Source organism: Rubellimicrobium rubrum, assembly GCF_006152115.1.
GTDB lineage: Bacteria > Pseudomonadota > Alphaproteobacteria > Rhodobacterales > Rhodobacteraceae > Rubellimicrobium > Rubellimicrobium rubrum.
The window spans coordinates 1-57671 of the sequence record NZ_VDFU01000026.1 but is presented as its reverse complement, the minus strand read 5'-3'; the positions used below and the strand labels follow the sequence as shown (position 1 = coordinate 57671).

Sequence of the window (57671 nt, the reverse complement as noted above, 5' to 3'; positions counted from 1 at the left end):
AGCCGGGTCTGAACCTCCTCGGGCAACCCCTTGCCGACGCCGGCCAGCCACCGCGCCGGGAGGCGTCGTGGCACGGGAATGTTGCGCGAGATCGGCATCGGGCCTCCAGAAGCGGAAGCAATCTATCCCCGCAGTCATTAACGAATGACAAGGAAGACCAAAGCCTGCCCTGGCACACCCCGGATTTCCCGCAACAAGGTGTACGAGACCTTTCTGCAACGTCCGCGTCGGGAATGTCGCAGGCACGCGCCCGTTCTGTCGAACGAGCGCGCACGCAGCACCACGCCGACCTGTGGGGTGGGAGTCCAGAAGCGAGACCTACTCTGATGCTCTCGCATCCCACTGGGCCCACACGAGACCTTCGATCGCTGGGTCCGCCTTCAAGGCAGCCGTCCCGCTACTAGGCTGACTGACTCTCGTACCCCCCGGCCCTGGGATCTGACCTGGCGGCACGGCCACCCAGACCGGGCCCCGCCCCGTCCGGGTGGCCGACGGGGGGGCGGGACTCGGTGGGCCGATCGCCGCCCTGGTGCGCCAGGAGCACTGATCATATGAGCAGGTCGCCCTGCTCCAGCCGGATCACTCCGGCGAACTCGATGGTGCCACCTCGAAGGCTTAGGCCAAGGACGCCGCCCTCCACGTCGACTGCACGATCCCTCTGGTCCAGGACACCGTCCCCGTTCCGGTCTATCTGGTTGAAGCAGAGACCGAGGCCGGTCAGGTCGATGGTGTCCTGTCCCGCCATGAAGTCAGCGACACGGTCGCGCCCGAAACCGCCGGTGAAGACGAAGACATCCTCGCCCGCTCCCCCCGCCAGGACGTCGTCGCCCCGTCCGCCGATCAGCACGTCGCTGCCCGCTCCGCCCCAAAGACTGTCGTTGCCGTTGCCGCCTTCCAGTGTGTCATGGCCTGCGTCCACCCCGCCCAGCGGATCGGCCGCATCATCGCCATAAAGCCGGTCGTTGCCGTTGCCGCCCTGCAGCCGGTCGTCGTCGCGCCCGCCGATCAAGATGTCGTCGCCGTTGCCGCCCCGCAGCAGGTCGTCGCCATCGGCCCCGTCGAGCAGATCCCGCCCGTTGGTGCCCACCAGCACCTCGTCGTCATCGTCCGGGATGAGGAGGCTCGCCAGCACGGGGTCGTGGTCGCTCGCCTGCTCGGCGAACTCGGTGTTGACGTGGACGGCGTCGTAGAGCGCGCCGGTTCGCAGGCTGTCGGACACCAGGATGTGGTCGATCTGCTGGGAGTTGCCCTCGAAGAGATACGAGTAACGCTCGTCCTCGGCGAGTTGGAGCGTGAGGTTGGTCAGCACCTCCTCGTCCACGTCGGTCAGCGCCGTACCGTCATAGGCCAGGTCGCCTTCGAGCACCTGCAAGGGCTCCTCGAACTCGAACTCGTTGAGGTCGCCCAAGACGACGACCCGGGCGTCGGCGTCGGTGGCCAGAAGCCCGTCCACATAGGTGTTCACCGCCTGCGCCTGTGCCGCGCGCTGTTCCTCCGAGCCGTTGAGCGACGGCTGGGTGGTCCCATAAAGCGGGGTGGAGCCGCCCTTGGAGGAGAAGTGGTTGTTGATCAGCGTCACCTCTTGGTCGTCGAACTCGAAGGTGGCCACGAGCGGCAGGCGGGCGCCGGCAAAAGGGTTGTCGGGGTCGGTGGCCTGATCCTGTGGGTCCACCACGGTGGCGAGAGAGCCTTCGACCAGGCTCACGCGCTCGGGGTTGTAGAGGAACGCCGTGCGGATGTTGCCCCCGGGCTCCCCACCGGACTCGTCGTCGCTGATGAAAGGGTTGTCGATCACCTCGTAGCGAACCCCGGATCTCGCGAAGATCTCGTCGGCCAGGAGTTGAAGGGTCTCGCTTGCCGAGGTCACGGCGGTGTTGGCCGACCCGTCGTTGTCCTGCACCTCCTGGAGCGCCACGACGTCGGGGGTGTTGAGGTTGTCCACGACGTCCTGCGCGATGGCCGCGAACTGGCCATCGGCGACGTCCGTGTCGCCGTCCGAGTCGTTCGGGTCGAGGTTGAGGACGTTGTAGCTCGCCACCAGCAGGCGGTCGGCCGTGCCTTCCAGCTCGCTCACTTCGGGGGCCAGATCGTTCTCGGCGCGCACCGTGATCGCTTCGGTCGCCAGCACCTCGTAGTTGCCGAAGCCGTAGGACAGGACGCCCGTGACGTCGTTCAACTCGGCCCCCGCGTCCACCCGCGGCACGCCCGCGCTGCCCCCGGGCGTGAAGCCCGAGTCGGCCTGGATCTGGATGCGCTCGGGGTTGAAGTCCGAGCCCGGGCCCTGGTTGGTGACGCCCAGGCCACCCTCGCCACCCTCGACATTGACGGTGCCGCGCTCCGACAGGCTGGTGGCGAGCCGCCCGCCCGCGCCGTCGCTCGCCACCGTGAAGATCTCGCCGAACTCGTTGGTGGGCGCGACCGCGACGGGCGCCTGCACGGTCACGCGCATGCCCTCGAGGCTTTCGTAGAAATCGATGCCGTCCGTTGCCGGGTCGAAGCTGGCGAAGCTGTCGTCCTCGATGATCTCGCTGGGCGGCCGAAGTCCGTCGGGGCCGATCAGGGTGGCCTGGGGCGGGGCGTTGCCGGTCGATGTCACGGCGACCGTGGCGCTGCCGATCTGCGTGGTGGACAGGTTGCCCGCGCTGGCACCCCCTGCCGCAAACTCGCTCACGGTGCCGGTGACCTGCACTGCGTCCCCGGCAGTCACCGTCGGGCGCGTGCTGGTGAAGACGAAGATCGCGTCCGAGGTGGCCGCGTTCCCGTCGCCCGTGGGGTCCTGAAGGTAGAAGCCGTTGGTGTCCACGGCCGTGACGACGCCGAAGGTCGCAACCTGCTGGCCCGCATAGGCCGAGACGTGCCCGGCGCCCTGGATGGTGCCGATCGTCAGGCGCGCCACGTCGTCGTTGAGGATCGTGCCCACCGCCGACCCATCCGCGATGGTGGCCCCACCCGTGGGATCGCTGATCGTCAGTTGCAGCGTCTCGTCGGGCTCCACCGCCGTGTCGCCCCGCACCTCGACGGTCACGGTCGCCTCGGTCTGCCCGTCGGCGAAGGTGAGCGTGCCCGAAGGCAGTCCGCCCGTGTCCTCGGCGTCCGCAGGGTTGGCCGCTCCGGCCAAGACGGCGTAGTTGACGGTGACGGCGCCTGTTGTCCCGCCCGCGCGGGTGACGGTGAAGGTCAGGGTAGAGGTGCCCGTGTCGCCCTCGCTCACGTTCGCGTCCGCGACCGACAGCGTCCCTGGGCCCGTGGCGCCGCCGAAGTCCTGGCCCGCGTTCACGGCCCCGAAGCTGTCATCGGCCGGAGCGGTCCAGGTGAAGTCCTCCGAGGCGGTGCCCGAGCCGGTGACCTGCAGCGACAGACCCAACAGGGTTGTCGCGCCCTCGACCACGCCGATGTCGGTGCTCACCAGACCATCCGCCGGCCCGCCTACGGCGGTGAAGCTGCCCTCGTAGGACAGAAACTGCAGGACGCCGCCCGCACCGTCCACCAGAGCCAAACCAGCGGGTGAGCCGTTCTGGATCCCCGAGGCAGGGCCCGTGAAGGACAGGGTGCCGAAACCGTCATCCTGGTCGGGGATCGTGCCCGCGAGGGGGATCGTCGCGTAGGGCGCGCGCCCATTGCCGTTGTAGAGCACCAAGGACCACCCGCCGAGGTTGGTACCGGCTGGACCCGCTATCTCGATCCGCTCGCCTGTGTCGGTGCCATCGTTGTCGTAATGCAGTTCGTTGATGAAGACCTGTGGCATCCCGGTTCAACTCCCCTGTCACCCGTCCCGCTCTCCCGCGGGTTGCAGGTCGGACCTAGTTCGACCATGCAACAGAGCCGTGATGATCAACGAGATTTGACGCCACGGCAGAACCGGAGTGGGCAGACTGGCGCCGGGTCGGCATCGGCAGCCCCGCACGAAGGGCAGGGTTCACTATCGGATAGTCCGACCGGACCCGGACGGTCCGTGGTACGTTGCGTGGCGGACAAAGGCCGGACGCGGGGTTGATCTCGGTCGGACTAGCGCCTTAGTTGGTTCAAGGCATTCTGGCTAAGGACGCTGCCCCGGGCAAATCCGAGCAATTCGTCAATCGGATCGGAGGCCACACGAGCACGCGCGTCAGGGGACGCGACGCACGCAGACGCATGGAGGTTGCCGGGCCCGGGCATGAATGAACCGAACCTGATCCTGCTTCTCGTGTTCCTGCCCTTCGCCGGAGCGCTGGTCGCCTCCACCATGCCCGCCGGAGCCCGCACCGGCACGGCTTGGCTCTCTGGCCTCGTCATGACGGCGGGTCTTCTGATCCTTGCGGCGCTGCACGGCCCGGTCGCCGAAGGCAGAGTTCTCCTTGAGACCCTGTCCTGGGTGCCATCGCTGGGCCTCGACCTCGACTTCCGCCTGGACGGCTTTGCATGGCTCTTCGTGACGCTCGTGCTGGGGATCGGCCTTCTCGTGGTGCTCTACGCGCGTTACTACCTGGCCAAGTCAGATCCGGCTCCGCGCTTCCACGCCTGCATCCTCGCTTTCACGGGCGCGATGATCGGCATGCTGACCTCGGGCAATGTCATCATGCTCGTGGTCTTCTGGGAGTTGACGAGCCTCATCTCCTTCCTGCTGATCGGCTACTGGCATCGAAGCCCCGCCGCCCGGGACGGCGCTCGCATGGCGCTGGTCGTGACCGCTGCGGGGGGGCTCTGCCTTCTCGGGGCGATGCTGCTGCTGGGCCAGATCGCCGGGACCTATGATCTTGATCGGATCCTGGCCTCGGGCGACGTGATCCGGGCGCATCCGCTCTACGGGACGACGCTGGCCTTGTTCCTGGTCGGGGCCTTTACGAAATCGGCGCAGGTGCCGTTCCATTTCTGGCTGCCCAACGCCATGGCGGCTCCGACCCCTGTCTCGGCCTTCCTCCACTCTGCGACCATGGTCAAGGCGGGCGTCTTTCTGCTGGTGCGCTTCTCGCCGGCGCTGGGGGGCACCGAAGCGTGGTTCTTCGCGGTTACCGGGGTCGGGATGGCCACGCTCCTGTTCGGGGCGGTGATCGCCCTGTTCCGGCACGACCTGAAAGGGCTGCTGGCCTATTCCACCATCAGCCATCTGGGCCTCATCACGGCCCTCGCAGGGATCGGGAGCAACGGAGCCATCGTGGCCGCGATCTTCCACATCGCCAACCACGCCGTGTTCAAGGCCTCGCTGTTCATGGCTGCCGGCATCATCGACCACGAGAGCGGAACGCGCGACATGCGGCGGCTGAGCGGCCTCATGCGGCTGATGCCCGCGACAGGGAGCCTCGCCATCGTTGCGGCGGCGGCGATGGCGGGGGTGCCACTCCTCAACGGTTTCTTGTCCAAGGAAATGTTCTTCGCCGAGGCGGTCGAGTGGCATAACGGTACCTGGCTCGATAATTCCCTCCCCTACATTGCCACCCTGGCCAGCGTCTTCTCGGTCGCCTACTCGCTGCGATTCATCGCGACGGTGTTCTTCGGCCCACCGCCCACCGACCTGCCCAAGACACCCCAGGAGCCGGTGCGGTGGCTGCGGCGGCCCGTCGAGTTGCTGGTGCTGATCTGCCTCGTGGTCGGCATCATGCCGGGCCTGACGCTCGGCCCCACGCTCAACATGGCGGCGCGTTCGGTCATGGGGGCGGACATGCCCTACTACAGCGTCTCGGTCTGGCATGGCCTCAACACCCCCCTGCTCATGAGCCTCATCGCGATGGTTCTGGGGGCGGTGCTTTACCTCACCTTCGCGTCCCGCATCGCCCAAGGCCCCGAGGGCCCGCCCTTGGTGTACAAACTTCAGGCGCAGCGGTTCTACGAGCGGGTCATGCTGGCCGCGACCTGGACCGGGCCCCGCCGGCTGGTCCGGCTGTTCGGCCCGGACCGGCTCCAGCCCCAGCTCCGCCTCATCGTGCTGCTGGCGATCGGGGCGATGGCCTACATGATGTGGGGTTCGACGGGCCTCGCGCCTTGGCGGGGCTTCACAGACCCGAACATCGGCTTTCTCCTGATGTGGACGGTAGGGGCGGCCTGCGCGGTGGGTGCCGCTTGGCAGGCCAAGTATCACCGCTTCGCCTCGCTGGTTCTTCTTGGCGGAGCGGGTTTGGTGACCTGCCTGACCTTCGCCTGGCTCTCGGCCCCGGACCTCGCCGTGACGCAGCTGCTCGTGGAGGTCGTGACCACGGTCCTCCTCCTGCTGGGACTCCGGTGGCTGCCCAAGAGGCTGGTGGAGATCCAGGGGGACCGGCTTCGGGCCGCGCGGATCCGGCGCAGCGTCGATCTGGTGATCGCGGTGGTATTCGGGGCCACCGTGTCGGCCATCGCGTTCACGGTGATGACCCGGCCGCAGCTGTCGACCGTGGGGGACTGGTTCCTGCGCAACGCTTATTCCGAGGGCGGCGGCACCAACGTGGTGAACGTCATCCTTGTGGACTTCCGCGCCTTCGACACCTTCGGGGAGATCACGGTACTCGTGATCGTCGCGCTGACGGTCTTCGCGCTGCTCCGCCGCTTCCGCCCCGCGGTCGAAAGCACCGGCCGACCCGAGCAGCAGGCCCTGCCCACGGCCCGCGACTTGCAGGAAGACATGCTGATCCCGTCCGTCATCATGCAGTGGATGTTCCCGGTCACCATCGTGCTTTCGGCCTACCTGTTCATGCGCGGCCATGACCTCCCGGGCGGGGGGTTCTCGGCCGGGGTGACCTTGGCCATCGCCTTCCTGCTCCAGTACCTGGCCACCCATGTCCGCTGGGTAGAGTCGCGGCTGACCGTCCTGCCGACACGGTGGATGGGGTTCGGCCTCCTGATTGCGGGGGGCACCGGCATGGCCTCCTGGGTCTTTGGCTACCCCTTCCTGACAGGGCACGCCCAGTACGTGGACCTGCCGCTGATCGGAGAGGTGCCGGCTGCCACGGCGATGATCTTCGACTTGGGTGTGTTCGGCGCGGTCACGGGTGCCACCATCCTCATGCTGATCGCCATCGCGCACCAGTCGCTCCGTTCGACCCGCGTCAGGGCTCCGGACGAGGTCTCCCGCCCCGATCGGGAGGAGGCCGCCTGATGGAGATCGTCCTGTCCGCCGCCATCGGCATCCTCGCGGCCTCGGGGGCCTGGCTCCTGATGCGACCCCGGACCTTCCAGGTGATCGTGGGCCTGTGCCTGCTGTCCTATGCCGTGAACCTGTTCATCTTCTCGATGGGGCGGCTCACGGTGGGCGCGCCGGCCATCATGCCCAAGGGCGGCTTCGTGAACCCGGACGCCTTTGCGGACCCTATCCCGCAGGCCCTCGTGCTGACGGCGATCGTCATCAGCTTCGCCACGACCGCACTGTTCCTGGTGGTCATGATCGTCGCGCGGGGCTTCAGCGGCACCGACCACGTCGATGGCCAGGAGCGGAACCCGTGACGGTGACGCCCGAGCACCTCATCATCGCGCCGATCCTGATCCCGTTCATCGCGGGCGCGCTGATGCTGCTTTACGGCGACGAGCGGCAGCGCAAGGCACGTCTGGCCCTCAGCTTCGGCTCGGCGTTTGCCCTGCTCCTCGTCGCCCTCGAGCTCCTGCAGCGCGCGTCGCAGAATCCCTTGGCCGAGGGAGGCGCTATGGGGTTCTACCTCTTGGGGGACTGGGCCACGCCCTATGGCATCGTGCTGGTGCTCGACCGCTTGTCGGCGATGATGCTGGTGCTGGTCGCGGTGCTGGCCATTCCTGCGCTCATCTACTCCCTGGCGGGCTGGCAAAGGCAGGGCCAGCATTTCCACGCGCTGTTCCAGTTCCTTCTGATGGGGTTGAATGGCGCCTTCCTGACGGGTGACCTGTTCAACCTGTTCGTCTTCTTCGAAGTACTACTCGCGGCGTCTTATGGGCTCCTGTTGCATGGCTCCGGGCCGTTCCGCGCCCGCGCGGGTCTGCATTACATCGCGGTCAACCTGACCGCCTCGCTCATGTTCCTGATCGGGGTCAGCCTGATCTACGGGGTCACCGGCACCCTGAACATGGCGCACCTTGCGGGGCTCATCCCCACCCTGCCTGACGCGGACCGGCCCCTGCTGCACGCGGGAGGGGCGATCCTTGCCTTGGCGTTCCTCGTCAAGGCGGGGATGTGGCCGCTCTCGTTCTGGCTGCCTTCGGCCTACATGGCAGGGGCTCCGCCAGTGGCCGCCATCTTCGCGATCATGACCAAGGTGGGCGTCTATGCCGTCCTGCGACTGTCGATGCTGATGTTCGGACCCGGCGCGGGCCCCTCGATCGGCGTCGGAGCCGAGGTGCTGATGGCAGGGGGCATGCTGACCGTCCTGTTCGGGATGCTGGGGGTGCTCGGCACGCAGACGCTCGGGCGGATGGCGGGTCACCTGGTGCTGATCTCCTCCGGGACGGTCTTGGCAGTCATCGGGTTCGCATTGGCCGGGGGCGGTGGCGCGGTGCTCGCGGGGGGGCTCTACTACCTCGTGGGCTCCACCCTCGCGTCGAGTGCTTTGTTCCTGCTCCTTGAGCCCATGAGCCGGGAGGACGGCGACATCGCCGCCATGCTGGCCCTGACCGCGGACGCCTACGGCATCGAGGACGCGCCGGAGGACGAGGATGCCACGGCGGGTCTGGCGATCCCCGGCTCGCTCGCGCTTTTGAGCCTGTGCTTCGCCGGGTGCCTGCTGGTCCTGGCCGGAATGCCGCCCCTCGCGGGGTTCGTGGGCAAGGTCGCCATCCTGTCGGGTATCCTGGCCGGTGACCTGTCCGTCCCGCAGGACTGGGCTTGGGCGTTCATGGCGCTCCTCCTCGCCTCGGGCCTGGGCACGCTCATCGGCCTCGTGCGGGTCGGCGTGCAGGTATTCTGGACGACCGAAGGCTCGGTTCCCAAGGTGTGGGCGCTGGAGGTCGGGCCGCCTGCCGCGCTGCTCCTGCTCGTCGTCGCCATGACGATCCGGGCCGAGGATGTCATGCGCTACATGGAAGCGACCTCGCGCGCGCTGCACAGCCCGCCCGTCTACACGACCGGCGTGAGCCTCGCGCCGCGCATCGCGGACCAGCCGGAGGACGCATCGGAATGAGCCGTCTCGTGCCCTACCCGCTCCTGACCCTGGGGCTCGTGCTGATGTGGCTCATCCTCACGCGGTTCTCGCTTGGCCACCTCATGCTCGGGACCGGCGTGGCCATCCTCGCAGGCTGGGCCATGGGCGCGCTTCGCATGGAAGGGCCGAGCCTGCGTCGTCCGTCCGCCATCCCCGGCCTCCTCGCCATCGTGGCCTGGGACATCCTGCGGTCCAACGCGGCCGTAGCCTGGCTCATCCTGAGCGGTGGCCGCATGGGAGCACGCCGCTCGGGCTTCTTACGGGTGCCCCTGCGCCTGCGCCATCCTTCGGCCCTTGCGATGCTGGCGATCATCATCACGGCGACGCCCGGGACCGCGTGGCTGGAGTACGATGCCGACACGGGTGTCCTGCTCCTCCACATCTTCGATCTTGTGGACGAAGCGCGGTGGCGCGACCTGATCCAGAACCGCTACGAGGCACGCCTGCTGGAGATCTTCGAATGAGCGGCACCATCCTGATCCTGGCTTTGAACGTGGCTCAGCTCGTACTGGCCCTCGCGGCCGTCCTCGCCGGGTCGCGGATCCTGAGAGGGCCCCGCGCCCAGGACCGCGTCCTCGGCCTCGATACGCTGTACGTCACGGCGATGCTCCTGTTCCTCGTCACCGGCCTGCGCTCGGGCAGCATCTTCTTTTTCGAGGCGGCGATGGTGATCGGCTTCCTGGGTTTCGTGGCAACCGTGGCGCTCGCCAAGTTCCTGATCCGTGGCGAAGTGATCGAATGACCCATCTTGACGCCGTCCCCCTCTGGGTCGCAGTTCCCGCGGCGCTGCTCATCATCCTGGGCAGCGGGCTCACGCTGCTCGGCACGATCGGCCTTGTCACGCTCCGGACGTTCTACGATCGGCTCCATGCCCCGACCCTGGGAACAAGCTGGGGCACGCTGAGCATCGTCCTGGCGTCCACCCTCCTGTTCAGCAGCCTGGAGCAGCGACCCGTCCTTCATGAGCTGCTGATCGGAGTCTTCGTGATGCTGACGACGCCGGTCACGCTCATGCTCTTGGGCAGGGCGGCGCTCCACCGCGACCGAGCCGAACGGTCGGCCATCGTGCCGGTTGCACCCGTGTCAGCAGCCGGGAGCCCAGGTCCGGTGCTCGCCCAGGACTGACGAACAGCAAGGGACCAACCCTGCCTTGGGAGGCAGTGATCAAGCGTCACCTCGCGAACCGCACCAATTCGCACTGCCGCGGTCCGATAAAACCTCGCAGTTGACGTCGGTATCCGTGGACACGGTCGGTCATGGCATCACCACACGGCCTCCTGAGGCTGCGGATGCCGTCAAGATCACTTACACCATCTCCCCTAGTACCACAGCAGCCGAGAGCATACTGCCGAAGCAACAACGAACCCCGCAGCAGGACCTGTGGTCATGACCTTCGACGGGACAGGCATTGGCAATCCGGCATCATGTCCGGCCGAAGGGGAACCTGCCTGTGGATTTTGGCGCCGGCGTCCGGCAGCGTGGCGCGGGGCCGGACAACAGAGACGAAGGGCAAGATCCGTGAACGTTGATCTAGACTTCGGCTTCGCGCTGATGCTCTGGCCTAAGCCGCTCGGCACAATTGGCCCCGCCGTCGCCGGCATCGCCCTGGCTCTCATCATCGGCTGGCCTGAGGTGGTGCTGCACCCCTCGGGTGGCCGATTGGCAAGTGCCGGCTCTGCGCTTGGCGACAGGGCCCCAAGCTCCCGGCAACTCAGAGCACAGATTGCCGCTAAAAGAGTTCAACGGCGCGAGAAACCCTCTAAGCGAGGCCGACCGGATCAGCGGGCTCCGATCAAACCTGTCCGAGTCCAAGCGATCGCGGGACCACGCCGCGATCCACGGGACACGGCTCGGGCTTACTCCGTCTGCGTTTCCCGGCGAAGGCGGAGGGATGCCCTCCGCCGTGCCAGTCCACTGACTCTGTCCCGGCCCATTCCCGCAACGGGATCGAGCCCCCTAACCGAGAACCACTGATGTCGCGCCTCGTCTACATCCTGAACGGTCCCAACCTGAACCTTCTCGGCAAGCGCCAGCCCGAGATCTATGGCGCAGAAACTCTGGCCGACGTGGAACGCGCCTGCGTCGCGCTTGGGGCCGAACTAGGCCTGTCCATTCGTTTCCTGCAAAGCAATCACGAAGGACAGATCGTAGACTGGATCCACGAGGCCCGTGAGGACGCCTGCGGCATCGTCATCAATCCGGCCGCCCTGACCCATACGTCGGTGGCGGTCCTGGATGCCCTGAACACCTTCGACGGGCCTGTCGTCGAGGTGCATATCTCGCAGGTCCACAAGCGGGAGCCGTTCCGCCACCACTCCTTTGTGAGCCATCGCGCCGACGCGGTGATTGTTGGGGCCGGCACGCAGGGCTACGGATTCGGCCTGCGCCGCATCGCCGTTCTGGCTCTGGCGTGACTGGTCGGGACCGCTCGGCTGTGCCGGAGGCCGGCTCGCATCCGCAAATGAGTGAACCGCCTGCCGCCGAAAGGAGCCACAGGGTGAAGCGGTGGCGTCCGTCTCGCACCGGAAGCACTGGAACGACATTCTCGGGCGCAAGAGCAGGCCTCCTCCGAACATAGGGGGATCTGCGCCTTTCGGGCGGCTCCGGATCGAACATCGGGGGATGGCAAGCGTGACCCCGTCCCCCGCGCTCCCGACAGCAGGGGCCGCGCGGTTGCTCGGACTTGAACGAGGCTCTGCCGAGTCACGCGATCAGTTGGAAGCCACATGATCCGTAGAGCGATCCGACAGATTGCCCAACTGGGCCACCCGACCGTTCGAGACACGAGGCATCAATGCTGTGATAGCACCCAGAGGGATCGGGCTGGCGGAGCACCCGGATGTCCTGCAGCTCGTTCTCGGCCTGTCGACCAGCCGAGGGGGCGCTGAATCTTACTGGCCACAAGTGACGACCGGGGCGCTCCCTGACGAAGTCCTGCCCCAGAGCACGTCGCCTGGTCATAGTGTTGGACAGGACCCACGCGCCGGTGGGCGGGACGTGCCGGGCTGACGGCTTTGGGTCTCTAGGATCCCCTGGAACCTGTGATGCCGAAGGATGCGCAACCTGACGCCGACGGCGTCACGGAGATCAAGGCAGGGCACGGGTTCAGGCACACCAATCGATGCCAGGCACGACTAAGGACCGACATCGGCCTTGCGCGATGGGACCGGAAGCAGACGGGTGAAGATCAGGGCGCCTACAAGGAACCTTGCAGCAAGAATGACGGCAGAAGCGGTGAAAGCGGCGCGGCCCGGTCTTCATCTCCGTCATAAGGGGCAAGCGCGGAGCCTGAGCAGGCTCCGCTGAGTGAGGATATCTGCCTCTCAGACCGTCGCCAGCCGCTTTGTCCCCTCACGACCCAGGACGGCGTCAAGGCTCCAGGAGCCGGGACCGGCAAAGACCAGGTACAGGAAGACGAAACAGTAAAGAATGGCTGCGTCCCCTCCATTCAGAGCCGGGAAGGCGCTTTGCGGCGCATGGGCCATCCAGTAGGCAACCGCCATCAAGCCGGATAGAATAAAGGCCACTGGGCGCGTGAACAGGCCCAGGATCAGCAGCGCCCCGCCCACCAGCTCGAGGACGCCCGCGATCCAGAAGATCGACATCACAGGTGGATTCATGTCCGAGGCCGGAAAGCCGAGGATCTTCTGGGTGCCATGCGCAAAAAAGATCAGGGCGGAGACGATGCGCAGGATGCTGAGCATGCGCGGCGCAAAAGCGTCGAGGGAACGGGTCATGGATGTCCTTCACCAGTTAATGAGGAATGCGGGTTGCTGGCCCATATTACGGACCAGCCTGGTCGCCGCAACGCAGCATGCGCACACTACGTGTGCAACCGGTACACGGGGCCGAGTGGCCGATCCGTAGGATTGGATGGCTGGGCCCGCGTCGGGGCAGGACCTTCATCCAAGTCCGTGACCCTCTCTCAGGACCCAGAGGTTGGAAGTTCGTTTTCCCGAGGGCCCAGGTCCGCCCGGTACAGCACCGTTGCAGCGCTGAAGGCGCTAGATACGCGGGCCAAGCCCATCGCGCCCCCGCCGCAGCGGGGACGACGGTAGCACCAGACCGCGGGCGAAGGCAGGCCGTCAGGCCAGCAGCAGGTCGGTCTCGGTCAGGCCGGCGACATGGGACAGGCTCAGCATCTGGAGACCCCTCGCACCCTGCCCCAATGCCGCCCCGAGATCGATCGCGAGCCCGTCGCCGCTGGCGTCGACAAACGCATCGTCAGCATCCAGCAAGCCATCGCGGGTGCTGTCGAGGTCGTTCCATGACAGCGCGGCCGCACGCAAATCGAGCCGATCTCCTTCGGCTCCCCGGAAGTCCATGATCCTGTCCCGGCCATCCATGGCCCGGAACACGAAGACGTCCGCGCCGCCGGCCACGACTCCCGCAGCGCCGCCGGTCGTCGCCTGGCCGTCGCCCCAGAGTGTGTCGTCGCCCTTGCCGCCGACGATCCGGTCTATTCCGCCGTTCAGCGTCGCCGTCCCGCCGAAAGCCGTGCCGTCGCCATGGATCAGGTCGTTGCCGGCTCCACCGAAGAGGTGGTCGTTCCCTCCGTTCAGAGTGGAGGACGAGGCATTGCTGGCCAGACCATCGCCCCAGAGGATGTCATCCCCTGCCCCGCCTGACAGGTCGTCGTTGCCGCCGGTCAAAGTGGCCGAGAAAGCCCCCAGTGCCTCGCCGTCCCCATAAAGCGTGTCGCGCCCCCGGCCCGCCGTGAGAACGTCGTCGCCCCCTTCGAGGCGTCCGAACAGGCTCAGGGCCCGGCCATCGCCCCATAGGGTGTTGTTGCCCTCCCCGGCGGCCAGGAGGTCATTGCCGCCGTCGACCGAAGCGCCCGAGCCGTCACCCCACAGGACGTCGTTTCCGCTTCCAGCATGCAGGGCGTCATGGCCTCCGGCGAGAGATCCTGCGGCTACCCCATCGCCGTAGAGAAGGTTGGCCCCGTCGCCCGCATCGAGTCGGTCGTCGCCTCCAGACAGGTCCGGGCTGCTGCCATCCGCTCGACCCGTCGGTCCGGTCGAGGTGCCGTCCCCCCAGAGCACATCGTTGCCGGTGCCGGCGGTCAACAGATCGTCCCCGCCCATGAGCCAGCCGGTCGAGCCGGTCTGGATCGTGACCGTTCCATCCCCGAACAGGAGGTTGTTGCCATCGCTGCCAGTCAGCGTGTCATGCCCCCCGGACAGCGTCGCAGTCCCGAAAGTCGAAACCATCGCGGCCCCGTCGCCGTAGAGCGTGTCGTTGCCTTCGCCTCCGTGGAGCTTGTCCTTGCCTCCTGTGAGCACCGCGCTGCTAAATGAATCCGCAGTCCCGTCGCCATAAAGCGTGTCGGCGCCCCTGCCGCCCGTCAGGAGATCCGTCCCACCGACCAACTCCGCATGGGTGAAGCTCGCGACTTCGCCATCTCCGAAGATCAGGTCGTTTCCCGCTCCGCCATCTACTCTGTCGAGGCCTCCGACCATCCGCGCCGCTCCGACGGCTCCGGCCTCCTCGACGGCGGCAACGCCTTCGCCATAGAGGCGGTCGTCGCCTTCCCCGCCCTGCAGCATGTCGTTGCCGCCCAGGATCACGGCCGATCCTTCGCCGCTGATCCGGCGTCCCTCGACGATGGCGTGCCCAATGGTGGCACGTCCGTCGCCCAGGATCGCGTCAGAGCCGCCGCCCCCGTTCAGGATGTCATCGGCTCCGATGAGCCGGGCATGGCCCGCGCCCGGACCCCGGGTCAGGGCGCCGTCGCCTATGAGGCTGTCGTCCGCCGCAAGGCCGAACAGTATGTCCTTGGCCAAGCTGCCCTGTATGGCATCAGGCAAAGCTGACCCATGAACTGCGGTTCGCCGCATTTCCGATCCCCAATCATTAAATAGGTCCACTCGTTGTGAGGTGGCGCGACTGGCTCGCGCACGTTTCCGCTCAGGCCCCTACCAGATGTGCGCGGATCACCGCTCAACCCTGACGCGACATCGGGCCGAGATCAAGCATTTTTGAGGCGAAACCTAGGCAGCTGACCCATGACACTGTGCTCTTTGCACCACTATGTCAGCTAACCAGCCGGCTGGTCGGCACGAATGACAAAGACGGTCGAGCCCCGACCGACAGCACGGCGGAGGATCGCCGGTTCAGAGTGGCCCTTGTCGTGGGGAACGCACCTCCAGAGCGGGCGGACCCCTGCGGCTCCGTTCATAGGTCTTGCCGGAAGCGATGCCTCTCAACCCTGCCGGGGACATTGGTCCGCGTAGGCGGGCCCGCTCAATGCTTCGGTTCGTCTCCACAAACGATGTTCCAGGACCCGCAGGCGGGGACAGCCCACCTTGCGGACGTTCCGGGCCACTCTTTCTTCAGGGTGTGTCGGGTTGTATACGGAGAACCGGTCCTTCGCCCTGCACCAAGGCCGCGATGCCCGGGGTCAGGCCCGGACTCGGTTCAATGCCTTGGCCACGCCCCGCAACTCGGCCAAGCCGCGCAGCCGTCCGGCGAGGGGATAGCCGGGATGGGTCCGGCGTGTGTCGTCGTCCAGCAGGTGGTGCCCATGGTCCGGGCGGAACGGGATGGCATGATCGGCCCGGCCTGCCGCCCGACGGCTCGCCTCTTCTGCCAGCAGCACGTCGATCAGCGCCACCATGTCGGTATCGCCTCCCAGGTGTTCGGCCTCTTGGAACGAGCCGTCAGGCTCCTTGGAGACATTGCGCAGATGAGCGAAGGCGATGCGGCTAGCGAAGGCCGCCGCGATCGCGACTGGATCGTTCGCCGGACCGGCCCCGAGCGAACCCGCGCAGAGCGTCAGGCCATTGGCCGGGCTTTCGGCCTGAGCCAGCACCCAGGCGATGTCGTCCCCCGAGGATACGACCCTGGGCAGGCCCAGAAGGTTGCGCGGCGGATCATCCGGATGCACGCAAAGACGAACGCCGAGATCCTCGGCCGCTGGCACTACTTCGGCCAGAAACCGCGCGAAGGCCGCCCGGAGCGACGTCCGGTCTGCGCCGGTCCACCGCTCCAGCGCAAGGCGGAGGCCCGCGATGTCGTAACGGTCATAAGCACCGGGGAGGCCTGCCATGACGGCCGCCATCAGTTCGTCCTGCTCGCTCAGGCTTGCGGCGTCGAACCAGGACCGGGCGCGGGCGCGGACATCCTCGGGCCAGTCCGCCTCGGCTCCGGCGCGGCCCAGCATGTGGATGTCCAGCGCGGCCATCTTCGCCGCCTCGAAGCGCAGGGCCGTGCCGCCGCGCGGCAGGGGAGCCGCGAGATCGGTGCGGGTCCAGTCGATCAGCGGCATGAAGTTGTAGCAGACCGTCCGGACTCCGGCCGCCGCCAGATTGGCCAGCGACTGTCGGTAGTTCGCGAAAAGACGCGAAAGGTCACCCTCTCCGCGCTTGATGCCCTCGTGAACCGGCAGGCTCTCGACGACTTCCCAGGTTAGGCCCGGACCCTGGGATGCCTCGGCCTGACGCCGTGCGATGGCCTCGGCTGGCCAGACCTCGCCATAGGGGATGTCATGGAGCGCAGTCACGACGCCGGTGGCTCCGGTCTGGGCGATTTCGAACGGTCGGATCGGGTCGGCTGGACCGAACCACCGCCAGCACTCGATCATGATAGCGCCTCCAGCGTAAAGCGTGCGCCTCGGGTTTCCAGGGAGGCCAGGCTGCGGGCCACCGGATCGCGGAACTGGGGATCGGCGGCCAAGGCCTCGGGGAAGACCTCACGCACCGAGAGAAGCGCGTGTGCGCGGGCTTCGGCGCCTTCCGCCTCGTTCGAGAGGGCTCGGAGCCGGTCAGCCAGCGGGTCGCGAACGTCGATCGGGCGGCCTGCCTCGTCGGTTCCGCCCACATAGCGCATCCAGGCCGCAACCACGGTGGCGAGCCCATCCACGGAGCGCTCCGCCGAGAGGTTGTCTCCCACGGTGCCGAGGATGCGTTGCGGAAGCTTCTGGCTGCCGTCCATGGCGATCTGCCAAGTGCGGTGCCGGATCGCCGGGTTGCGGTAGCGGGCCAGGAGGTCGGCCGTATAAGCCTCGATGTCCACGCCTCCGGGCGGAATCAGCGAGGGCAGGATCTCTGTCCGCCAGAGGCGCTGGACAAAGGACGCCAGGATGGGATCGGCCACCGCTTCGGCCACCGTCTCGTGCCCGGATAGGTAGCCCAGGTAGGCCAAGGCCGAATGTGTGCCGTTCAGGCAGCGGAGCTTCATCAATTCGAACGGCTCGACCTCGGCGGTCAGTTGCGCCCCCACCGCCCCGAAGTCGGGGCGGACGCCGTCGACGAAGTCGTCCTCGATGGCCCACTGTCGGAACGGCTCGTGGAAGACCGGTCCGTCGTCCCGCAGCCCTGTCTCTTTGGCCAGCCGCTCGATGTCGGCGGAGGTGGTGGCGGGCACGATCCGGTCGACCATGGTGGACGGGAACCGCGCTTCGGCGGCGATCCAGGCGGCGAGGGATGGATCGACACGCTCGGCGAACTCCAGAACCAGACCGCGCAGCATCCGCCCGTTCGACGGCAGGTTGTCGCAGCAAAGCACCGTGAAAGGCCGCACCCCGGCTCGCCGTCGTCGGTCCAACGCCCTCACGAGGAAACCTACCGCGGAACGGGGGGCATCCGGCTGCTCGAGATCGTGCAGGATGTCCGGATGAGCGAAGTCCAGCCGCCCCGTAGCTGGGGAATGCGTATAGCCCTTTTCGGTCACGGTCAGGCTGACGATTCGGATCGCAGGGTCGGCCATGACGGCCAAGACCGCCTCCGGATCCTCCGGAGCCACGAGAATGTCGCGCAGCATCTGCACCTTGCGGACCTGCCGACCTTCGGGGCCGAGTTCGACCGCCTGATAGGCATAGTCCTGCGGGGCCAGCTTGTTCCGCTCGTCGGGGCGGCGCAGGCTGACGCCAATCACGCCCCAGTCGCCGCCCGAGGCCGCCATCGCGTCCTCGAGCCAGATCGCGCCAAAGGCCTTGAAGAAGGCTCCGACGCCCAGATGCACCACGCCCAGGGGTGGTGCAGGTCGGTCGCGGGTCAGGCGCGGAACATCAGCGGGCAAGCCATCCTCCATCAACATTGATCACCGCGCCGTGGATATAGCTGGCTGCCTTGGAACACAGGAACACCGCCGTCTCAGCGATGTCCTCGGGATCGCCCCAGCGGCCGGCCGGGATGCGGTCGAGGATGGCCTTGTTGCGGTCAGCATCTGCGCGCAGCGCCTCGGTGTTGTTGGTGGCGATGTAGCCAGGGGCGATGGCGTTCACGTTGATGCCTTTGGACGCCCATTCGTTGGCGAGGATCTTGGTCAGTCCCGCCACGCCATGCTTGGATGCGGTGTAGGAGGGCACTCGGATGCCACCCTGGAAGGACAGGAGCGAGGCGATGTTGACGATTGCCCCCGCCCTGCCCCCGAGCGCCCGAGCAAAGGCCTGCGAGGTGAAGAACACCGCTTTGAGATTCAGATCCATCACCGCGTCCCAGTCGGCTTCGGTGAAGTCGAGGCTGTCGGCGCGGCGGATGATCCCGGCATTGTTGACGAGGATGTCGTAGCCGCCCTGCTCCAGCACCGGACCGGCGGCCATGGGATCGGACAGGTCCAGCGGCACGGCATGGCCCTGACCGCCTTCGGTAGCAATCCGGTCCAGCGTCTCGTCCGGGTCGCGCCGGGCGGCGCAGCCCACCTCGGCCCCGGCGCGGGCCAGGGCCACGGCAATCGCTTGCCCGATGCCGGTGTTCGCGCCGGTCACCAGAGCGCGGCGGCCGTCCAGCCGGAAGGGATCGGTCATCGCAGGTCCCCGATCCCGACCATGTCCATGTCCGTGTAGTCCACGTTGTCTCCGGCCATGGCCCAGATGAAGGCGTAGCTGCCGGTGCCCGCGCCCGCATGGATCGACCAGGGCGGGGAAAGCGCACCCTCTTCATTCGCCACGACGAGGTGCCGGGTCTGGTCCGGCTCTCCCATCAGGTGAAGGACCCGGTTCTTCTCCTCCACGTCGAAGTAAAGATAGGCCTCCATCCGGCGGTCATGGACATGGGCGGGCATTGTGTTCCAGACTGACCCGTCGAGGAGCCGCGTGTAGCCCAGCACGAGCTGGCAGCTTTCCATGACCAGCGGGTGGACGAACTGGTGGATCACCCGCTTGTTCGAGGTCTCGGACGCGCCCATCGGAACGGCCTTGGCCTCACCGATGCGGATCAGGCGCGTAGGGCAGGTTCGGTGGGCTGGGGCCGATGTGATGTAGAACCGCCCGTGCCCCGCGAAGGTCACCGGCCCGGACCCCATGCCGAGATAGAGCACATCGCCCCGCTCCAGCGCGTGGACCTCGCCGGCGGCGCTCACGCTGCCGGGCTGGCCGATGTTCACCACGGCCATCTCGCGGCGGTCGAGGAAGGTCGGGGTCTTTGTCTCCTCGACCCGATCCAGCACCAGCTCGCCACCCGCAGGCACCGCGCCGCCCACGACCATCCGGTCGTAATGGCTGTAGATCAGCCGGACCTCGCCGGGAACGAAGATGTCGCTGACCAGGAAATGGCGGCGCAGTTCCTCCGTGTCCATGGCTTTGGCGTGATCCGGGTGGACCGCTTGGCGGGTCTCGACCTTGAGCATGGGATGTCCTTGTTCAGAGAAAGTCGTCGCGGCGGGGCGCGAAGCTGTCCACCAGCCGCCCGACCTCGAGGCAGGTGCAGCCATGCACCACGTCCGAAGGGATGACAAAGCTGTCGCCGGGACCGACGTCGAACGCCCGCTCCCCGACATGGAACCGGAAGCGCCCGCTTTCGCAGTAGGTGGACTGGACGTGCCGATGATGATGGGGCGCGCCAACGCCGCCCTCCCGAAAGTCGAAGGCAACGACCATGAGTTCGGGGGAGTCGGCGAGCACGCGGCGCGTGACATGATCGTCCACGGCGACGGATGGGAACGAGTGGATCATGGGTGACCTCAGCGGAAGAGCGACGGCAGCCAGAGCGACAGCGCCGGAATGTAGGTGACAAGCAGCAGGGTCACGAGGCCCGCCCCATAGAAGGGCCAGATCGAGCGCATGGCCTCCCAGATCGTGATCTTGCCGACGGCGGCGGCCACGAACTGCACCGGCCCGAGCGGCGGCGTGTTCAGGCCGATGCCAAGGTTCAGGATCAGGATGACCCCAAAATGCACCGGATCGACGCCGAAGCTCGTCACGACCGGCAGGAAGATGGGCGTGGTGATGATGATGAGCGGGCTCATGTCCATGAAGGTGCCCAGGAGAAGCAGCATCAGGTTGATCAGGAGCAGGATGACCAGTGGATTATCGGAAATGGTCCCCATCATCTCGACCATGCCCGCCGGCACCCGCAGATAAGCCATCAGCCAGCCGAAGGACGCTGCGGTCCCGATGATCAGCAGCACCATCGAGGTTGTCCGAACAGCTTGGCTTGTCGCGTGGACGAACTCCGACCAGCCCAACATCCGGTAGACGAAAATCGTGACCAGCAGCGCATAGAGCACCGCAATGCACGAGCTCTCCGTAGCGGTGAAGATGCCCGACCGAACCCCACCAAAGATGATGGCGATCAGGAGAAGGCCCGGAACCGACACGACGAGCAGGTGGAGCGCGCGGCCGAAGCCTGGGAAGGGCTCGGTCGGATAACCCCGGCGGCGAGCGACCAAATATGCGGTCACGGATAGCGTCAGCGCGAGCAGCAGGCCCGGGATGATTCCAGCTGTAAAGAGGTCCGCAATAGAGATCTGCCCGCCGCCGGAGATCGAGTAGATAATCATGTTGTGCGACGGCGGCAGCAGCAGCGCGATCAGCGCTGCCATAGAGGTGACGTTGACCGCATAATCCGCACCGTAGCCCCGTGCCTTCATCTGCGGGATCATGATGCCACCGACCGCAGCCGCCTCGGCGACGGCAGAGCCCGAGATGCCCCCGAAGAGCGTGGAGGCCGCGATGTTCACCTGCCCGAGACCGCCGCGGACATGTCCGATCAGGCTCCCCGCGAAGGCGACGATCCGGCTCGCAATTCCGCCGCGCACCATCAGGTCCCCGGCGAAAATGAAGAACGGGATCGCCATCAGCGTGAACACCGAGACGCCGGACGCAAGTCGCTGGAATACCACGAGCGGCGGCAGGCCGAGATATGCAACCGTGGCAAAGGACGAGATGCCGAGGCAGAATGCGATCGGCGTGCCGACCAACATGAGCACCACAAAGGTGCCGAACAGAACCCAGAGTTCCATGCGCTCAGACCTCGCTGAGGGTTGCGTCGTCCAGCGACGGGTCGTGTTCGACTTCCATTCCGGCGAACCGGAGCAGCAAGCGTTCGGTTGCGAAGAGTGCAATCAGCACGCCGCCTGCCGTCACCGGCATATAGACGAAGCCGCCCGGCAGCTGCAGCACTGGGATCGGCGACGGCCAAGTCTGCACGATCAGCTGCCCGCCATAGACGACCATTCCGATCCCGAAGGCCAGCACCGCCAAGTCAGAGATCGACCGGAGCCAGATCTTGGCACTCGTTGGCAGAACGTAGAGCAGCACGTCGAAGCCCATGTGGAAGTTCTCACGCACGCCCACCGCCGCACCGAGGAAGATGAACCATGACATAATCAGGATGGAGGTCGCCTCGGTCCAACTCGGCGAGTCGTCCAGCACGTAGCGGGCGAAGACCTGCCAGGCGACAAGGGCCGTCATGAGAACGAGCCCGAAAGCAGCAAGATAAAGCGTGACGGTTGCTAATACGTTCAACGCGCGGACAAGACGAACGAGACCGCTGGCAGCGGGTGTGTCCTCAGCCATGACAAGCTTCCCGGGGAATGAAGGGGGTATGGAGGACCGCACCCATGCGATCCTCCAGGGCGCGCGTTATTCGACCGCCTGGATCCGCTCAACGAGATCCTGGAGCTCCGGCGTATTCGCGTACTTCTCGTAGACCGGCGCCATCGCGTCGATGAAGGGCTGCTTGTCGATCTCGTTGACCTGAGCGCCGTTAGCGATCACCTCCTCGAGCGCCGCCTTTTCCGCCTCGGCCCAAAGCTCGCGCTGCACCGACACGCTGTCTTGCGCGGCTTGGCGGATGACCTCTTGGTCTTCAGGCGAAAGCTGGTCCCAGCGAGTCTTCGACATCACGAGCACTTCCGGCACGATCAGGTGCTCGTCGAGGGAGTAGTACCCCGCGACTTCCGCATGACCCGAGGTTTGATAGCTCGGCGGATTGTTCTCCGCGCCGTCGATCACGCCCGTCTCGATTGCGGAATAAACCTCGCCATAAGGCATCGGAGTCGCGTCGCCGCCGAGCGCGTCCACCATGTCCACGAACACGTCCGACTGCATGACGCGGAACTTCATGCCTTCGAGGTCCTCGACCGACTCGATCGGCTTTTCGCTGTTGTAGAAGGACCGCGCGCCGCTGTCATAGAAGGCCAAGCCGATCAGGCCGTGCGGCTCGAACGCGGCAAGGATCTCGTCCCCGATTGGACCGTCCATGACCCGGTGCATGTGCTCGGCGTCGCGGAAGATGTAGGGCAGCGACACCACAGCCGTCTCGGGGATCAGGTTGTTGAACGGCCCGAGGCTGACCCGGTTCATATCGATCACGCCGAACTGGGTCTGCTCGATGGTGTCCTTTTCCTCACCAAGCTGAGCCGAGTGGAAAACCTCGATGGTGATGCGGCCGTCGGTCCGCTCCTTGACGAGTTCGCCCACGTGCTTGACGGCCTCGACGGTCGGATAACCGTCCGGATGGGTATCCGACGAGCGCAGCGTGATCTCCTGCGCGAATGCGGCGCTGGCGCTGGCGGCCAGGACCGCCAGAGCGGCCACAGTGGTTCTCAACGACTTCATTGTTTCCTCCTCCCAGGAACGCAGATCAGAGCCGGTAGGCCTCCCGTGCCAGCCGGTAGGCGAGGTCGTGGGCGACCTCGAAGGCCTCATCCGCCCGGAGCCGCCCGGAGGCGACCAGGGTGGCGAGGTAGGCGCAATCCGACCGGCGCGAGACGTCGTGCCGGGCGGGGATCGAGCAGAACGCGCGGGTGTCGTCGTTGAAGCCGACGGTGTTGTAGAACCCGCAGGTCTCGGTCGTGGCTTCCCGAAAGCGGCGGATGCCTTCCGGGCTGTCGAAGAACCACCAGGGGGGCCCGAGCCGTAGCGCCGGATACACACCCGCGAGCGGCGCGAGTTCGCGGCTGTAAGCGGTCTCGTCCAGGGTGAAGACGATGACCGTGAGCCCCGGCTCCAGCCCGACGGCCTCCAGCAGCGGACGAAGCGCGGTCACGTAGTCGGTGGGCGTCGGGATGTCGAAGCCCTTGTCCCGCCCGAACCGCCCGAGCATCCGGCTGGAATGATTGCGCAGGGAACCCGGGTGGATCTGGAGCACGAGCCCGTCTTCAAGGCTCATCCGCGCCATTTCGGTCAGCATCTGCGCGCGGAACGCCTCGGCGTCGGTCGCCGAAGCCCCGCCCCGCAGCACCCTCTCGAAGAGGGCTGCTGCTTCTTCCTGCGGCAGGTCGAGCGTGCGTGCCGTGGGGTGGCCGTGGTCGGTGCTCGTGGCACCGAATTCCTTGAAGGTGGCCCGGCGCGCCCGATGCGCGTCGAGATAACCCTCCCAAGTTGCAGTGTCGCAACCCGTGATCTCGCCCAGGCGTTCGAGGTTTTCGGCGAAGCCGGCGAAGTCGGGATCGACCACGGCGTCGGGCCGGTATGCGGTGATGACACGACCGCCCCAGCCGCTGTCCCGGATCATGCGGTGCCAGCGTAGGTCGTCGAGCGCACTTTCGGTGGTGGCCAGCACCTCGATCCCGAACCGATCGAACAACGCGCGGGGTCGGAACTCGGGTTGGGCCAAGCAGGTGTCGATGTGGTCGTAGATGGCGTCGGCGTTGCCCGCTCCCAGCGGCTCCTCCACCCCGAAGACAGTCTCGAAAGAATGGGCCAGCCACATGGCCGAAGGCGTTCCCCGGAGCAGATGCACATTCTCAGCAAAGCGCCGCCAGATCAGCCGTCCGTCCGTCTCGACGGGGCCTCCGTCGGTACGGGGGACGCCTAGATCCTCCAACGCTACGCCCTGGGAGAAGAGCATCCGAAAGACATAATGATCTGGCACGACGAACAGTTGGGCCGGGTCGGGAAAGCGGGCATCCTCGGCGAACCAACGGGGGTCGGTATGGCCATGCGGAGACAGGATGGGCAGCCCGGCCACCGAGGCATACAGATCCCGCGCGATTGCCCTCTCGGGTCCCGAGGTCGGCAACAGGCGATCTGGATCCAGGAGAGTCATGCCGTGCCTCGAAATCTCTGGCCAACTGAGCGATAGACTAATATGCTAGTCTGTAAGCTGTCAACGGGATTGAGATGAGCTCTCGAAGCGACGCGGTCGAGCTGGTCTCGCCGCCCAGACTGACGGATCAGGTGTTCAGCACCCTGTACGATTGGATTGTGCAGCTAGAGCTGCTTCCCGGCTCCAAAATCTCGGAGGGCGAGATCGCGGAGCAGTTCGATGTGTCCCGCCAGCCCGTTCGGGACGCCTTTTATCGGCTGTCCCAGATCGGCCTGCTGATCATCCGACCGCAGCGGGCGACCATCGTCAGCCACATTCAGGCCGAGGCCGTGCTTCAGGCACGCTACATCCGCACCGCCATCGAGGTGGAGACGTTCCGGATCGCCGCCCGGTGCATGCCCGACGGCACCCTGGACGACCTGGAGCGCCAGCTCGAGGAGCAGGCGAGGGTCGCCCACCGCGAGGCCCGCCGCCTGTTCCACGAACTCGACGACAAGATGCACCGCACGATCTTCGAGGCCGCGGGCAAGGGCTTCGCCTGGGCTCTGGTGCGGGACAACAAGGCCCACATGGACCGGATCCGCTACATCAGCCTGGAAAGCGGCGCGCAGCGGGCACTCGATGAACATGTCGGACTGGTCAAAGCCTTGCGGGCCGCCGATCCGGACTTGGTCGAAACGCTCATGCGAGAGCACCTTGGCCGTATCGCGGTGACCCTGGAGCGCGTCGCTCGCGAGCGGCCCGAGTTGTTCCGGGCCACCTGACCGGAGGGAAAGCAGCCCAGCTGCATCTGATGCCTGCCGCCCCCCGGGATGGCTCTGCCCGACCATCCGCGCACGACGGCACGGTACGCCAGTTCATCGTATGACGGTAGCAGCGTCCCCGCCCGACTCAGGCGCCTCTGCCCTGGCCCCCGCCTCTTCGCTCATGCGCCACTCCGGACAGGTGGGCTGCCAGTCCTCCCCCTCGCCGATGTACCTCCGCCATTCGTTGCGGGTCAGGTTGCGTCCGGCGCGCTCGGTGCAGAGCTGGGCGAAGGTCCTCTCCGGGACGGCGGGGACAATCCGGACCATGCCCTCCTGGCTCCCGCTCGCCAGCCGAGCGCCGTCGGGGCTGAATGCCAAGCCCCAGACCGCCCCGTCCTGCTCGAAGCGGGCGATCTCATCGCCCGTGGCGCTGTCCGAAACGAGGGCCGTCCCGTCTTCGCTGCCAGTCGCCAGGCGCGTGCCGTCGGGACTGAAAGCCAAGCTGTAGACGCCGGCCCCTTGCTCAATGCGGGCGATCTCATCGCCCGTGGCGCTGTCCGACAGGCGGGCCGTTCCGTCCTCGCTGCCAGTGGCCAGACGGGTGCCGTCGGGGCTAAAGGCCAGGGTGTAGACCTCCGCACCATGCGCGATGCTGGCGATCTCCTCCCCTGTCGTGCTGTCGGACAGGCGTGCGGTACCGTCCCAGCTTCCACTGGCCAGACGGGTGCCGTCGGGGCTGAAGGCCAAGGTGTAGACTCCTGCCTCATGCACGATGCGGGCGATCTGGGTACCCGCGACGGAAAGCAGGCGCACGGTGCCGTCCTCGCCGGCCGCGGCCAGGGCCGTGCCGTCGGGGCTGAAGGCCAAGGCGCTGATCGCGCCATCCTGTTCGATCCGGGCGATCTCATTGCCCGTGATGCTGTCGGATAGGCGCAGCGTGCCATCCACGCTGCCGCTGGCGACACGTTGGCCATCGGGGCTGAAGGCCAAGACCCAGACCGCCTCCCCTTGGTCGATGCGGGCGATCTCGTCGCCCGTCGTGCCGTCGGATAGACGAACGGTGCCGTCCCAGCTTCCGGTGGCCAGACGTGTCCCGTCAGGGCTGAACGCCAAGGCCGAGACGGCCCCTTCATGGCCGATCCGGGCAATCTCATCGCCCGAAGCACTGTCGGACAGGAGAACCGCGCCATCGACGCTTCCGCTGGCCACATGCGTGCCGTCGGGGCTGAAGGCCAGGACCCAGACCGCCTCATCATGATCGATGCGCGCCAGTCCTCCATCCGTGGCGTCGAAAAGTCGGATGATGCCGTCCTCGCTTCCCGTGACCAGACGCGATCCGTCGGGGCTGAAGGCCAGATCCCAGACTGCCGCACCGTGCTCGATGCGGGCGATCTCATCGCCCGTGGCACTGTCCGACAGGAGGAGCGTGCCGTCCTCGCCGCTGGTAGCCAAGCGTGTACCATCCGGGCTGAAGGCCAGGGCGGACACCCCGGCCCCTTGCTCGATCCGGATGATCTCCTTGCCCACGGCGTCCAAAAGGCGGACAGTGCCGTCTCCCGCGGCGCTGGCAACGCGGCCGCCATCGGAGCTGAAGGCAACAGCGGAAATTCCGGCGCCCTGCTCGTCGATGCGGGCGATCTCATCGCCCGTGGCGCTGTCCGACAGGAGAAGCCTGCCATCATCGCTGCCGCTGGCCAGACGCGCGCCGTCGGGGCTGAAGGCCAGACTGTGGACGGCAGCCCCCAGATCGATGCGGGCAACCTCCTGGCCCGTGGCGTCCACGAGACGCACCGTGCCATCCCCGCCGCCGCTGGCCAGACGGGTGCCGTCGCGGTTGAAGGCCAAGGCAGACACCCCGGCCGCCTGCTCGATCTGAGCGATCTCCTCGCCCGTGGTGCCGTCGATCAGGCGGGTGGCTCCCTCCCAGCTTCCGCTGGCTAAGCGGGTGCCGTCGGGGCTGAAGGCCAGGGCCGAAACTCCGGCCTCTTGCTTGATTCGGGCGATCTCCTCGCCCGTGGCGCTGTCCGACACCAAGAGCGTACCGTCCTCGCTGCCGGTGGCCAACCGCGTGCCATCCCGGCTGAAGGCCAAGGCACCGATCGCGCCGTCTTGTTCGATCCGGGCGATCGTCTCGCCGCTGGCCGAGAGGAGGCGAACAGCGCCGTCTACGCCACCGGCTGCCAGTCGGCTGCCGTCAGGGCCGAACGCCACAGTGGAAAGGACGGACCCCGCCTCCACACGCATCACTGGAAGCTGGCGAAGCGACGTCAGAGCGGCCTGATAAGCCCCCGACGTGGGATGCCGCCGCCAAGCCTCGACCGCAAGAGCTGCCGCCTGCTCGACAGAGTCAGGCTCGTTGCTCGCGGACAGGATGCTGTCGGCCTGCGCCGCAAGCTGCAGGCCTTTCGCTTCGGTCGAGGCGGCCGCTGCACGCTCGGCACGCTGCCGGGCCTCTGACTCGGCCGCCTGCGCACGATCCGCCTCGGCCTTGGCCTGCTGCTCGCTTACCCGCGCCTGGTCAGCGGCGGCTCTTGCCTGCTCCTCCCCTGCCCGCGCTTGATCCGCCGCAGCCCTTGCCTGCTCCTCGGCGGCCCTTGCCTCCTCTTCTTCCGCGCGAGCCTGATCCGCCGCGGCCTTGGCCTGCTCCTCGGCGGCCCAGGCCTGCTCGGCCTCAGCCCTAGCCCGCTCCTCGGCCCGGCGTGAGCTGTTCGCCTCGGTCAGCGCCTGCTCCTCCGCCGCCCGCGCAAGGTTGGCCTCGGTGAGGGCCCGCTCCTCGGCTGCCCGCGCTCGCTCCAGGTTCGCCAAAGCGCGCTCCCGGGCCGCTTGTGCAGACTGAGCCTCCTGGGTGGCCTGAACCAGAGCCGCTTCGGCTGCTGCCCGCGCGTCCTCGGCGGAAGTCAAGCCACTGGCCGGATCGGAGGACCCGGCCAGTGGCTGCCCCGCTGACTCCGGCACTTGTCCTCGGACCCCTGTCACGGGTTCGACCTGAGTGACTTGAGTTCCGATCCGCCCTGTCGCGCCGCCGGTCTGCGCCACCTGCCTAGCCTCGTTTGAGGCGACCCTGATCGAAAAGACGAGGTAGGCCACCACGAGGACGCCCACCGCCACCGCAGCCAAGACCATGATCAGCCGCCGGGACGTGCCGTCCTCTTGGGCGTAGTTGCGACGTGACATCATGCTCCCCCATTCCATTCAGACAGGCGGACCTCACTGCTCTGTCCGGCCGGTCCTGCCGCTCCGTTCCCGGCACGACAGGGCTCGTTCAGGAACGTCACGGTTCTATTGTAGGTCCCTCGTGCGGATCCTCGACCTTTCATACGAACACTCCTTCATCTCGCGGTCACCATGCAGACTGCTCATCCGGAGTGACCGCCCCTCCCGGAGACCTAGTCGATAAGGAATCTGTTCAGCCTGAAGCCGAAGGGAAGGCGGAGCGTGTCGCTCCTGGCCTCGAAGACAAGCGAAACCGCCACGACACCGAAGACCCCATGCAGATCGGCAGCCAGCCGCAGGACGCCTTGGCCGAGATCCTGGGCCTCGGCTTTGGCGATGGTTCCGCCCGTGGCTTGGTCAATGACGCTCAGACAGGTCTGGACCGGCAGCGATCTTCCAAGGGACAGGTCCGCGACGATGCGCTCGTGCCCGGCAAGGAGAACATCGATGAAGGTCAGGCGACCGGAGCGTGCCGGACGGCCCGCTGCTAGGCTGACCACGCCATAATCGGCTGCAGGATCGATTTGGAAGATGTCGGAAAAGGGGCCCTGCGATCCATCCGTCAGGAAGCCTCCAACGCTCTCCATAGAAAGGTTTCGCCACGTCGCGTCCTCAGCGGCCAGAAAGCGCGGATCAGACCTTTCGCGCTGATCAGCGCTCCTTTGCCGGGCGATGGCCGCGATCAACCGGTCCCGGAAGTCGTGGGACGCGGTTTCGGGCGGCATCTCCATGGCGGAGGCTGGCGTCGAGGACCCCGACCGCAACGCCAGAAGCCCCGCCCGCAGGTCCACAGGCCTCCGCGCTTCTGCCGTTCTCTGGGCCACGTCGAGGAGCACAGCGGACGCGTGCAGGTCGCTGTCCCACCCGGCCTGCAGGCGAATGGCCTGATCGGGACGCGACAGAGCGGCGGACAGCATGGCCAGATCAGCAACGCTCCGACCCGTTTGCCTCACGAGGTTGATGGGATGACCGGAGTCCTGCGCGAATCCAGCCAGCGTCTCCTCCTCGACGGCCTTGGTCGACTGCGCCGCATTCAGCCCCAGCCAAGCCAGTCCGTCGGGATGAACAATAGGACAGAGGCGCAGGGCCTCTGCCGCCTCCTGCGCGCCTTGGTACCAATGGCGCCGCTGCCTAAAAGCGCCGACCTCCCGTCTTCGGACTGCGCCAACCGACGGGATCAGGAGGACGTCCCTGTCGGATGTCATTATCCTGTGCATCAGGGCTTGGCCCAGCGGGGCGGCGTCGATGAGTTCGCCCGTCTCGGAGCGGTGGAACATCTCGGGTGTCAGTTCCCCCAGGATCTCCTCGGAGCGAGCGGCCCAGACGCTCGACCCGATCGGAAGGCCAAGGCCGCCGGCCGCTGGAAGATCCCCGCAGGGCAGTTCGGCGATCTCCAGGGCGCCATCGGGCACGCGCCGCTCCGCGGACACGCAGGACACGATGGCGGCGCCGGTTCGAGCCAGGGCGACCATTGCCGCGACGAAGAACGTCGGGAGCACTTCGTGCTCGGCATCCGTGAAGAACACGACGTCGCAAGAGCCGATCGCCTCCAGCAGCGACCCGATCGAGTCCGCGCCGATTGTCCTCCCATCCACGCCGTCTGCGGAAAAGACAGGGCTGAGCGTCTCGTCTAGCAGCTTCCGCGCCGGGCCCAGCCGGGACGTCAGGACCACATGCCGTACCGAAGGTCCAAAGCGCTGGAGATGCAGCCCCACCTGCTCCGACAGGCCGCCCAGAGTGCTGAGGCCTGCATCGATGGTCACCAGCAGCGTCCGCTGTTCATCCGGCGGTAGCGGCGGCTCCTCGTCCAGGGCAAACCCATCCGGCTCCTCGATCCGCGAGCCAAGCCAGCCGCTCCAGGTCGACCATGTGCGCAGGTTCTCTGCGGCATCGAAGCGCGGCCAAGCAAAACCGGCCCCATGATCCAGAATGTCGCGCAGCCGATCCGACAGTGCCCGCACGTTCGGCTCGACCATGACCCTGTCCCGGCAGTCCGGGTGGATCAGTTCTTCGGCACCGCTCCCAGAGGTGGTCACAAACGGGATCCGGTTCCCCATGCACTCGTAGACGACGCAAGGGCTGTTATCCGCGAGGGATGGCATCACGGCGAGCCGCCCGGGCCGACGAAGGTAATCCAGCGCCTCGGCCTGACCGAAGCGGGTGAGGAGCCTGACTTGGAACGGCCAACGTGCCGAGCGCTCAAGAATGAAGGCGGCCGAGGGGATGCTGCCGATCTCCGTCATTCTGCCCATGAAGGTGACACGGTGACCCCGAAGCCTGTCGCCCAGATGGTCAAGCGCCTCGCAGAACAGCCACAATCCCTTGCGAGGCTCCAGGCGTCCGAAGAACACCAGTTCGTCGATGTTGGCCGATGACGGGTCCGGTTCGACCCCGAGATCCTGAAACGGATAAGGTTGGGTATAGGTCCGCTCTGGCAGACGCCAGCCGTAGGACTCGTACTCCCGCAGCAGGTACTCGCTGGGGCCCAGGACGACATCCGCCCACTCCGCGCTCCGGCGCTCCAGGCCGATCATCTCAAGATCGCTGGGCCGGTTGATGCCTTGATCGTTGGTGTTGATTACCCATTCGATGGACCCGTGCGTGATCACGCAATGGGTCTGCCGGGCGAACGGCGTCAACCCGGCCCGCTTGGCGGCTAGGGCGTAGTAACCGCTGCCGTGGTGTTCGTTGAAATAGACGACGTCGAACTCCCGCTCGGCCAGGAACTCCTTTACCAGCCACGATTTGCGCCGCCACATCCGGTAATCGCCCCCATGTGGGATGTGGGCAAGTTCGACGTTCCTGCGCGCCAGGGCGGACACCCAATGCGGCCAGTCCTTCTCGTCACAGGCCGGAACGCCGTGCTCGACGCTGGTGAAAAGCACGGTCACCTGGTGTCCGTCCCCCGACAGATGATCCACCAGTCCGCTCGTGGCAGTCCCGATGCCGCCATTCCTTACCGGCCCGAGAATCTCCGACGTCACCAGACAAATCCTGAGCGGGCGTCCGCCACCCTGGAGCCCTTGAAGTTCGTCCGAAAGCCTGCGGAACGGCCTCATGGAGACTCCCTCGAAGGGCCTGTCGCCCATGCCGCTCATCGTTGCACGGTCAGCATGAGGTCGGTCCAGCGTGCCCAGGCGTCCTGGGCCTGATCGCCCGGATGAGCCATCTCCGTGGACAGGCTGATGGTGCAGCGGGTCAGGATGTCCGGTGGCAGTCTTTCGTCAATCCGGAGCGACTCGTTCGCTCGCGCGATACGGTCCACGCCGAAGTAAGAAGACCCGTCCAGAGCCACCATGTCGATCCGGAAGCGCACCGGGCGCGATGTCGGGGACGCCAGTCGCACTCCGCCAAGCAGGGCGCCCATGTCCGTCAGGTCGACGTCGCTGAACAGCATTCCGGCCCGGCCTTCCCTGCTTGTGTTCGGGTGAACCTCGATCTCGCGGGTATCGGAGAACAACCTGAACGACCACTCGTGCGACAGATTCATGGACGTGAAGGCATTGGCTGCGGCCAGGTCGAACAGCCGGATCTCTCTCGTGCTTCGGCGCAGGTAAGACGCTAGCGGACGCCGCACCTGGGGCTCCTCTCCTTCGGGCATCAGGCGCTCGGCAGCGAGTTCATGGGCAAGCTCGGTCTGACCCGAAGCCTGGGCCATGGCGATCAGGGTCCGCGCCGTTGCCTCCTCCGTTGCGTAGAGGGTGGGATCTCCCAGCGGTTGAGCCAGCTTCGCGGACAGATAGCCCAGGCAGTCTGCGGCCGATCGCCTCCTCTCGGACGCGACCATCGTCTCTGCGGCGAGCCTCGCAAGGAGAGCAGGCTCGCTGCCCGGACTGTATCCCGGGCGCGATCCGATCAGCGACCGCGCACTCTGCCCAAGCCGGAACACCGGAGACGGCTGGTCGACCGCAACGCCGTCGAGAGCACAGTCGGCAAGGATCTCGAACCGATGGCCCTGCTCATCGAGCCGCAGGACGATCTCGTGCACCCAATCCTGCATCCTCTTGAACCGTTCGTACCGCTCGTCGAAAGGACCTATCTCCCCGACGATCGCAATGGCCTCGGGCCGAATTGCGATGAAGCCGCTGTTCGTGTCCAACGCCAAAGGAAACAAGATGCGAGAGTGACCGACAGGAAACTCACGGACCTTCCGCCCTTCCGGACCGTCGCTGATGTACGGGCGAGGGTCCCTCGGAGCTTCCGCAGTTGTCGCGGCCAGTCCAGTCAGCGCGACGATGTCGCGCACGTCACCAAAGCAGCGTTCCGCTCTCTCCAGCCAGTCCGGCGTGATCGGCTGGGATGCATGGCTCAGTCCAATGATCGTGGATGTCGAAGCGAACGAGAGAAGCACTTCCTGATAGATCCGCACATCGGCGACAGTCACCACCCCGGTTAAAAACCGATCGGGGATACGGTCGATCAAGGCGGGTGGATCATCGGTCAACACGGTGACGTCGACGGCCCCCAAGGTGCCGGTCAGTGCACGTTCAATGCTTGCCGCGGTCTCGACAGGGTCAACCCGCGCCGACGCCAAGAGAAGGAGGTGGCGTCTGGCAGAACCTTCAGGACGGTCGGCCCGAACGCCCGGCCTCGCCCGATCCTGCGATGGGAGGCGGCTGGCCGTGATGATCTGCTCCAGCCAGTCCATCATCATCCTCTCGTTCTGATCCGGATCGGTGGCGGGCAGCCCTGTCGCGGCCCCGTTACGCCGTATCGACCGAAGTGTGTGGCTCAGCCCCTCGACGGTCGGTTCGAACAGGTTGCTGGCCCAGCACTCCTTGGCGATCAACTCCTGTCCGCCACTGCCGCTCGATGCGACGAACGGGATCCCTTCGTACAGACATTCAAGAATGGCGCAGGGGCTGTTGTCCTGCGCCGCCGGCATGACGGCCACCCTCCGACCCGCCTTGAGGTAGTTGATGGCCTGTTCCCGATCGAAGTTGTGGAGGATCTGCACCTCGAACGGCCACCCTGCCGAACGTTTCAGCACGGGAAAGCCGGTCAACTCCCCCTCCTCTTCCGTCATCCTGCCCAAGAAGGTGACCTTCAGGTCACCCATCTCGTGCTTGATGCGGTTCAGCGCCTCGCAGAACAGCCACAGGCCCTTTCGGCGCTCCAGGCGTCCAAAGAACACGATCTCATCCACCGGAGAGGCCCGAAGCTCCGGCCGCCGACTTCGACTGTCCTTTGGCAACAGGTTCGGGAGCACGACGGTGTTGTCCGGCAACGTCCAGCCGTATCCTTTGTACCTGTCCAGCATGTAGGCACTCGGAGAGATCAGCGCATCGGCCAGCTCGATGCTTCTCCGCTCGATTTCCACAAGGCGGACATCCTGGACCGAGGTGATCGGGTCCTGGTTCATCTCCATGACCCATTGCGTGGCGCTGTGGGCCACGACGACCATGGGGGTCCTTGCAAAGTCGGGGCTGGCTGTCTTGCGGGCGAGTTGGGAATAGTATCCCGACCCATGCATGTCGTTGAAGAACACCAAGTCATATCGACGCGCCTGAAGGTGCAGCATGACCTGATAGGACTTGGCGAGCCAATCGTTCCATTCGCCATCATGGGACAGGCAGATCAGGCGGATGCCCTTCTGGCGGAACAGATCGACCTGATCCTCGAAGCTTCCCCGAAAGCAGAAGGGGGTCCGCCGCTCGACCCGGGTATAAAGGATGTCGACCTGATACCCTTCTCGAGCCAGGGCAAGGGCCAGTCCACGGACCGCTGTTCCGATCCCTCCATTGTAGTCAGGGCCCGCGAGTTCTCCGGTGACAAGGCAGATGCTGTTCGACGCGGGCCGAAAGGGGCTTACCGAAGCCGAGGCTTCGTTCTGACCTTGGATCATGCGTGTTCCTTCGGACGCGTTCGGCTCGGCGGAGGCCTTGGCCTGGCGAGGTCCCGTCATTGACGGTGAGGGCTAGGCTCGCGTCAAGTCGGGAGGCTCCGATCGCGGAGCCAGCTTGCCTTCACCATGGGGTGAGGTCCAGCAAAGACCCCGGATGGTTGCCAGGCCCAGCACACTGGTCGCCCTTAGATTGCACGTGCGGAGCGTTCCCGTTCCTGTCGGGGCGGCTCGCACTGGTCGCAGCCGGCAAGATCGCGCTCGCTACTGCGTCACGTATGTCCCCGCTTTGCCAGTCGACTGCTATGGTCCGCCGAGTTCGCCGAGACATATCTCGCGCCGGTTGACGCGGGCCGTCTGGTGCCGCCTCCATCTGCGCACAAGTTATCGTCGGAAAGGTCGAGCATGAAGAACCGGGACTGGAGCCAGGCTTGGATCATCGCTCCTTCGACTGTCAGCGAACGGTCGTTCCATGCCGGCAGCATCCGGGGCCGGTCGCTGCTCTCGCCGGCTGATGGATGTCCTGTCCACGCCCTGCACACCCGGCTCATCGAGAGGGAGACATGATCGGCAGCGATGACATGCAGATAGAAATGGACGTGCAGCGGGAGCTTGTGGCGAATCCGCGCAATGCCGCCGCCCATCAGCAGCTAAGCGAACTCCATCATCGCCAAGGACGCATGACCAAGGCTGTCGCGTCCGCTCGGCGTGCCGTGGAGCTGCAGCCCGACCTCGTCGAGGGCTGGCTGCATCTCGGCAGTCTCCTGCTGGACGGGACGAACGCGCTTGGAGAAGCCGAAGACGCCCTGCGGCATGCGATCGAGCTTTGGCCTGACGGTGCGATTATCCATCTTAGGCTGGGCAGACTGCTCCTGCGCCGCGGTCACGCCCACGACGCCATCCGATCGATTCGGCATGCCGCGCTGCTTGCTCCCCCCGAAGGCTGGCTTTGGAGCGAGATCGGCATGGGCTTGGCCGACGGCAATCTCCTCGATGAAGCGAAGGCAGCCCTCGTGAAGGCCATCCGGCTCGAACCGGTCGAGCCGCTGCACCAGTTCCGGCTCGGCGAAGTGCTCCAGAGGATCGGAGATGAGGCGAGCGCCCTAGCGCATATCCGACGTGCCGCCGAACTCGGCCCCGAGATCGCATGGCTTCAAAGCCACCTCGGCCATGTTCTCACGGAAGCAGGCGACCTCGTCGGCGCTCAGGTCGCGCTGGATCGGGCAGAGGCTTTGGCGCCCGGGGACGGCCTCACACGTTCGCGAAAGGCGTCCCTGACGGAAAGGCGGAGCCTTGCAACCAGACGGGCGAAGCGGTTCGAGACCGCCACCCGGTCAGGCCGGACCGCACCCCTGGCCGCCTGCATCGTTCTGGCAGCCCCTCGCACGGGCAGCACGGTCTTGGGCCAGTCGGTCAGCGCAGCGTGGCAGACGGATTTCTTCGGCGAGGTGTTCCATGACGAACCAGAGCAGGACACCTACGGGGGCAACTTCTTCGGTTTCCGACGCACGCTGATCGCAGCCGAGCCGTCCTTGTCGGTCCCGACCCTCGATAACCAGAGAAGGCTGTTCCAGAGGTACTGCGAGCACATCCAGTCGGTCTCCCCGTCCGGGGCGTCGATCCTGGACCTGAAGTATTACTCCTGGCACCACCTGAACACCTGCTTCGTCCTGCCACACGAGCCGCCCACCCTTATCGACTTCGTTCGAGAGGCGTCATGGCCTGTGGTTCACCTCGTCCGCGAGAATCTCTTTGCGCTTTACTGCTCGCTGAAGCTGAGCCAGAAAAGCGGTGTCTGGCATCGCGAGGGCGGATCTCCCTCGGAGGAAGGGCGGCAGAGGCTGCGCATCGACATCGACGCTTGTCGGCTCGAGATGGACCGCCTGCAATCCGCCACGGCCATCTTCAACGACTGGTTCAGCGGCTACGACAACTACCATCACCTGACCTATGAACGTCTGTTCACAGGCGGCGCGTTTTCGTCGGAGGTCGAGGAGACCTTCACAAAGGTCCTCGATGAACCCCCGACAAGACCCCTCCTGCCTACAACGCGAAAGGTCACGCCTCCTCTCCATGGCGTCATCGAGAACATCGAGGACGTGCTTAGAGAATTCAAAGGCACGGCATATGACGCCATGGTTCTGGAAGCCCTGTCGTAAACCACTCAAGCATGGCCGGCTGTCCTGCCGGTCCTGACCCGGCCGGTTAGAGCCCTGTCCCTAAGTTTTCCCGCCAGGTCGGCGGGATCGCGCCTATGCCCTGCACGGCTGGTCGGACCCTGGCCAAGCCCCGGAAAACGTTGCCACGGCATCGGTGCGGAACTAAGAAGGAACCGAGGACGCCACGGACCAAGGGCTTGGACCGTAGAAGGAGGTGGTTGGGGCCGGTCTCCGGTCGTCCTATCTCCGCCTCAGGAGGACCCGGAATGGACGAGACGTCGAAGAAGCTGCTCGGGACCGCGACGGTCGCCGTCGCGTCGCTGGGGCTCGCCTCACTGCCGGGATATGTCGCGTCTCAGGGTCGCACCGTGGCTCCCGTCGGCAACATCGCTCCCGACGCGTCGGGCCCGGCCAGCGATCCCTTGGTCGAACTGATGCTGCGCACGCGGGGCAGCCAGTCCGCGGTCGCCCTCAAGCATCATTTGCGCCAGATGCTGTCCTACATCACGCCGGAACGGATGACGCAGATGCCCGCCCTGATCCGGGGCCTCAGGACCCTTGGACTGGGCAGCGACGTGGAGGAGGATGTCCTCACAACCGTCGTGGAGCTCCTTGCAGAGACGGAGCTCCCCATGAGCGATGAGCAGATCGAGGCGCTTGCAGCAGCGTTTGCCGCGGAACCGGAGCGAGCGGTCCTCGCCACGTCCGGCCCGCCAGGGAGGATTGGTGCTTCCGAAGAAGGCGGCACCCGCGGTATCGGCCTTTACGGAGGCTGATCGGGGCGTTCCTGCGGACCTCTCTATCCAGCGGGCATAGCGCAGGGTGGCGGATTCCTGCATCTCAGGCCAACTTCCTACCTGGCGTCCGTCCACGAGACCCACCCATGGCATTGAAGCTGGAGCCTCAGCACCCAAGGAATGTTCCCGAGGCTGGTTCAAACCTTCCGCAAAGGTCCTGCCCACGCGGGGGAGTGGGTCCGGGCTCCGACCAGGCTCCGGCCATTTCTTTCGGCCTGCGGATAGCCCGTCCGCAATGCCGCCGGCCTCGCAACGAACCTTTTATTCTCATCCTCGAACCTCCCCGAGACGCGCAAGGCGTTCCTGCGTGGTCGGATCCTGAGGATCAAGCGAAAGCGCCTCCCCCAGCGCCCGTTCCGCCTCCTGCCAGAGCCCCTGCTCCATCAGGAGCTGCCCCAGGTGACTCCACACCCAAGCCTGGTCCGGCTTGAGCTTGACGGCGGTCCTGATGGCCCGGACCGAGGCTTCCATGTCCCCCCGAGACTGCATCAGCGTCCCGTAGCGGCAATGGCCAAGCCAGTCGTTGGGGTCCAGTTCCAGCGCCCGCTCCAAGGCGCCCGTGCCTTCATCGATCTCGCCTAATTCCAGCAAGATCGCCCCTAGATGGCTCCACATCCAGCCCTGATCACCAGCCCGAGCGGCGGCGCGACGGTAGAACTGGACGGCTGCGGAAAGATCGCGCCGGACCTCATGGAGCCGACCCAGGCGATACAACGTCAGCGCGTTATCCGGCTCGGTCCGGTCTGCATGGGTCAGGGCTTCGAACGCTTCATCGGTGGCGCCGATGTCGACAAGCAGCCCACCGAGGTGACTGAGGATCCAGGCGTCACGGGAACCCAGCGCGATCGCTTCCCGGACCGCGGAGATCGCTCCCGCCCTGTCGCCCGTTCTCTCCAGGACTCGCGCCCAGGCCATCTTCAGGGCCGGATGGTCCGGCATCACGGCGTTCGCCCGAGAGAGAACCTCTTCGGCCTCGCCCAGCCGGTCGTCAAAGGCGAGCAGCTCAGCAAGCCCGATAGGGTGTTCGCCGCGCGTCGGATCCAGCTCCCACGCCCGCTTGGCGGCCTCGATGGCACGCCCGATGTCCGTCCGTTTCAAGGACCTGCTCAACGCGGCGTGCAGACCGGCATGGCCCGGCTGCGTGCCGATCGCCTCCTCGAGGACGGCCGTGGCCCCAGGCCCATCGCCCGACTGCCCGAGAAGAAGCGCCCGCCGCTCCGCAAGAGCCGGAGATCCCCGAAGCCGCCGTTCCGCCTCCGTCAGCACCGTCTCGGCCTCTGCGAGGAGCCGGTTCTCGAGAAGTAGATCCAACAGGACCAGAGCGGAGTACTCCTCCCGCTCCCGGATGAACAGCCGAGTGCTCTCGTTGTGCGATGGGCGGTCGAACTCCTGACGCGCCAGTCGGAGGGCCTCCTCCATGTCGTCGCCCGCCGTTTTCGCCCCCTGGCGGAGGCGGATGCGCGCCAGCAAGATGTGGTCGTTGACCGACGGCGGACCCAATGCGGTGGCATCCAGCGCCGCCCGCTCGGCCCGGTCCAGCTGACCCTTTTCAATGAACACGTGGGCGAGTTGGTGCCGCAGGTTGGGCACAGATACCTGGGCCCAGCGGTCAATCGGCTCGGGCCCTCTGTCGATGACCTCCCGGCCATAGTCATGCCGCCGTGCGGCCCACCGATCCAGGGCGATACCCGTCTCGATGACCCGCTCGGCCTCATCGAGCTGCCCCATGAGCCTCAGGGCCTCGCCATGAACGGCGTAGTAGTGCGGATTGGCTGGGTTTAGTTCGACGGCACGCGCAGCATGCCCCTGGGCATCCGGGTATCGGCCGTCCTCGATGAGCCGGCTCGCCAGAGCCGCCCGGCCCAAGGCGTGCCCCGGAGCCCGCTCGACGCAACGCTCCAAGACGATCAGCGCCTCGGCGCGCCGTCCCGATCGGTCCAGCAGCCGGGCCAAGTGCAGATGAGCCGCCGGCAGATCCGGCTCGAGAGCCAGTGAGGCAAGAAGCTCCGCCTCGGCACGATCGAAGTCCCTTTCCTCCAGATGCAGGCGGGCGATCTGACAGTGGTACGCGCCGTCGGCCTCTCTCAATTTCCGAGCGATCGCTCTCTGACGCTCGGCTTCCTCGGGCTGATCGCTCGCTTCGAGCATCTGGCCGAGGAACAGGCGAAGCGCCGGAGCGTCCTCATCAAGACTGATGGCCTTCCGGACCGCCTCGATCGCCTCGGCGACCTGACCGCAGCTCCACAGCGTACCAGCCCGCAGGCGCCAGCTTATGGCGGATCGGTGTGCCCGGGGATCGGGCGCGATCCCGCTTTGGTCGGCGTCCGCCGGGAAGACTGTGGCAAGCCGGTCTCGGAGGGTGGCATCCAGTTCGAACGCGTTCGGATCGGACGGTGAACTGGCTGTTCTCTTGGTCCGATCGCCGGCACGGCTCACCGCTGCCCAGTCCGTGTTCAGGGCCTTGAAATGCCTGAGCTGGGCACGGCGGTGGTGCTCCGAAGCCGACATCCCCAGGATGTCGTGGACGGCCCACTGGGCAGCCTCGGGGGTTCTTCCGGGCACGACGGCCCACTTCTCTTCGCAACCGTTCCTCCGGCCGGCCCTCACATGGCAGAAATCCTTGTGGCGCGGTGGCGACGCGCTGGCGCTCGGCTCACGGACCGGGAAGTTCTCGACCCAGAGGCCGTCCAAACGGATGTGACCGGTGCCCGACTCCTCCACCAGCGAAAAGACGCTGTCACCGTTCTCGGTCAGGACGAGTTCGTCCACGTCCAGGTTGAGGACGCTCCGGGCAGTGTCCAGGAAACGGCGTCGAGCATGCTCCAGCATGCCGTTCTGGCAGGGATGCCAATCCCAGATGTCATAACTGACCGGAACCCGACCATCGAAGAGCCCATACCGGAAGGGCCATCCCAGCACGACGACCTTGACGTCATTCAGGGAACGAAGCGCCTCATGGATCTCCCGCACCGAGTATCCGGTAGAACCGTTGTCGTAGATCAGAACGCCGTCGCAGCCGTGCGCCTCCTGATGGTAGGTGGCCCAATCCCTGATCCACAGGGGCTCGTTGTCCTTGCTCAGGGTGGTGATGACCCGCCTGTCACGGAACAATTGGCAAAGATTGGGCTGCGGGACGAGATGCACTTCCGCGACCCGGCTGCAGACCCGGAGCGCCGTGGTTCCGTCGGGCACGTCCACGTAGATGGTATCGACATGGAAGCCTGGGATACGTCGGGCTTCGCAGACCGTCTCGTGCGGCACGGATATGATTCTCAGGTCCAGATCCGCATCCAAGTTCAGCAGCGGAGGCCCGAGGAGGGCAATCCGACGCCCGTCCGCAAGCCAGAAGCAGTCATAAAAGACGGTCAGAGGGTCGAACTTGTCCTCGAAGTCCGCGTGGCGGAGGGCTGCAGGCCGCGGTAGCCGCCTCAGGACCGGACTGTCAACGTCCAAAGACCAGCTTGTCAGCTGAACGTCGAGGAATGGCATGATCTGGTGTCCGTCGTCCGGTGATCTGGCTCAGGTGGCGCGGCTCAGGATCTGAGGACACGGCCGGTCCCGGAGCGACGTTAGGCGGCGCAAACCCGGGGCTGCAAGGGCCGTCGCTTCGGCCGCTGCCGCCTGTCGGCGCGCGTTGCCCATGTGCCTGTCGGTATCGCCTCGCGGTCGTGCCGGCCAGATTGGGAGCGAGCGACTCCGCTCGTGTCTCTACTCTGCCCCAGGCCCTCATCCGTGCCCGGCGCCCGCACTCCTCCGGTTGAGCCCGCCTTGTGGCCCGAGAAGCCTCGGGCATTGCAGAGAAGGTTGTGGGTGGATCGAAGGGCGTCACGACCAATCCGCAACCGCCTGGCCCCCGTGAGGCCAAAGCAAGACCTTTCACGATCGCTGGCGGACGGTTTCGGTCAGGTGGCCTCGGCGGACTCCGCCCTGCCCGCATCGTCCCTGCCCTTCGCGTAGGCCGCCGACAGTTGCCGGTAGTAGGAAGAATTCATCGCGAGGATCGTGACCAGAAGGCCGATCAGCCCGGCCACGGTGAACACCAAGGCAATGCCCCGGTCCGGTCCGGTGCCGAACCAGCCGCCAATGGCCTCAGCGCCGGCGCCGTCGGTCATGAACGGAATGACGATGAATTGCGTGAGCGGCCCGATCAGAAAGGCCGTGAGCGGCGACGCCGCTTGCTCCACCGACTGCGCAAAGCCGAAGACGCGCCCCTGGCGCTCCAGCGGCACCACCTTCTGCAGCGTCGTATGCTCCGCCGCCTCAGCATAGGGGCTCAGCAGCATCCAAACGAAGCACCCTGCTGCCAGCAGCCAGATCGATGGCTGGATGGTGAACACGCAGCACACCAACCAGCTGATGGCGTTCACCAGCAGGAGCGTCCGGATCGGGTTCCGCCCCAGGCCGGTTCTGGCTATGATGATCCCGCTCAGGATGAAGGCAGTGGAGATCCCACCAAACAGGAGGCCCCAGACCTCCACCGACACCAGCGAGAGGCCATAGGCGTCCAGCAGGGCCATGAATACTCCGCCAAGGAAGTTGTTGAAGCAGGCAAACAGAATCAGCGCGAACAGGCCCGGCACGGCCGCGATGACCCGCACCGTGCCGGCGATGTCCACCCGCTTGGGCTCGGAGGGGGCGTCCGCCGTAGGCTCCACCCGGCCTTCGTCGATTCGTACCAAGCCGAGATGGAGGATGGCCAGAAGCGTCGCCCCTGTTGCCAGCGTCAGGACGCCCAGCATTCCTGTATAGGCCACGAGAAAGCCCGATATGACCGAGGTGGTCAGGAACCCGATTCCGGTGACCATGCCCACCAGCCCGTTGGCCGTATCGCGGCGATCCTCCGGGATCAGGATGGTCACGAGCGTCGGCAGGGCGATGGACCGCAGGTTGCCGGCGATGACGCCCAGCATGACCATCAGGACGAACGTCCATAAATACGCCCCGTAAGGGTCAGCAAAGGCGTCCTGCGGCTCGAGCAGCACCATGGCGAGGCTGACGGCATAGAACGCCGCCGAGACCCCGCTCGAGCCCAGCATCGCCGCCTTCTTGGAGTTGTGATCGACAATGGAGCCCAGCCAGACCCCGAGTCCCGCCGTCAGCACCAGGTAGATGCCCGCAATCATGCCTGTCGCGAAGACGGACTGCGTTTCAAGGAACACCCAGAAGGTGATGGCGAACCAGACCGTGAAATTCGTGATGTTGGCGACAAGGTTGTTGGCGAGGACGTTGTGGAAGGTCGTCATCTGACTGCCCCATTCTGGTGGCCGAGCTTCAGCGATCTTGCCCGCCGGCTTTCATCCGTGGCGGTGGCAAGTCACGATGCGGGTCAGCCCAGCCGCCCCAGAATCGACGCCAGGTTCCCCGCATCATGTCCTATCATGTCAGCCTGCACCTTGGCGTGTTCCTCGCGCCAGAGCGGCACCGCCAGGGCAACGAGATCGCGCCCGGCCTGCGTCAGAGCCGGCCTGCGCACCCTGCCATCGGCCTCGTCCGCCCGAAGCGCAACGAGCCCCCGCTTCTCCAGCGGCTTGACGGCGGCGGTCATCGTTGTGGAGTCCATGCCCAGAAAATCCGCCAGTTCCCCAAGCCGCGGGGACCACTGACCGCTCAGCGCCACCATCATCGAGAACTGACCGTTCGTGAGCCCCAAGGGCGCGAACAGGCGATCAAACCGACGCGCCAACCGACGCGCCGCTCGTTGCGACGCCAGACAAAGACAACGGTCGCGGATCTCGTGGACCGTCTCGATGGAAAGACTTGCGTCGGGTGACTGGCTCATATTACATTGATATCAATTCATCCAGCAAAGAGCAACGGCCGCAGGTTTGGCTTTCCAGCGACCTGCCGCCGCAGGAGGAACGTCGTGGCAGATCCGTCATATCGTTGGGTGATCGTCGCGACGGGCGGCGTCATGGGCTGCGTCGCCATGGGGGCGCTCTTTTCCTTGCCCGTGCTCCTGACGCCCATGGCCGCGGCGACCGGCTGGTCGCGAACTGGGATTTCCCTGGCCATGACCATCGGCTTCCTCGCCATGGCGGTCACCTCGATGATCTGGGGCGCGCTCTCGGACCGCTTCGGTGCCCGGCCTGTCGTGCTGGCCGGAGCCGGCCTTTTCGCACTGAGCCTTTGGCTGGCCAGTCGCGCGACGTCGTTGCTGCTGTTCCAGCTTAGCTTCGGCCTCATGGCTGGGGGCGCCGTCGCCGCGTTCTTCGCCCCCATGATGGCAACGGTCATGGGATGGTTCACCACGCAGCGCGGTCTCGCCGTGTCCCTGGTCTCTGCGGGCATGGGCTTGGCGCCCGTCACCATGTCTCCGCTCGCCGCGCGATTGGCCGAGGCGCATGACTGGCGCACTGTGCTCGGGATTCTATCAGCCCTGGTGGCGGTGACGACCCTCCCCGCCGCGCTGCTGCTGCGCCGACCGCCGGAACAGGCGACTGAGCCTGGCAACGCCGTCGAATTGTCCAGCGAGGGGCTGACAATGCGGGACGCGCTGACGTCCCTGCCCTTCATCGTCCTAGTGCTGACCAACTTCTTCTGCTGCGCCACGCACTCGGGGCCGATCTTCCACACCGTGAGCTACGCCCAGATCTGCGGGATCTCGGCCTTGGCCGCTGTTTCCATCTACTCGGTCGAGGGCATCGCGGGCATGGGCGGGCGCATCGGCTTTGGCCTCCTTGGTGATCGGTTCGGCGCCAAGAGGGTGCTGGTGGCCGGCCTTCTCGCCCAGTCCCTGGGCGCGCTGGCCTTCTTCTTCGCCGGCACCCTGATGCAGTTCTACGTCGTGGCCGCGACCTTTGGCTTCATCTACGCCGGAGTCATGCCGCTTTACGCCGTGCTGATTCGCGAGAACTTTCCCATGAGGATGATGGGCACGATCATGGGCGGCACCGGCATGGCCGGAAGCCTGGGCATGGCGACCGGGCCGGTGCTGGGCGGCTTGATCTTCGACACGACCGGAGGCTACGGCGCGCTCTATCTCACCAGCTTCGGGCTGGGGCTCGGGGCCTTCGGGATCGCCATGGCCTTCCGGCCCTTCACGACGGCCAAGAACGCGCAGGCCCAGGCTGCGTGAAAGCCGGACCTATGGCCCTAACCCGCTGACAGCCCGGGGCGGATCTCAACCGCCCGCCCCGCGGCCACCGATAGCTGTGCGAGTCTGCCCGAAACCGCCGGTCTGCGCCACCACAGATCGTGTCAGCGGCGGAGCGAGGCGCGTGGAGCCGCCCGGGCGGAAGGCCGAGGCCCGCATGTCGGCCGATCCGGTGTTCGTGGACAGCCGCGTATCGCCCGTGATCGTCGCGAAGCCGCCCGGACGGCCCACGAGCGGCTGGGACAGAAGCGGCCGGCTCCCGCCGGACAGTGCGCGACCGATCAGATAACCCGTGAGAATCGGCATGAAGACAGACCCGCCCGGCCGCGCCTCGGCGATGCACTCGCCGCCATGCTGCTCCTCGCACAGCGCCTCGTCCTCGTAGCGCGGAGCCGTCTCCAGAAAGGCGGTCTGTGCCGCCTCAAAGGCCGTCTCGCAGTCCAGTGCCGTGAAGGACGCGTCCGCCTCGTCGGCCTCGTTGAGGCAGGAGGCAAGGTCGGGAAAGGCCTGGGCCTGGACCGTGGGGTCTTCCTCGCAGGCCGTGAGCGCCAGCGCCGCCATTCCCATCAGAACGGTCGGGACCGCGCGTGACCGGAGGCGCCGGCGGGGTTGTGGCGTGTCAGGCATCGGGCATCCTTCAGTCGGTGATGTAATGGGGCTTGAAGCGGCTCATGTCGGAGGAGATTCGGGTGCTGTCCTCCCGGATGCAGAGCCCCTCGCAGGTTTCCCCGATGATCCAGGTGCCCAGCACCGGGCGGTTCCCATCAAAGACCGGGAGGGGATGATACGCTTGCACGATCATCGGGTTCCCGTCGTACCGCTTGTCCTCGGCCACCTCGGTGACCTCGCCCTCCTCAACGATGCGCACGCTGCACCCCTCGCGCGAGAAGAGGGGTTTTCTGACATGGGCTCGTCCGAGGACATCGGCCGAGCGTGCGACGAGCGGCTCGCCCGACCCGAGTTCGTCCTCGAAGAAGGCAGGCAGGAGATTGGGGTGGCCCTCGAACATACGCCACAGAACCGGTAGAAGCCCCTTGTTGGACACCACGGCCTTCCAAGCGGGTTCGATCATGCGGCACCCGGAGCCGGCGATGGCCCGCCCGAAGTCGTCGCGCAGCATATCCTCCCAAGGGTAGAGCAGAAAAAGCGTGCCGATCACCCGGCTTTCCTCGTCGGTGAACTGACCGCGGTCACTGATCCCGATGCTGCCGGTGTGAACCGGCCAGGCGACGTGGCCCGCGTCGCGCGCCGCATAGGCCAACTGCTCCACAGTGGCGTGATCCTCGACATGCTCCATCCAGGCGCCGAAATGAATATCCGTGCCGGGAGGCAGGATTTTCTGGAACCGCTCGACCAAAGCCTCGTGCACCCGGTTGAACTGGTCGGCGTCGGGCGGCAGCACGCCACGGCCCATCTGGTCCTCGAGCCAGTCCCACTGGAAGGCGGCCGTTTCGTAAAGCGCGGTCGGCGTGTCGGCGTTGTACTCCAGCATCTTTGCCGGCCCCCTGCCGTCATAGGCGAGGTCGAAGCGGCCGTAGAGCTCCGGCTCGCGCGCATGCCAGGAGCCCGCGACGAGATCCCAGTGCTCGGATGGAATCGCAAGCCGCGCCATCAGCTCCTCGGACCGGATGATCCTGTCGGCGGCCTCGCGGCACATCGCGTGCAACTCGGTCGAAGGACCAAGAAGGTCGTCGTCGATCTGGCGGAGAGAGAATTGGTAGGCCTCGGCCTCTTCCCAGTAGATCTCGCCATACATCTCGGTGAACGCAAATCCTGCAGCCCGGGCCTTGTCCCGCCAGTCGGGTCGGGCCCCGAGCGCGATCCGCTGCATCCGATGTGTCCTTCCAAGGGGGGAGATCGTGCGAAAATCTATGGCGGATCGGTCGCGGCGCAAGGCTCCGGCCGCCGTCGTCGTCTACCATGGAGGGGGGCGGCTGAACGCCGGAGCGATATGAAGGCCTTTATACCCACCCGATCAGGCCCGCGGTCCCGTCCCCCGGGCCGACATCATACCGACGGACCCCAGCGGACCGAGCGTGGCCGGGCCAGGGTCACCCGGCTCCATCAACTCGGTTGCAGAGTTGTCCCTCAGGCTGCCCGGCTCCGGGTGCCCTCGAGGTAGACACCCTTGTCCAGCATCTCGTCCAGCCAGGTGTCAAAGCGGAACCCGGGGAGATGGAACTGGTCGAAGACGGCCCGTGTGTCCTCGGGCGAAAGGCTGCCCCGATCGAAAGCCCGGACCACATCCGTCAGGGCCTTGACCACCGCATCCGCCCGGCTCGGATCCTCGGGACGCCGGGGGCTCTCCATCATGACACGAGCCAGCCGGTCGCGCAGATCCTCGAGATGGGCGTGGCTCAGAGGGTTGTGGAGGACGTAGCGGCTCAATGACAAATCCCACCCTGAAGGACAAAGGACATCCCCCGGTACGGCCGCAGCATGGGTCAGCCTACCTGACATTTGGTCGCAGGACGCCGATCGACCCTTGGAAGCAGCACGCAAGCCCCTGGCCGACCATCCAGGGGGCTCCCGACCACCGCGCGCTTCACATCCGGGAACCAGGGCCTCATCGGGAGCCGGCCGAGCCGCGACATCCACAGACGCCTTTCATGGGCAGACCACCGGACGGAAGCTGTCGCTGCCGTCCCTGGACCCGGCTGACCGAGGTGTAGCCCTTTCCTCCGTCGCCGTCGCGCCGATCCCGATATCCGCCTCGCCGAAAGACCCGGTGCTGCCGGGTACGCTTAAAGATTCCTTTATGCCGCGCTGCCACACTCCGGTCTCGGCGACCGCAAGATGATTTGGACGGGTGGCATGAAGGCAGAGATGTCCGACGCGAAGGTGAAGGCCGAGCCTCTCCCCTTGGGCGCGCTGACCGTGGCGCGGGGTCTCCGGCGCACTGCCTTGGCGCCGGTGGTGCTGTCAGCGCTGGCGGCGATGCTGGACGTACTGGCCCTGGCGCTGGGGCTATGGTTCGCTCGCCTTGCAGGTTCGGGATCCGAGTTCGCCCCGCTCGGCTGGGCGGTGCTGTCGACGCTCGAGGCTCTCGGCACCTCCCTCCTGATCAGCGCCCTTGGCGCCTACCGCCTGAACGAGGTCAGGCAGTTCTGGAGCGGCATGCTGCCTTTGCTCGTTCTGGGCGTCGCGCTCGCGACCCTGTCCACGGGGATCGTCTCGGCCATCCTGCTGATTGCTCTCACCCTGATGCCGGCTCGGGCGCTCAGCGCCGCCATGGCCGGGGCGGTGCTCGACTTTGGCCTGACCGAGCGACGGGCCGTGATCGTGGGCGGCGGCGAGCCGGCCCTGCGGGTCATGGCGGCTCTGGCCGAATGCCCCGACAACGACATTCGGGTCGTGGGCATCTTTGACGATCGCGACGACGTCCGCTCGCCCATCGCCGTGGGCGGCGTACCGAAGCTCGGCAATATTGAGGCAATGGTGACCTTTGCCCGGTCTGCGGAGATCGAGATGCTGATCGTGGCCCTGCCTCTCACCGCCGAGCAGCGGATCCGCACGGTCCTGAAGACCATCGAGGTCCTGCCTGTGGATGTGCGGCTTGCGGACTTCAGCGCCGACCCGACCTTCCGCCGTCACGGCCGGGCGGCCCTGGAGCGCGGGCTGATCGATGTCGTGTCGCGGCCCATCATCGGCGGACAGTTCATGCTCAAGCGGGTGCTCGACATCGCAGGGGCGACGGTGGCGCTCTTGGTCGCGTCGCCGGTCATGCTGTTCGCGGCGCTCGCCATCCGGCTGGAAAGCGAGGGGCCGGTCCTCTTCCGACAGCCCAGGCACGGCTATAACAACCGTTCGGTGACGATCTGGAAGTTCCGCTCCATGTATGCCGACGACTGCGATCCGCACGCACGAAGCATCGTGACGCGGGGCGACCCTCGTGTGACACGGGTGGGCCGCTTCCTCCGTCGCACATCCATCGACGAGTTGCCGCAACTCTTCAACGTGCTGAGGGGCGACCTGTCCCTTGTCGGACCCCGGCCCCATGCGCTCCGCGCGGTCTCCGCGCGCCAGGAAGCGTTCGAGGATCTCGTCGACGGCTACGCGTCGCGGCATCGCGTCCGGCCCGGCATCACCGGTCTGGCCCAGATTAACGGCTGGAGAGGCGAGATCGACGAGCCCGAAGCGCTGAGGCGCCGCGTCGAGCAGGACCTCTACTACATCGAGAACTGGTCGATCCGACTGGACCTTTACATCCTCCTGATGACACCTTTCAGGCTTCTGGATGGACGGCGGGCCTACTGACAGCGATCCTGGTCTGGCGCGTGCCCATCCGGCCGCGGGAATTTCGCCAAAGGCGACGGTCTGGTCCGTCGCGGCGAAAACGTGGGCGGACAGCCCGTCTCTTTGCTCGTCTTGCCGCTTCCCGCGGACATTGCCGGCGCGCTCCGGAGAGCAGCGGCGGTAGATCGGGATCGTCCCCGCCGTTCAGGAGCGTCCAACCCGATCCTGCGATCCACGTGAGGGAGGTCATACGTTCCTTGAGGACCTGACCCCAGCAAGGAACGCGCCGCCCCGGTCGGGACAGGCAGAAGCAGGCCTGCTTGAGGCCACCGGAACAAACCTCCCGCCACGATGTTGCGGTCAGCGAGCATCGGAGGACCCCGTAATGTTAGCCGCCGACTACCGAGGCCCCCGTCGCGTGCGGGCCGACCAGAAGCCCATGCCAACCATCGAGCACCCCCGCGATGCCATCCTTCGCGTCACGCGATCCTGCATCTGCGGCTCGGACCTGCATCTCTACAACGGCCTTGTCCCCGACACTCGCGTGGGCATGACCTTTGGCCACGAGTTCTGCGGAATCGTGGAGGAGGTCGGGTCCGAGGTCGAGAACCTCAAGCCCGGCGATCATGTGCTCGTGCCCTTCAACATCGCCTGCGGTCAGTGCCACTTTTGCCGGCAGGGGCTTTTCGGCAATTGTCACGAGTCGAACGCCCAGGCCACGGCCGTGGGCGGGATCTTCGGCTACTCCCATACTGCGGGCGGCTATGATGGCGGACAAGCGCAGTACGTCCGCGTCCCCTACGCCGATGTGGGGCCCACTCTGATCCCCGGTTGGATGGACCTCGACGATGCCGTGTTGCTGACCGACGTCGTGCCCACGGGCTATCAGGCGGCCGAGATGGGGGGCATTCAGAAGGGCGACACGGTGGTCGTCTTCGGTGCAGGGCCCGTGGGCCTCATGGCGGCGCGCTGCGCCTGGCTCTTCGGGGCCGGTCGGGTGATCGTGATCGACTGGGTCCACTACCGGCTGGAGTTCGCGCGGCACTACTGTCCTGCCGAGGTTTACGACTTCCGCGAGATCGATGACATGGCCGTCTTCATCAAGAGGCAGACGGATTCGCTCGGCGCGGACGTGTGCATCGACGCCGTGGGGGCGGATGCGTCGGGCAATGCGCTCCACACCCTGTTCGGCAAGATGATCCCGATCGAGGCCGGCTCCGCCATCCCGCTGCACTGGGCCATCAACTCGGTCAAGAAGGGGGGGATCGTGTCCATCGTTGGGGTCTACGGGCCCACAGGGAACATGATCCCTATAGGCAACGTGGTGAACAAGGGCATCACCATCAGGGCCAACCAGGCCTCGGTGAAGCGCCTGCTGCCACGGCTGATCGATCATGTGCAAGCCGGCCGCATCGACCCCAAGGCTCTCATCACGCACCGCGTCCCGCTCGAGGACATTTCGGACGCCTACCACATCTTCGCGTCCAAGCTCGACGGCTGCATCAAGCCGATCCTGCTGCCCAACGGGCTTTAAGCAACATAGGAGGATGGCCATGACGTCGACGTACCTGACCTGGCCGCAAGCCATCGATCCCGCCACGGTGACGGGCTGGGGCGTGGATGCCGACCCCCGCAACGACCCGACCTACCCTTATCGCAGGCGCGAGGACGACTCCGGGCCGGCGAAGACGTGGGACCGGCCGACCCAGCAACGGCTCGACGTGGAGGTGCTTCGCTCCATCGAGCATAACCGGCTTCCCGCAGTGGTCGGCACCTCGACCCCGCCGAGTGGGCTGAGCGGGACGATGCGCCGCGTCGCGTTCCGATACAGCGAATCCGACTGGACCCACTGGTTGATGCTCCTGGGGGCCGACCGGGTGAATGTGGTCGAAGGAGTCCTGACGGATCTTGCGCGCGGCAAGGTTCCGAACATCCCCGCCGAGATGGGCATCCGTTCGGCCTGGAGGCACGACCGACAGGCCTTGGTCACGAAGGCCGCCGTAACCGTCGGCCTCGCCGCCCTGGCTTATGCGGGACTGCGGGCACGACGGAGGCACCACGCCCCGAGCGCAACGAGAACGGACCCACAGCATCGCGCCTGAGGCAACGGCGCCCCTCCGAACACCAGGCTGCGCTTGCCGGTCGAGTTGATACGGATGAGGGCGCATTCCAGTATGTCGGGTTGGGCGTAGTCTCGGCGCACCCTTCCCGAGGCCACGGTGGCGCAATGCGACATGCCGTCCCGTCCAGTTGCCCCCCGGCTGCTAGCCGCTGAAGGGCACGCCACGCAGGCTGTCCCGAACCCCAGTCGCGCACGCGTCCCCAAGAGGTCATGGCATGGCAACCTGTTCTGCACGGCAGCAGCCTCAAAAGGGTGCCTGAACGAAGCACGAGAACAAGGGCACCCAGCGCCCCGCACCCTGGATGCCCGCCCTCGCCTTGGTGCTCCTAGTCACAGCCAGAGCGCCGCCAAGCCATCGCAGCCCTCATCAGGCGCAAGGGGCTCGCCATGGCCCTCAACGTTCAATCTCAGGTTCTGAAAGCTGCAGCAACCGCCAAGACAGGGAACAAACCCGGCCCAAGGTCGAGCCACGCACAGGCACCGATCAGACCCGATCTCGATATCCGACGGTTCTTGTAAACTATATTGACATGGCTGACCAAAAAACTCAGTCATAGGGAGCTTCACCCGGACTGTTTTGCCATGCCTCCTCAACTGCCCGCCTCTCCATCCCGAGTCCCTGTCCGGTTCACTGAACTTGCGGAGGATTCTGCTGTCCTGGGGTCTTGGCTGCACGAGCACGGGGAGCTTTGGGCAGGGATGGACGAAAGGACTGCGGCGGCGGTCCTTCTGGGCGGCGTGTCGGCCGAGGTCATAGCGGCGATCCTTACCGGGGCTCCCGATCTGGCCGGCATTGCCTGGCCCAAAGCCTCGGAGGTTCACCTCGACCTGGCCTGGGCCACATGGGTTGAGGGCGCAACGAGCACGCCCGTCCTGACCTACCGCGTCGAGATTGCCGGCTCGCCCGATGCTGGACGGTCAAATGCCGCCACGATGATCGCGGAACTGCATGGACCGCTTGTCGCCGCCCTTGCGAAGGCCAGCGGCCTCGGGGCGCGGGCGCTCTGGCGGATCGTCACCGACTCCGTGGCGCAGGCCTGCCTCGAGGCCGGTCGGCGCCGAGGCGATGCGGTTGCGGGCATGGCGCTTGCGCGGGGGATCTTGGACGACCGGACCACCCCCCTGTTCAACCGGCAATGGGGCTTCTTCGAGGTCGAGGCTCGTCGCCCTGACGGGCGCTGCGTGAGGGAATGGTTCCGGGCACGGGGTGGCTGCTGCCGCTACTACACCACCGCGGGCGGCGCCACCTGCTCGACCTGCGTTCTGCGCGACCCGGCCAGCCGTGACACGATCCTGCGCGATTGGCTCGCCACCCGCCCCGAGGCCGCATGACTTCTGATCTTGGACACTTTCCGATGACCCTTCGACTGTCAGCCGTGGCCGCGGCCTTCCTTCCCCTGCAGGCCCTGGCCCAAGACTTTCCCCAGAGCTTCGAGCATCGCTTCGGCACTACCGTGGTCGAGGCCGAGCCCGAGCGGATCGTGTCGCTCGACTATGGCGGGCAGGACGATCTTCTCGCCCTGGGGATCGTGCCGGTGGCGCAGCGCAACTGGTACGGGGACTACCCCCTGGGCACCTGGCCATGGGCGCAGGAGGCGCTGGGCGACGCGAGCTTCGAGTTGATTGAGGGCGATCTCAACATCGAGCAGATCGCCGCACTGCAGCCGGACCTGATCCTCGCCATCTATTCGGGCATCACGGCCGAGGATTACGCGCTCCTGTCGCAGGTTGCGCCGGTCATCGCCTCCGAGACACAGCACGGCGACTACTCGACACCCTGGAACGTTCGCATCCGCACCATGGCGCGCGTGGTGGGCCGGTCGGAGGAAGCGGAGGCGCAGGTCGCGGCCATCGAGAACCGTCTTGCTGCTATTGCTGCAGACCATCCCGAATGGCAGGGCCTGACCGCCGCTGTCGCGACCTACTGGAACGGGACGCCCTCGGCCTATCGTTCGGCCGATCCCCGGGCCCAGCTCCTCGCGCAGATGGGGTTCGTGACACCGCCAGCGATTGACGCCGGCGGAACCGGGGACTCCTTCTACGCCACCTTCTCGAACGAGGATCCGTCGGCTCTCGACGCCGATGTGCTGCTGTGGCTCGTGGATCAAGGCGATTTGCCGGGCCTTATCGCCATGCCGCTCCGCAAGAGCCTACGAGCCCATGAGGAAGGCCGCGAGATCTATGCCGACGAGGTTCTGAGCGGGGCCTTTTCCTTTGCGTCCCTGCTGTCCCTGCCTTACGCGCTCGACCGCCTCGTGCCGATGCTGGAGGCGGCGGCGGACGGCGACCCCGCCACCCTGGTCCCCGAGTCGGTAGCTGCCGGCCTCACGGAGTGACCGCCCTGCGTGATCCGATCGCCCTCGCCATTCCTGCGCCAGCGCAGAAGCTCCTAGTCACGCTTCAGACCGAGCGCGATCCGGTGACGATCGAGCCAGCGTCCAGGCGCATCATCGCGGTGCAGCCCTACGAGCAGGGCGTTCCGGTCCCCTCGGGTGTCACGCAAAGGGACGCCGTTCCGCCCGACCGTGATGAGTTCGTAAATGAGCAGAGCGGGCCCGGGATCATCTCGGAGCAGCGGTCGGGAGGCGGCCCCGCCTTGATGGACGAGCCATTCGAAGGAGGGCCGCTCCCGAAGTTCTCGACGTTTCAGGCGCTGAACCTCGCCAAGGAACGGTGTGCGTTCGACATCGAGGATCACGACCTTGCGGCGCCGTCGTGCGAAACGCGCCAGGCACATGCTTGGGCGCGACCGACTCCCTCTGCCGATGGTGTCGGCTGCCGTGGGCGAAGGCTGGGCGACGCCGGCCCTGCAGCCGGCTGGGATCTGGCGACGTGACCGCGACCGCGTCGCGGGGACGCAGCCTCTCCTCACCGCGTCGGCTCGGTGCGGGCCGCATCGGCCGCGTCCTGGGGCTGGCGGCGGTAGCCCTCTTGGTGGTTGTGGCAGCACTCGCGGTGGGCGCACGTCCCATCCCGCCGGGGACTGTGCTGGATGCGCTTGTCCAGCCCGACCGCGCGGTGAGCGACCATCTCGTCGTGCTGGACCTTCGGCTGCCGCGGATGCTGGCGGGGATCCTCGTCGGGGCATCCCTGGGGGTATCGGGCGTGCTGATGCAAGGAATCACCCGCAACCCGCTGGCCGATCCCGGGCTGCTAGGGGTCAACGCGGGCGCCTCCCTGGCGGTGGTGCTGGCGATCTGGGTCGGCGGCGTGACAGGTCCGGGCGAACTTGTCTGGTTCGCTTTCGCCGGGGCGGGCGGAGTGGCGGCGCTGGTCTATGCGCTGGGATCGCTGGGGCGCGGAGCCGCAACGCCGGTGCGGCTCGCTCTGGCGGGGGCAGCACTGACGGCCCTCCTGCTTGCCCTGGTCTCGGCAGTCCTCCTGGTCAGCCAGGAAACGCTGCAGGTCTATCGGTTCTGGGTGGTGGGATCCCTCGCCGGAACGGAACGGGCATCGCTGCTGCCGATCCTTCCAGCCTTCGCGGCGGGCCTTGTGCTAGCACTATGGGCAGGAACGGCGCTGAATGCCGTCGCGCTCGGGGACGACACCGCGCGGGCACTGGGCGTGCGGCTCGGCCTCGCACGGGCGGGCACGCTCTTGGCGGTCACGCTGCTCTGCGGCGCGGCAGTGGCGGTGGCCGGACCCATCTCCTTCGTCGGCCTTGTCGTGCCCCACCTCGCACGCGGCGTCGTGGGCCCGGACCAGAGGCTCGGCGTGCTCGCTGGGGCCGTCCTGGGGCCAGTCGTTCTCCTGGGGGCCGACGTGCTGGGCCGGGTCATCCTGCCCCCGGGCGAGGTGCAGGTGGGGATCATGACCGGCCTGGTCGGCGGCCCAGCCTTTGTCTGGGTGGTCCGACACCTGCGGATCATGCAGCCGTGACGGAGGTCGCGTCCCATATCGTCTGGCGTCGCGGGCGATGGTCGCTCCGACTGGCCCGCAGGGGCGTGATGGCCAGCGCAGGGCTGGCGCTCGCCCTCGTGGCGCTGATGGGGGCCTCGCTCTGCCTCGGGGATTACTCGCTGAACCTCGGGCAAGTCTGGCAGGCCGTGTTCGGCGACGGCGACGGAGCCTTTGTCGTGACGACGCTGCGGGCACCCCGCATTCTGACCGGCGCCTTCGCAGGGGCCTGCTTCGGTCTTTCGGGCGCGATGCTTCAATCGCTGGCGCGCAATCCGCTTGCCTCGCCGGACCTCCTGGGCTTCACGCAAGGGGCAGGTCTGGGGGCGGTCGCGACCATCGTCCTTGTCGGATCGGGCGATTGGGTCACGGCCGGGGCCGTCGGGGGAGGCCTTTTGGCGGCAGCCCTGGTCGGTCTCCTGTCCTGGCGCGGCGGCTTCCGGATCTGGCGCGTGGTCCTCGTTGGGATCGGAGTGGGCTTCACCTTCTGGGCCGGGATTGACCTCCTGATGACGCGGGGGGACATCTTCGAAGCGGCGGCGGCGACCCAATGGCTGACCGGCTCGCTGAATTCGCGGCTCTGGAGTCACGTCGCAGTCAGCGGCATCGGCCTTGCGGTCCTGGGGCCCGTGGCGCTTGGGCTCGGGCGCTCGCTCGACCACCTTGGCCTGGGAGAGGACACAGCGGCGGGTCTGGGGGTGCGGGTTGGGGCGGTGCGGATCGCCACGGCGATCACGGCGGTGCTGCTGGCCGCGGTGGCTGTGTCAGCCTGCGGGCCCGTGGCCTTCGTGGCCCTGGTGGCCGGACCCCTCGGCCGGCGGATCGCGGGCGGCCCGGGCCCGGCTCTGGGGCCGGCCGCGCTGATCGGGGCGGCACTGCTCGTGGCGGCCGACCTGTCCGGGCGGACGGTCGTCGCACCGATGCAATTGCCGGCAGGCCTTTTCACCGCCCTCCTGGGGGCGCCTTACCTCCTGTGGCTCCTCGCCATCCAGATCCGGAAAGGAACTCTGTGAGTCGGCTTGAAGCGCGCGATGTCACCTTGGGGTACGGCGGCCGGACCGTTGTGGAGGACCTGTCGCTGGCAGTTCCTGATGGCCGCGTCACGGTCATCATCGGTCCCAATGCCTGCGGCAAGTCCACGTTGCTGCGTGCCCTGGCGCGTCTGCTGGCTCCCAGCGCGGGTGCGGTGACGCTCGATGGCAAGGCCATCGCCCGCCAACCCACCCGCGAGGTCGCTCGGGTCCTGGGCCTCCTGCCGCAGACCCCCATCGCACCCGAAGGGATCGCGGTAGCCGACCTCGTGGCACGGGGACGCTCTCCGCACCAGGGCGCCTTTCGGCAGTGGTCGGTGGCCGACGAGGCCGCAGTGGAAGCCGCGCTGGCCGCGACGGGCACCGCCGACCTTGCAGGTCTGCGAGTCGAGGAACTGTCGGGCGGACAGCGCCAGCGGGTCTGGATCGCGATGGCGCTCGCGCAGGACACGCCGCTCCTGCTGCTCGACGAGCCCACGACCTTCCTGGACCTGCGCCACCAGATCGAGGTTCTGTCGCTGGTGCGCCGCCTCAACCGCGACCTTGGCCGCACGGTCGTGATGGTTCTCCACGACATCGGGCTGGCCTGCCGCTACGCCGACCACCTCGTGGCGATGCGGGAGGGACAAATCCTGGCCATGGGGGCGCCTGGCGAGGTAGTCACATCGGACACTATCCGCAGGGTCTTCGACCTCGAAGCGCGGGTCATTCCCGATCCCGAGACAGGCACGCCCCTCGTGATTCCTCTCCGCGAAGGTTGACTGGGCGCGGTCGCACTTCCGTCAGTTGCCGGTGAACTGGAACGAGAAGCTGCGCTGTGCACCGGCCGGAGGAACCGGGAATGGAGCCGCCCGCTGCACGAGGGCCAAGCCTGCCTGGTCGACCACCGGAATACCGGAGCCCTGGGCCACGGCAAGCGCCGCAAGGCCGCCATCGTCCGCCACAGTGAACGAGATGACCGCCGTCCCCGCCTCGCGGATACGATCGCGCCGGGTACGGGACAAGCGCTGCATGACCTGGGCCGGATAGCTGGCAGCGGCCGCGCTGGCCTGAGCCTCGGCTTGGGCCGCTTGCGCCTGCCGTGAGGCCGTGCCGTCGGCCTGCCCCGCCTGCGTACCTTGGGGCATCTCGACATCCGCATTCCCTTGAACAGGGACCGGCTGGGCCACTTGCCGGTCGGGCTCAGGTTCCGAGGTCAGGTTACTGGGGCGCTCCGGCGGGCGCGGGGCCGCATCGACCTCGGTCGGGCGGGGCTCCTCGGGCAGGGCTTCGATGACCTCCGAGACCACCACGTTCGCGGCGCTTCGCGAAGGCTCCAAGGGTTGGGCCGGGGTCACCCGAGGCGCGGCTGACGAGGCGGGGACGCCCGGCTCGGCCGTCATGGCAGTCGCGCGGTCGGCCCTTGCCGCAGGCGCGACGGGCCGGGGCTCGACTCTGGCCGGCGGAACGGACCGCGCAGGTTGCGCCCTTGCAGGCTCCAGTGTGCCGGCGAGCAGCTCCTCGGACGCGCTGCCCAGCCGTTGGGTCGCGCTCGCCGCCTCGATGCGTTCGACCGCCTCGACCGGCGTCGCGGCTACGGGCACCATGCCCGCGGCGACGGCCCGGACGTACTCTGCCTCGGACACCGCCGTCACCTCGGTCACCTCGATATCGAAAGGCTCCGGCGCGCCGCCCCAGCTGGCGAGGAGCCACGCCAAGACCGCCACGTGGCCCGCGGCCGACGCCGACATGATCGATGCCGTGGCCCGCGAGTTCGCTCGGTGGCGCAACGTCGGCGCCGCACCCGCCACGCTCACACGGAGCGGTCGCTCCATGACACTGACCCCCGGGCCTCCAGCCAGCTGTCCGATGCGAGGCCTGGAAGCAGCAAGTGCGGCCGATCCCGCCGCAGGGTACCCATCCTTGCGGGCTTTGAGAGCGCCTGGGACAAGGTCGGGACGACCCTTTCGCCCGGTCACGGCCGATCCGGGCGTTGGGGACACGGGATCCCGTGGCGCCATCCAGCGGCCGAGTGCCCGGCCGCCAACTCCGCCACGGCAGCTCCGCAGGCGCTGGGCTGGGTAAGGCGATCCGCCGCCTCGGCCAAGGCCATGTCGGATGCGCCGACCCGATCGTAAATATCAAGACGCTGCCGGATGTCGTGCCACATGGTCTGCTTGCCTGACGATGTTGGTTTCTGGGCGGCCCCCCGGCGAGGTGGGGCCGCGTGGCCTGTGGCTGAGATGTATGCCCCGGGGGTCATGGGTGTGGTCTCAGCCGTCGGCGGGGGC

General features: G+C 66.6%; 43 protein-coding genes (1 of these 43 running past the window's edge). 20 read left to right on the top strand and 23 right to left on the bottom strand.

Annotated elements, in window-relative coordinates; genetic code table 11:
- Both FHG66_RS16925 and FHG66_RS22680 read right to left on the bottom strand, forming a co-directional pair.
- Positions 1-98, bottom strand: partial view of a GGDEF domain-containing protein gene (locus FHG66_RS16925; protein ID WP_139078229.1) — the start only. 1045 nt of this gene lie to the left of the window's left edge; 98 of the gene's 1143 nt are visible here — the first part of the coding sequence; the start codon lies at positions 96-98; its stop codon lies off the left edge, out of view.
- A 449-nt stretch (positions 99-547) separates the two neighbouring features.
- The gene (locus FHG66_RS22680) at positions 548-3745 is read right to left on the bottom strand and encodes an endonuclease/exonuclease/phosphatase family protein (RefSeq protein ID WP_139078228.1); all 3198 of its coding nucleotides are present in this window, start codon (positions 3743-3745) and stop codon (positions 548-550) included.
- A gap of 408 nt (positions 3746-4153) precedes the next feature.
- On the opposite strand from FHG66_RS22680, the gene FHG66_RS16915 reads away from it, so the two are divergent.
- The 7 genes from FHG66_RS16915 to aroQ all read left to right on the top strand — a co-directional run bounded on the left by FHG66_RS16915 (position 4154) and on the right by aroQ (position 11464).
- Positions 4154-7045 carry a monovalent cation/H+ antiporter subunit A gene (locus FHG66_RS16915; protein WP_139078227.1) on the top strand — a complete coding sequence of 964 codons (2892 nt, stop codon included), beginning with the start codon at positions 4154-4156 and terminating at the stop codon, positions 7043-7045.
- Positions 7045-7389, top strand: coding sequence for a Na+/H+ antiporter subunit C (locus FHG66_RS16910; protein ID WP_139078226.1), 345 nt, complete (start codon positions 7045-7047; stop codon positions 7387-7389). Before FHG66_RS16915 ends, FHG66_RS16910 begins: the two co-directional genes overlap by 1 nt.
- Positions 7390-7391: 2 nt before the next feature.
- Positions 7392-9029: a monovalent cation/H+ antiporter subunit D gene (locus tag FHG66_RS16905; protein ID WP_139078234.1), complete on the top strand. Its 1638-nt coding sequence runs from the start codon at positions 7392-7394 to the stop codon at positions 9027-9029.
- Positions 9026-9514 (top strand): Na+/H+ antiporter subunit E, encoded by a 489-nt coding sequence (locus FHG66_RS16900; RefSeq protein WP_139078225.1) that lies wholly within the window; start codon positions 9026-9028, stop codon positions 9512-9514. The genes FHG66_RS16905 and FHG66_RS16900 overlap by 4 nt, the downstream gene beginning before the upstream one ends.
- Positions 9511-9792, top strand: a complete 282-nt coding sequence (locus FHG66_RS16895; RefSeq protein ID WP_139078224.1) for a K+/H+ antiporter subunit F — start codon at positions 9511-9513, stop codon at positions 9790-9792. The genes FHG66_RS16900 and FHG66_RS16895 overlap by 4 nt, the downstream gene beginning before the upstream one ends.
- A complete protein-coding gene (gene mnhG, locus FHG66_RS16890) occupies positions 9789-10175 on the top strand; it encodes a monovalent cation/H(+) antiporter subunit G (protein WP_139078223.1) in 387 nt (128 codons plus the stop codon). Before FHG66_RS16895 ends, mnhG begins: the two co-directional genes overlap by 4 nt.
- Positions 10176-11023: 848 nt before the next feature.
- Positions 11024-11464 carry a type II 3-dehydroquinate dehydratase gene (aroQ, locus tag FHG66_RS16885; protein WP_139078222.1) on the top strand — a complete coding sequence of 147 codons (441 nt, stop codon included), beginning with the start codon at positions 11024-11026 and terminating at the stop codon, positions 11462-11464.
- A 909-nt stretch (positions 11465-12373) separates the two neighbouring features.
- Here the strand turns inward: aroQ and FHG66_RS16880 are convergent.
- The 11 genes from FHG66_RS16880 to uxaC form a co-directional block, all read right to left on the bottom strand.
- Entirely contained in the window at positions 12374-12787 is a 414-nt protein-coding gene (locus FHG66_RS16880; RefSeq protein WP_139078221.1) for a DoxX family protein, read from the bottom strand.
- A gap of 348 nt (positions 12788-13135) precedes the next feature.
- A complete protein-coding gene (locus FHG66_RS22675) occupies positions 13136-14860 on the bottom strand; it encodes a calcium-binding protein (protein WP_176556308.1) in 1725 nt (574 codons plus the stop codon).
- A 593-nt stretch (positions 14861-15453) separates the two neighbouring features.
- Positions 15454-16635, bottom strand: a complete 1182-nt coding sequence (gene uxuA / locus FHG66_RS16870; protein WP_139078219.1) for a mannonate dehydratase — start codon at positions 16633-16635, stop codon at positions 15454-15456.
- Positions 16632-18083: a mannitol dehydrogenase family protein gene (locus tag FHG66_RS16865; protein WP_139078218.1), complete on the bottom strand. Its 1452-nt coding sequence runs from the start codon at positions 18081-18083 to the stop codon at positions 16632-16634. The genes uxuA and FHG66_RS16865 overlap by 4 nt, the downstream gene beginning before the upstream one ends.
- Positions 18061-18798 carry a 2-dehydro-3-deoxy-D-gluconate 5-dehydrogenase KduD gene (gene kduD, locus FHG66_RS16860; RefSeq protein ID WP_139078217.1) on the bottom strand — a complete coding sequence of 246 codons (738 nt, stop codon included), beginning with the start codon at positions 18796-18798 and terminating at the stop codon, positions 18061-18063. Before kduD ends, FHG66_RS16865 begins: the two co-directional genes overlap by 23 nt.
- Entirely contained in the window at positions 18795-19619 is an 825-nt protein-coding gene (gene kduI, locus FHG66_RS16855) for a 5-dehydro-4-deoxy-D-glucuronate isomerase (protein WP_139078216.1), read from the bottom strand. Before kduI ends, kduD begins: the two co-directional genes overlap by 4 nt.
- 13 nt (positions 19620-19632) lie before the next feature.
- On the bottom strand, positions 19633-19944 hold the full coding sequence (locus FHG66_RS16850) for a cupin domain-containing protein (protein ID WP_176556307.1): 312 nt from the start codon (positions 19942-19944) through the stop codon (positions 19633-19635).
- Positions 19945-19952: 8 nt separating this feature from the next.
- Positions 19953-21233 (bottom strand): TRAP transporter large permease, encoded by a 1281-nt coding sequence (locus FHG66_RS16845; protein ID WP_139078215.1) that lies wholly within the window; start codon positions 21231-21233, stop codon positions 19953-19955.
- A gap of 4 nt (positions 21234-21237) precedes the next feature.
- On the bottom strand, positions 21238-21789 hold the full coding sequence (locus FHG66_RS16840) for a TRAP transporter small permease (protein WP_139078214.1): 552 nt from the start codon (positions 21787-21789) through the stop codon (positions 21238-21240).
- A gap of 66 nt (positions 21790-21855) precedes the next feature.
- Entirely contained in the window at positions 21856-22833 is a 978-nt protein-coding gene (locus FHG66_RS16835) for a TRAP transporter substrate-binding protein (RefSeq protein ID WP_139078213.1), read from the bottom strand.
- 25 nt (positions 22834-22858) lie between these two features.
- A complete protein-coding gene (gene uxaC, locus FHG66_RS16830; protein WP_139078212.1) occupies positions 22859-24265 on the bottom strand; it encodes a glucuronate isomerase in 1407 nt (468 codons plus the stop codon).
- 74 nt (positions 24266-24339) lie between these two features.
- On the opposite strand from uxaC, the gene FHG66_RS16825 reads away from it, so the two are divergent.
- Positions 24340-25029, top strand: coding sequence for a GntR family transcriptional regulator (locus FHG66_RS16825; RefSeq protein WP_139078211.1), 690 nt, complete (start codon positions 24340-24342; stop codon positions 25027-25029).
- A 93-nt stretch (positions 25030-25122) separates the two neighbouring features.
- Here FHG66_RS16825 and FHG66_RS16820 read toward each other — a convergent pair whose 3' ends face one another.
- From FHG66_RS16820 to FHG66_RS16810, 3 genes are all read right to left on the bottom strand, one after another.
- Entirely contained in the window at positions 25123-28188 is a 3066-nt protein-coding gene (locus FHG66_RS16820; RefSeq protein ID WP_139078210.1) for a WD40 repeat domain-containing protein, read from the bottom strand.
- 209 nt (positions 28189-28397) lie between these two features.
- On the bottom strand, positions 28398-31208 hold the full coding sequence (locus tag FHG66_RS16815) for a glycosyltransferase family 4 protein (RefSeq protein WP_176556306.1): 2811 nt from the start codon (positions 31206-31208) through the stop codon (positions 28398-28400).
- A 110-nt stretch (positions 31209-31318) separates the two neighbouring features.
- A complete protein-coding gene (locus FHG66_RS16810; RefSeq protein ID WP_176556305.1) occupies positions 31319-34069 on the bottom strand; it encodes a glycosyltransferase family 4 protein in 2751 nt (916 codons plus the stop codon).
- 560 nt (positions 34070-34629) lie between these two features.
- Here FHG66_RS16810 and FHG66_RS16805 point away from each other — a divergent pair.
- Positions 34630-36225 (top strand): tetratricopeptide repeat protein, encoded by a 1596-nt coding sequence (locus FHG66_RS16805; protein WP_176556304.1) that lies wholly within the window; start codon positions 34630-34632, stop codon positions 36223-36225.
- Between the two features lie 266 nt (positions 36226-36491).
- Entirely contained in the window at positions 36492-37001 is a 510-nt protein-coding gene (locus FHG66_RS16800) for a hypothetical protein (protein ID WP_139078206.1), read from the top strand.
- A 288-nt stretch (positions 37002-37289) separates the two neighbouring features.
- Here the strand turns inward: FHG66_RS16800 and FHG66_RS16795 are convergent, their stop codons facing one another.
- The 3 genes from FHG66_RS16795 to FHG66_RS16785 form a co-directional block, all read right to left on the bottom strand.
- Complete coding sequence (locus FHG66_RS16795) at positions 37290-40511, bottom strand: tetratricopeptide repeat protein (RefSeq protein ID WP_139078205.1); 3222 nt, start codon at positions 40509-40511, stop codon at positions 37290-37292.
- A gap of 413 nt (positions 40512-40924) precedes the next feature.
- Positions 40925-42265, bottom strand: coding sequence for an MFS transporter (locus FHG66_RS16790; protein ID WP_139078204.1), 1341 nt, complete (start codon positions 42263-42265; stop codon positions 40925-40927).
- 83 nt (positions 42266-42348) lie between these two features.
- On the bottom strand, positions 42349-42801 hold the full coding sequence (locus tag FHG66_RS16785) for a MarR family winged helix-turn-helix transcriptional regulator (RefSeq protein WP_139078203.1): 453 nt from the start codon (positions 42799-42801) through the stop codon (positions 42349-42351).
- A gap of 84 nt (positions 42802-42885) precedes the next feature.
- Between FHG66_RS16785 and FHG66_RS16780 the strand changes: the two genes are divergently transcribed.
- On the top strand, positions 42886-44097 hold the full coding sequence (locus FHG66_RS16780; protein ID WP_176556303.1) for an MFS transporter: 1212 nt from the start codon (positions 42886-42888) through the stop codon (positions 44095-44097).
- A gap of 45 nt (positions 44098-44142) precedes the next feature.
- Here FHG66_RS16780 and FHG66_RS16775 read toward each other — a convergent pair whose 3' ends face one another.
- The 3 genes from FHG66_RS16775 to FHG66_RS16765 form a co-directional block, all read right to left on the bottom strand.
- Entirely contained in the window at positions 44143-44742 is a 600-nt protein-coding gene (locus tag FHG66_RS16775) for a DUF1190 domain-containing protein (RefSeq protein WP_139078202.1), read from the bottom strand.
- A 10-nt stretch (positions 44743-44752) separates the two neighbouring features.
- Positions 44753-45946: a glutathionylspermidine synthase family protein gene (locus FHG66_RS16770; protein ID WP_139078201.1), complete on the bottom strand. Its 1194-nt coding sequence runs from the start codon at positions 45944-45946 to the stop codon at positions 44753-44755.
- A gap of 257 nt (positions 45947-46203) precedes the next feature.
- Positions 46204-46503, bottom strand: coding sequence for a hypothetical protein (locus FHG66_RS16765; RefSeq protein WP_139078200.1), 300 nt, complete (start codon positions 46501-46503; stop codon positions 46204-46206).
- Between the two features lie 438 nt (positions 46504-46941).
- On the opposite strand from FHG66_RS16765, the gene FHG66_RS16760 reads away from it, so the two are divergent.
- The 9 genes from FHG66_RS16760 (at position 46942) to FHG66_RS21975 (ending at position 56162) form a co-directional block, all read left to right on the top strand.
- Positions 46942-48372 carry an exopolysaccharide biosynthesis polyprenyl glycosylphosphotransferase gene (locus FHG66_RS16760; RefSeq protein WP_246082656.1) on the top strand — a complete coding sequence of 477 codons (1431 nt, stop codon included), beginning with the start codon at positions 46942-46944 and terminating at the stop codon, positions 48370-48372.
- A 364-nt stretch (positions 48373-48736) separates the two neighbouring features.
- The gene (locus FHG66_RS16755) at positions 48737-49885 is read left to right on the top strand and encodes a zinc-dependent alcohol dehydrogenase (RefSeq protein WP_139078199.1); all 1149 of its coding nucleotides are present in this window, start codon (positions 48737-48739) and stop codon (positions 49883-49885) included.
- A 19-nt stretch (positions 49886-49904) separates the two neighbouring features.
- Positions 49905-50453 carry a hypothetical protein gene (locus tag FHG66_RS16750; protein WP_218013887.1) on the top strand — a complete coding sequence of 183 codons (549 nt, stop codon included), beginning with the start codon at positions 49905-49907 and terminating at the stop codon, positions 50451-50453.
- 719 nt (positions 50454-51172) lie between these two features.
- A complete protein-coding gene (locus FHG66_RS16745) occupies positions 51173-51805 on the top strand; it encodes a (2Fe-2S)-binding protein (RefSeq protein ID WP_176556302.1) in 633 nt (210 codons plus the stop codon).
- A 23-nt stretch (positions 51806-51828) separates the two neighbouring features.
- A complete protein-coding gene (locus FHG66_RS16740; RefSeq protein WP_139078197.1) occupies positions 51829-52809 on the top strand; it encodes an iron-siderophore ABC transporter substrate-binding protein in 981 nt (326 codons plus the stop codon).
- Complete coding sequence (locus FHG66_RS16735; RefSeq protein ID WP_139078196.1) at positions 52806-53309, top strand: hypothetical protein; 504 nt, start codon at positions 52806-52808, stop codon at positions 53307-53309. The genes FHG66_RS16740 and FHG66_RS16735 overlap by 4 nt, the downstream gene beginning before the upstream one ends.
- Positions 53306-54352 carry a FecCD family ABC transporter permease gene (locus FHG66_RS16730; RefSeq protein WP_176556301.1) on the top strand — a complete coding sequence of 349 codons (1047 nt, stop codon included), beginning with the start codon at positions 53306-53308 and terminating at the stop codon, positions 54350-54352. Before FHG66_RS16735 ends, FHG66_RS16730 begins: the two co-directional genes overlap by 4 nt.
- On the top strand, positions 54349-55383 hold the full coding sequence (locus tag FHG66_RS21980) for a FecCD family ABC transporter permease (RefSeq protein WP_139078195.1): 1035 nt from the start codon (positions 54349-54351) through the stop codon (positions 55381-55383). The genes FHG66_RS16730 and FHG66_RS21980 overlap by 4 nt, the downstream gene beginning before the upstream one ends.
- Entirely contained in the window at positions 55380-56162 is a 783-nt protein-coding gene (locus FHG66_RS21975) for an ABC transporter ATP-binding protein (RefSeq protein WP_139078194.1), read from the top strand. The genes FHG66_RS21980 and FHG66_RS21975 overlap by 4 nt, the downstream gene beginning before the upstream one ends.
- A 21-nt stretch (positions 56163-56183) precedes the next feature.
- Here FHG66_RS21975 and FHG66_RS16715 read toward each other — a convergent pair whose 3' ends face one another.
- Complete coding sequence (locus tag FHG66_RS16715) at positions 56184-57215, bottom strand: TonB family protein (RefSeq protein ID WP_176556300.1); 1032 nt, start codon at positions 57213-57215, stop codon at positions 56184-56186.
- Between the last annotated feature and the right edge of the window lie 456 nt (positions 57216-57671).

Coding starts and splice junctions, on each gene's coding strand:
- FHG66_RS16880 (WP_139078221.1), bottom strand. CDS start 12,787: ATGACCCGTTCCCTCGACGCTTTTGCGCCGCGCATGCTCAGCATCCTG.
- FHG66_RS16750 (WP_218013887.1), top strand. CDS start 49,905: ATGACGTCGACGTACCTGACCTGGCCGCAAGCCATCGATCCCGCCACG.
- kduD (WP_139078217.1), bottom strand. CDS start 18,798: ATGACCGATCCCTTCCGGCTGGACGGCCGCCGCGCTCTGGTGACCGGC.
- uxaC (WP_139078212.1), bottom strand. CDS start 24,265: ATGACTCTCCTGGATCCAGATCGCCTGTTGCCGACCTCGGGACCCGAG.
- aroQ (WP_139078222.1), top strand. CDS start 11,024: ATGTCGCGCCTCGTCTACATCCTGAACGGTCCCAACCTGAACCTTCTC.
- FHG66_RS16810 (WP_176556305.1), bottom strand. CDS start 34,069: ATGATCCAAGGTCAGAACGAAGCCTCGGCTTCGGTAAGCCCCTTTCGG.
- FHG66_RS16840 (WP_139078214.1), bottom strand. CDS start 21,789: ATGGCTGAGGACACACCCGCTGCCAGCGGTCTCGTTCGTCTTGTCCGC.
- FHG66_RS16800 (WP_139078206.1), top strand. CDS start 36,492: ATGGACGAGACGTCGAAGAAGCTGCTCGGGACCGCGACGGTCGCCGTC.
- FHG66_RS16825 (WP_139078211.1), top strand. CDS start 24,340: ATGAGCTCTCGAAGCGACGCGGTCGAGCTGGTCTCGCCGCCCAGACTG.
- FHG66_RS16740 (WP_139078197.1), top strand. CDS start 51,829: ATGACCCTTCGACTGTCAGCCGTGGCCGCGGCCTTCCTTCCCCTGCAG.
- FHG66_RS16910 (WP_139078226.1), top strand. CDS start 7,045: ATGGAGATCGTCCTGTCCGCCGCCATCGGCATCCTCGCGGCCTCGGGG.
- mnhG (WP_139078223.1), top strand. CDS start 9,789: ATGACCCATCTTGACGCCGTCCCCCTCTGGGTCGCAGTTCCCGCGGCG.
- FHG66_RS16820 (WP_139078210.1), bottom strand. CDS start 28,188: ATGATGTCACGTCGCAACTACGCCCAAGAGGACGGCACGTCCCGGCGG.
- FHG66_RS16760 (WP_246082656.1), top strand. CDS start 46,942: ATGTCCGACGCGAAGGTGAAGGCCGAGCCTCTCCCCTTGGGCGCGCTG.
- FHG66_RS16895 (WP_139078224.1), top strand. CDS start 9,511: ATGAGCGGCACCATCCTGATCCTGGCTTTGAACGTGGCTCAGCTCGTA.
- kduI (WP_139078216.1), bottom strand. CDS start 19,619: ATGCTCAAGGTCGAGACCCGCCAAGCGGTCCACCCGGATCACGCCAAA.
- FHG66_RS16770 (WP_139078201.1), bottom strand. CDS start 45,946: ATGCAGCGGATCGCGCTCGGGGCCCGACCCGACTGGCGGGACAAGGCC.
- FHG66_RS16805 (WP_176556304.1), top strand. CDS start 34,630: ATGATCGGCAGCGATGACATGCAGATAGAAATGGACGTGCAGCGGGAG.
- FHG66_RS16715 (WP_176556300.1), bottom strand. CDS start 57,215: ATGGAGCGACCGCTCCGTGTGAGCGTGGCGGGTGCGGCGCCGACGTTG.
- FHG66_RS16865 (WP_139078218.1), bottom strand. CDS start 18,083: ATGGAGGATGGCTTGCCCGCTGATGTTCCGCGCCTGACCCGCGACCGA.
- FHG66_RS16775 (WP_139078202.1), bottom strand. CDS start 44,742: ATGCCTGACACGCCACAACCCCGCCGGCGCCTCCGGTCACGCGCGGTC.
- FHG66_RS22680 (WP_139078228.1), bottom strand. CDS start 3,745: ATGCCACAGGTCTTCATCAACGAACTGCATTACGACAACGATGGCACC.
- FHG66_RS16745 (WP_176556302.1), top strand. CDS start 51,173: ATGGACGAAAGGACTGCGGCGGCGGTCCTTCTGGGCGGCGTGTCGGCC.
- FHG66_RS16835 (WP_139078213.1), bottom strand. CDS start 22,833: ATGAAGTCGTTGAGAACCACTGTGGCCGCTCTGGCGGTCCTGGCCGCC.
- FHG66_RS16790 (WP_139078204.1), bottom strand. CDS start 42,265: ATGACGACCTTCCACAACGTCCTCGCCAACAACCTTGTCGCCAACATC.
- FHG66_RS16915 (WP_139078227.1), top strand. CDS start 4,154: ATGAATGAACCGAACCTGATCCTGCTTCTCGTGTTCCTGCCCTTCGCC.
- uxuA (WP_139078219.1), bottom strand. CDS start 16,635: ATGATCGAGTGCTGGCGGTGGTTCGGTCCAGCCGACCCGATCCGACCG.
- FHG66_RS16845 (WP_139078215.1), bottom strand. CDS start 21,233: ATGGAACTCTGGGTTCTGTTCGGCACCTTTGTGGTGCTCATGTTGGTC.
- FHG66_RS16795 (WP_139078205.1), bottom strand. CDS start 40,511: ATGCCATTCCTCGACGTTCAGCTGACAAGCTGGTCTTTGGACGTTGAC.
- FHG66_RS16900 (WP_139078225.1), top strand. CDS start 9,026: ATGAGCCGTCTCGTGCCCTACCCGCTCCTGACCCTGGGGCTCGTGCTG.
- FHG66_RS16785 (WP_139078203.1), bottom strand. CDS start 42,801: ATGAGCCAGTCACCCGACGCAAGTCTTTCCATCGAGACGGTCCACGAG.
- FHG66_RS16755 (WP_139078199.1), top strand. CDS start 48,737: ATGTTAGCCGCCGACTACCGAGGCCCCCGTCGCGTGCGGGCCGACCAG.
- FHG66_RS16850 (WP_176556307.1), bottom strand. CDS start 19,944: ATGATCCACTCGTTCCCATCCGTCGCCGTGGACGATCATGTCACGCGC.